This is a genomic window from Marinobacterium sp. NO-S09 (assembly GCF_059179545.1).
In genome coordinates, this window is the sequence record NZ_CP168954.1 from 2,705,452 (window position 1) to 2,763,122 (window position 57,671).

A 57,671-nucleotide genomic window follows, 5' to 3' on the forward strand; every position below is an offset into this window, starting at 1 on the left:
TGGCGTCGCAGAATTTCCTGCTTGCTGTAATCCCCCTGCGCCAACAACCGGTCCTTGATCGATTGGTTCAGGCCATCAAGAACGGCACGCATCTGACGCCAGGAGCTGAACAGCACCAACGCCGCTTTCGCCTTCTCCAGCTCGGCATTCAACAGGCGCAACACCTCTTCGGTATGCGCCTCGGGATCACCGGGGTCAGCCGTCATTTGAGGCACTTCGAGCACCCCATTGGCAGCATAATCAAATGGGCTTTCCAGCCTTACGGCAGTAGTCTCGCGCGGAATACCCAAAGACGCGAACATGGCATCAAAGCGCCCTAACGCCGTCAAGGTAGCAGAGGTTAATACGGCGGCATGACAGTGGCGCCACAGATGCTCCTGCAGGGTGTCTGCTGCGGACACGGGTGCACTGCGCATTTCAAGATCGTGCCCGGTCGGCGTTTCAACGCGATTAATCCAGCGGGCCGTTGGCGATTTACCTTCAGGATCAGGTCGGCTGTAACTTTGCGCCAGCCAGCCTACCTGCTGAACACGTCCCCAGAGCACACCCAGCTGCGGGAACCAGCGCTCTGCAGCCGCACGCGGAATTTCACCAATCCCGCCTTCCAGAGCTTCCTTGAGCACATCGACAATTCGTTCAATGTGCTGCTGCGCCTGCTCGGCAGCACTGGACAGCAAGACAGAGGGCTCAAGCAGCGGCTCTGGCTGCTTGCCCTCCGGGAAACGATATCGATCACCGTCGTGCGACTCCATCATCGGACGCAACAACAGATCAAGCTGCTCCAGAGCCATATCCATATTCTGGAATGGGCGATGCAGTCGCTCCGCAGGGTCTGCCAACTGGATGGCAGAGCCGGTATCCAGCAGCATCTGGGCCAGCTGCTTTTCAGCAGAAGCGATCATCTTCTGGGACGAGCCCAGACGTGCCGAAAAGGCAAAATGACTGCTGGCCTTATCGGCAAGGTGATGACCCTCGTCGAAAATATAAATGGTATTGTCAGGCTCCGGCAGGATAGCACCACCGCCCAGCGCCAGATCCGCCAGCACCAGATCGTGGTTGGCAACGACCACATCAACCTCTTCCAGACGATCTCGGGCACGATAGAAAGGACAGGCACTGAAGTTAAGGCACCGCCGATTGCTGCACTGAAGATGGTCACTGGTCAAGGGCTGCCAGATCTGGTCATCCATTTCGGACTCCAGCGCATCGCGGTCGCCATCCCAGTTACCCGCAGCATAGGCATCCATCATGGCCTGGTACTGCTGCACCACTTCATCGGGAAGTTTGTCCGCCTGTTCATCTTCATAGAGGGCAATTTGCCCCAGCACACCCTGCTGCTCCAGATGCTGCTCGACCTTATTCAGACACAGGTAACGACCGCGCCCCTTGGCCAACTGATAATTCATGGCAAGGCCCGCATGGGCTTCAACTTCGGGCAAATCCTTGTTGATCAACTGCTCCTGAAGCGCAACTGTGGCCGTTGAGAGCACCAGTTTACGTCCGGTAGCACGGGCAAGTGGCACGGCCGCCAACAGGTAGGAAATCGTTTTACCGGTACCAGTCCCTGCTTCAACCACCGCAATCTTGTCCTTCCAGGCAGCGCCTTGCTCGCCGCCTTGATCAGCCTGAGCCAGCACCTTGGCGACGGTTGCGATCATCTGCTTTTGAGCCGGACGCGCCCTGAGCCCACGACTCTTCAGAAAGCGGCTGTAAGCGCCCTGAATCTCTTTTTTCTGCGCTTCACTCAGCACGTCCAATCCTCATATTCAATCCGCGCGCATTCTAACAACATACTGGATATTTAAACAGATAGGACTTGACCCAGTACTTTTACTGTATAAAATCACAGTAAATCGATTGAGTAACGGCCGCCATGAAACTGACAAAACGACAAACAGAAGTACTGGACTGTATACGCCACTACATCGACACCACCGGATACCCGCCTACACGTGCTGATATTGCCCGTGAGCTGGGCTTCCGCTCTGCCAACGCCGCAGAAGAACACCTGAAGGCACTGGCACGCAAGGGTGCCATCGAGCTCACCAAAGGGACCTCGCGCGGCATTCGCCTGCCGGAACCGGAGAACAAGGATGAAGGCTTGCCGGTGATCGGCCAGGTCGCCGCCGGTGAACCCATTCTGGCTCAGCAGCATGTCGAGGACCATTGCACCATCTCGGCGGACTTCTTCCGCCCTCGCGCAGATTACCTGCTGCGAGTAAAGGGTATGAGCATGAAGAACATCGGCATACTTGATGGTGACCTGCTGGCCGTTCATCAAACACGTGATGCCCGGGATGGGCAGATTGTAGTCGCAAGGATTGGCGACGAGGTGACAGTCAAGCGCTTCAAGCGCGATGACGACAAAGTATATCTCATTGCCGAGAACGAAGAATTCGCCCCGATTGAAGTCGATTTGACGGCTGAAGAGCTGGTCATCGAAGGCTTGGGTGTCGGCGTTATTCGGCAGGGCCAATAATCAGAGGGCACAACCATGCCAGCCATCGACTACCGCTACGCTGAACAATCACAAACCGCTGCGACAAAGACCTGCAACATCACCGAGATACTGCTCCACAACAGCACCATCTCGTTGCAACCCGTACTGCTGCCCATGATTGCCCAGTTAAGCCGTCAGGATCGATGGCTGACGCTGATCAATCCGCCATCCAACCTGAACCGGGATCTACTGCAACAGGGCGGTGCCTGTATCGAGCAGATTCTGGTATTACATACCCGTGATGATGAAACATCACGGCTTTTGACAAGCCGCGCCCTGGCAGCGGGCACATCGCACACGGTCATTTGCTGGGCCAATGCCGACCAGACCACCGATATCAACCAACTCAACCAGGACGCCCAGCTGGGCAACAGCCTGGGTATCCTGGTGAAAGGCTGACCAACGCCCTACCACTCCTGCATATTGGCCCGGAGACGCTCGATCAGACCGCGGAATTCATCCAGCCAGGCATTGAATTCCGTCAGCATATCCTGATCTTCGGCGTGATCCGGGTTGATTTGCAGCACATGAATTTCAGAAAGGCTTGCACCCGCAGCAGCCTGCTGTGGCTTTCCGTTGGTAGCAGACCAGCAGGCATCATAAGCCGACAGCATTTTGTGCAGCCAGCTTTGCGAATTCCCTTCCAGCTGTTCAAGTTCTGTCGCCTCAGGAGACTCCTGACCAGTTTTTTCCAGCTCTACCTGAAGATCGGCAAAGCGGGAGACAGAATCCACTCTCAGAGCGTAGTTTTCGGCAATTTCGCGCAGTAGCGAGGCATAACCACTGGCGAGGAAAAACAGGATCGATTCGTGATATGACTCGATGCGGGCATGCTTGCTCCACTGTGAAGCCTCCTGAGCCTGAACCAGCGCCTTGATATGCAGGCGTGCAAAATTCAGTTTCTGGTTGGTTCTGACCGCATAAACATCACTCATTAGTTTGCCTCTCGATTCCCTGTTGAACCGGGCTCAACGCTTGCGCCCGGTCTCTTCATGCCAACTGCCTTCCCGGTAGAAAGCCTTCCATCCGGTAGCCTTGCCTTCCACTTCAGACATTACATACTGCTCTTTGGTCTTGCGGCTGTAGCGAATAACGGCCGGATTACCATCAGGATCCTTCTGCGGCGCACGCATCAAGTACTCGTACTTGGGATCGATTTCATCACGATGCGGCACAATTTCGGACACCAGCGGAGCCCGTGTCTCGCGGTTTTTCGGGAACTGGCTGGCCGCCAGGAACAAACCGCTGGCCCCATCACGCAGAACATAGGTGTCTTCCACTTTCTGACACTGCAATTCCGGCATGGGTACCGGATCCATTTTGGGTGGTGCCGGCTCGCCGTTCTTCAGCAACTTGCGGGTGTTTTTACACTCACTGTTGGTACAGCCAAAGAATTTACCAAATCGCCCTGTCTTCAACTGCATCTCGGCGCCACACTTGTCGCACTCGATGCTCGGGCCATCATACCCTTTGATCTTGTAGCTGCCATGCTCTACCTCAAAGCCAGAGCAATCCGGGTTGTTACCGCACACATGGAGCTTGCGTTTTTCATCGATCAGGTAGGAATCCATCGCTGCATCACAGATTTTGCAGCGGTGCTTGTTGCGCAGAATACGGGATTCTTCCTCGTCATCGCCGTCAACACTTACCACCTCATCACCCGGCACCAGGTTGATGGTGCACTTGCAACGCTCTTTAGGTGGCAGGTTGTAACCCGAGCAGCCCAGGAACACGCCAGTACTGGCAGTACGGATCATCATGGGACGCCCACACTCCGGGCACTCGATATCTGTCTCGGTCGGCGTATTGGGCCGCATGCCATGTTCGGCACCCTGAGCATCGCCCAGTTTGTCTGTAAAACCGCTGTAGAACTGGTTTAACAGCTGTTTCCAGTCGACACTGCCTTCGGCCACTTCATCCAGCTTTTGCTCCATGCGCGCTGTAAAGCTGTAGTCCATCAGGTCGGTGAAGTTTTCATTCAGACGCTCGGTGACAATGTCACCCATCTTGCAGGCATAGAAACGACGCCCCTGAACCTCGACATAACCACGATCCTGAATCGTGGAAATGATGGAGGCATAGGTGGAAGGACGGCCGATACCTCGTTTTTCCAGCTCCTTGACCAGGCTGGCTTCAGAATAGCGCGGTGCAGGCTTGGTGAAATGCTGTTTCGGTTCCAGCTCCTTGAGCGTGAGAACCTCACCCTGACTGACGTCCGGCAGGATCACATCTTCATCACTGCGGCTCTTGGGCGGCAGCACACGGGTATAACCGTCAAAGCGCAGAATACGCCCTTTGGTGGTCAACTCGTAATCACCACGCTGAACGTGGATACGGGTACTCGTATAGCGCGCCGGTGTCATCTGGCACGCCAGGAATTGACGGCGAATCAGGTCATATAAACGCTGGGCGTCCGGCTCCATGCCCTTGAGTTTTTCAACTTCAAGGTTCACATCTGAAGGACGTATCGCTTCGTGCGCTTCCTGAGCGCCCTCTTTACTGCTGTAGTTGACCGGATCAGCCGGCAGGTAATCATCACCAAAATTTTCGCGGATATATTCGCGACAACCTTCAACCGCCTCAGCACTCAAATTGGTGGAGTCGGTACGCATATAGGTAATGTAACCCGCTTCGTACAAACGCTGAGCCAGCATCATGGTTTTCTTGACGCCAAAGCTCATGCGTGTGGAAGCGGCCTGCTGCAAGGTAGACGTGATAAACGGTGCCGAGGGCTTGCTGCTGGTCGGTCGGTCTTCGCGTTTTTTCACTTCGAAACTGCCGGCACGCAGCTGTGCCAGGTGTTGCTCGGTCTCTTCCGCACTTACCGGACGGAATGTCTTGCCCCCGACTTTAGAAACCTGCAAACGCAACGCCTGCTCGGCTGCTGTCAGGGTATCGGCATGAACCTCCCAGTATTCTTCCGGGATAAAAGCACGAATCTCGCGCTCACGTTCAACGATCAGCTTAACCGCGACCGATTGTACCCGCCCGGCCGACAAGCCACGTGCGATCTTTTCCCACAGCAGCGGGGACAGCATGTAGCCCACGACACGGTCCAGAAAACGTCGCGCCTGCTGTGCATTAACCCGGTTCAGGTCAAGCTCACTGGGCTCGGAAAACGCGTCCTGGATGGCTTTTTTGGTAATCTCGTTAAAGACCACCCGACGGTAACGGCTATCGTCGCCGCCTATGGCTTCGCGCAAGTGCCATGCAATGGCCTCCCCTTCGCGGTCCAAATCCGTTGCGAGGTAGATAGCATCAGCATCCTTGGCCAGCTTGCGCAGCTCATCGACGACTTTTTCCTTGCCCGGAAGCACCTCGTAATGCGCCTCCCAGTTTTGTGTCGGATCTACCCCCATCCGCGCAATCAGTTGCTGCTGTGACTTGCGCTTTTTGTACTCGGCCTTCTCCTCAGGGGACATCTTGCGTGTCAACGCCGCCTGGCGGGCACGCTCCTTGGGATCACTTTTACTGGCGCTGCCGCTGGTCGGCAGGTCACGAATATGACCCACACTGGATTTGACCACATATTGGCTGCCCAAATACTTATTGATCGTTTTGGCCTTAGCCGGCGACTCGACTATGACAAGGCTTTTTCCCATGAGATACGGATCCTTTTTAACAACGGGCAACTCAAAACTGCCGGCATATATAAGACGGTGGGCTGCCAGCGTCAAGCTATCAATGAAAACTACTGCATATCCGTCAGCGGCAGTTTTTCTTACAATATGGCACCATACTGACGTATATTGATACTTTTTTCAGGGTGCCAAACACAATGCTTGGAGACAACCTGTATCTTGTGATCATGTTGGCAGGGGTCGGCATACTTGCGCTGGCGGTGAATTATGTCATCACCTCACGCGAGCAGATGTCCGAAGCCAAACGGGATCGCCTTACCTGGCTTAGCACCCAGGCCGAGCACACCCTGCACGCCCTGGCCATCCTAAAGGAAGCCGGCTGCCGGCAGGACATCGTCGACAAGCTCAACCAGCATGCAATGGCACTGATCGAGGAGATCAGCCTGTTGGCGCCGGAATCCGAGCTGATGACTGAAGTAAGCCAGCTCAAGGAAAGCAGCGACCGCAGCCGACCTGACAAAACCCGTTTCAACAGCGATCGTGCCGTCAAGCGCGCCCAAATCTATATCAATTTTGCCGAAAAGCTGATTATTCAAATGGCCAAAGGCGGCAAGATGACAGGGCAATTGGCGCGCACCTATCAGCAGGAACTCTACTGGCTGAACGTTTCGCTGGTAGCCGACGCCCACCAGAACCAGGCCAATAATTTGCTCGAAGCTGGTGACAAGCAAACAGCTCTAACCCACTTGCGCCACGCCAAGGCGGTACTGGTTCGTGCGACTGCTCCGCAGCGGCAAAAACAGCCGCGACTGGATGAGCTCCAGGCCCAGATAGACAAGCTCCAGCCCAAACGCACCTGGGGAGCCGGTGCTCTGGCAGAATCCCTGGATGATTACCTGAACGAGCAGAACTGAATCAGATTTTCTGCTCAATCAGAGGTTGAACCAGCTCGTACAACTGTTCCAGCCTTTCTGGCTCGCCCCGCTCATGCCAGTACAGTGTCAGGTGCAACGGCGTGGACTCAATGCCAACAACATCATCCGGCAGTTGCTTCAGCAGCTCGACAAGCGTAGCCAAAGCATTCTCTTCCAGGCCCATGGATTCAGATCGCCAGCTCCAGCCTTCCGGCAAAGCTTCCTGATTCAGAGTTTCGATACGCAACACCTGCCATGCATTCCAGCTATCCTTTTCCTTGCGGTCGAGATTCTGTCGCAAAATACGATAGGCAGGCACATTGAGAATATCGCCTTCAGTTTCACCCTTGGCACGGGGTAATTCCAAACGCGCCAGCTGCACTTGAATGCCCATTTTACGTGCCCGCATTCTCAGGTCAGCCTGATAACGCTGACGGGGGCTGGGCATTACCCAGAGCATGGAGCCAATAAGCGAAGCGATAATAAACACGATGATGAGCCACTGCATGTAAGGCACGCCCTTGCTGATGTCCGATTGAAAGCCACGCATCATACAGTGAAGGCTGCAGATGCAGTAGTGGCCAGCTTTCCAGCACCGCTCATTACCGCTAAGATGCCCTGCCTGATTTACACGCCACGAAAGGCATGAGTAAGAGGAACCGTCTTGGATAAAGAGACCGCCTGGCGCGCACTGGAACAACTGGCTGACACCGAGCGCACGCACCATCTCAAGGACCTGCTAAAGGACCCGGACCGATTTGAGCAATTCAGCTTCCGTCAGGATGAGCTGCTGCTCGACCTCTCTCGCCAACGCCTGACCGCCGACACTCTCAAGGCCTTGCTTCAGCTGGCCGATGGCTGTCAACTCGATAACTGGATTGAAGCCCTGTTCAGCGGCGAAAGCATCAACAACACCGAGCAACGCCCCGCCCTTCACACAGCGCTGCGACAGCCCGCCCACAACAGTTTTTTGCTGGATGGGCAGGACATCAATCAGGATGTTCATCGTGAACTGGAGCGTATGGAGCACCTGGTGTCGCAGCTACATCAGCAACAATGGCGCGGTTTCAGTGGCGAGCCGATCGATACTCTGGTCAATATCGGCGTAGGTGGCTCGGACCTGGGGCCCATGATGGTGTGCCATGGGCTGGAGGCGTTTCAGCCGACTGCTGCCCGCGCCATCAAAATTCATTTCATTTCGTCCATGGACGGCAGCCAGTTGTCCAGTCTGCTACAACATTTGGACCCGGCCAGAACCCTGTTTCTGGTGGCTTCCAAATCCTTTACCACGGCAGACACCCTGGCCAACGCCGCGACCGCGCGCGACTGGCTGCGACAGGCCAGCAACATCCCCGATCCACTGCTGCTGAAACGTCATTTTATCGGTATAACGGCGCGGCCAAAGAAGGCTCAGGAATGGGGCTTATCCGCTGAAAATCTACTCCACTTCTGGGACTGGGTCGGTGGCCGTTATTCACTCTGGTCTACCATCGGCTTCGCCATTGCTGTGCGTATTGGCATGGATGGCTTCAAGGCGCTGCTTGATGGCGCCTCCCGCATGGACAACCACTTCAGACATGCGCCAGGCTCGTCCAACCTGCCGGTTCTGCTGGCGCTTGCAGAGATCTGGAACATCAACTTTCTCGATATCCATGCTCATGCCATCCTGCCCTACGATGGACGCCTGGCCCACCTGCCGGCGTATCTGGAACAGCTTGAGATGGAAAGTAACGGCAAGTCTGTGGATCGGGATGGCCAGCGCGTTCAGCACAGGACGTGCCCTGTGCTTTGGGGCGAAATCGGTCCTAATGCGCAGCATGCCTTTTATCAGCTACTGCACCAGGGTAGCGAGGCCGTTATGTGTGATTTTATCGTAGCTGCCAACCGCTACGGTGACGCCGGTGAATCTCTGCAATCCCAGCACAGACTGACTCTGGCCAACTGCCTGGCTCAGGCGCGTGTACTCGCCCTCGGCGATAGCGCGCTGGACCAGGCAACAGGCTCGGCCTGGCAACGCTATCACGGCAATCAGCCGAGCACTCTGATATTGCTCGACAAACTGACCCCCGGATCTCTCGGTGCGCTCATCGCCCTCTATGAGCACAAGGTATTCGTTCAGTCCGTTATCTGGAACATCAACCCCTTCGACCAGTGGGGTGTCGAGCTTGGCAAGCAGATGGCCAACACCTTACTGCCGCACATTGGCGCCCGCCCGCAACAGGGGTTTGATACCGCCACCGAAGGCCTGCTGAAGGAGCTGAACCAATTGACCACAGGATCCAAGCCCGCATGAAGATTGCAATCTGGGGAGACGAGCTGGCAGCCTGGGTAGCGGCAGCCGAACTGGCCCGCACCGGCAACGAAGTTTTACTGCAGCAGCTGCAGCCTGAAGACAGCAGCCTGCGTGCCGAACCAGGGCTGATGGAGTCGATCAGTCAGGGATTGGCAACCGGTGCCATTCGCCAGGTTAGCCGACAGCTCGCCTGCAGCGCCGAAATTCACTGGCTGGCAATGCACCCTTCACACCTGTCCGATGCCCGCGCCCTGTGCACCGAAATTGGCCACCAGGGTCCGGACGAGCTGATTATCATCAACCAAAGCAATTTTGGCATTGGCGCCTCTGACCAGCTGCAAGGCTGCCTCCAGGGACGTGGCCAGCAAACGGTTGTGTGCCTGCCGGATACTTTGCAGCAAGGCCAGGCGCTGCAACAGTTTTCCCAACCAACCGCATTTTTGATTGGCTGTGAACACCCGGAAATGCAGCCACGCCTGCAGGCCCTGCTACGCCCGTTCTCCAACGGCCTGCAACAATTGCAGTGGATGACACGCAGGGAAGCCGAGTTCAGCAAGTTCGCCATATCCGGCATGCTCGCGCTTCGCCTGAACTATATCAATGAGTTGGCCAACCTGGCCGATCGTCTTGGCGTCGATATCGAGGTAGTGCGCCACGGCATGGCAACGGACAAGCGCATTGGCGAGCATTACCTGGCTCCGGGATGCGGCTTCGGCGGCACCCATTTCACCCAGTACATCGAGGGCCTGGCCGACATCCTGTCGGAAACACGCCACTCAACCCTGCTCAAAACCGTACTGGAAGAGAACGAACGTCAGAAGGAGCTGCCTTTCCGCAAACTCTGGCAGCACTATCAGTGCGACCTTCAGGGTAAAACCGTGACTATCTGGGGCTGTGCATTCAAGCCTGGCGTCGCAAGCGTGGACAACGCTCCAGCCTTGCCGGTGATCCGAGCACTGCAGGCACAGGGCGTCAACATACAGTTGCACGACCCTGAGGCCATCGAAGCGCTCAAACAGGCAATACCGGACTGCAAAAACCTCAGTTTCTATTCTGACCGCTATGCAGCATTGGAAAACAGTGATGCACTTTTAATCATGACCGAGTGGCCTGAATACGCATCACCGGACTGCAGCCGCATGAAAGCGCTGATGCAGGCCCCTTTGATCGTGGATGGGCGCAACCTGTTGGAGCCGGAGTTTGTCCAGCATCAGGGATTCGTCTATTACGGGGTAGGCCGACCGGCCAGCCAGTGCTAATCTTGAACTGAAGCCATCTCCTCATCAGTAAAAGGAAAGCACACATGAGCATCTACACACGTATTCTGCTGGCACTGGATCTGTCAGACGAGTCTGATCAGCTGGCCACCAAAACCGCCAAAATGGCAGAAGCTTTTGGTGCTGAACTGAACCTCATTCACGTGGTTGAGCCGCTCAGCTTTGCCTATGGCGGTGATGTCCCGATGGACCTGACCACCATCCAGGAACAGCTGGATGACCATGCCAAAACCAAACTGGATCAGTATGCAGAGAAAGTCGGTTATCCGGTAAGCCGTAAAATCATTGTCACCGGCCACACCGAAACCGAAATTCACCGTGCTGCTGAAGAGCTGAACACCGACCTGGTCATCGTGGGTAGCCATGGCCGTCACGGCCTTGCCCTGCTACTGGGCTCCACCGCCAACGGCGTGCTGCACGGCGCCAAGTGCGATGTATTGGCGATTCGAGTAAAAGAGGAGGATTAACCCTCCTCCTGCATCGCCTCCAGCTCCACCCATCGCTCCATCAGCGTTTCGAGCCTTTGCTCCTGCTGATGGAGCACCTCCAATACCTTGGCAACATCTTCATGACCACGGCTGTAAAAGTCCGGTGCCGAGGTCTCTGCCTGAAGTTTCTCCAGTTCGGCTTCGGCTTCTTCCAGCTGTTCCGGAAGACTATCCAGCTCTCGCTGTAGCTTGTAACTGAGCTTGTTGCTGCTCTTGCGGCGCGGTTTCTCGGCAGCTTTCTGCTTTTCCTCTGCCGGCTTGGCATCTGCCTGAGCCTGATGCACAGGCTGAGGACGCTGGCGTAGCCAGTCCTTATACCCGCCCACGTATTCCCTGACCCGAGCATCACCTTCAAACACCACCGAGCTGGTTACTACGTTATCCAGGAAGCGACGATCATGGCTTACCAGCAGGATGGTCCCTTCAAAGGCAAGCAAGATCTCCTCCAGCAACTCCAGAGTCTCGATATCCAGATCGTTGGTCGGCTCATCCAGCACCAGAACGTTGGCAGGCTGACTGAACAGACGCGCCAGCAGGAGCCGGTTGCACTCGCCACCCGACAGGGCTTTCACCGGTGTACGTGCACGCTCCGGACTGAACAGGAAATCCTGCAGGTAGCTGATGATATGGCGCTGACGGCCGTTAATATCGACGCTTTCTCGACCACCGGAAACGTTATCGATAACACTCTTTTCCGGATCCAACTGGCCACGCAACTGGTCAAAATAGGCCACATCCATCTTGGTGCCCAGCTTAACCTCGCCGGCATCCGGCTCAAGCTGACCCAGGATGATGCGCAGCAGTGTACTCTTGCCGCTGCCGTTGGCGCCGATCAGACCGATACGGTCACCACGCTGAACCGTCATGGAAAAATCCTGCAGCAGCGGCTTGCCCGCATACTGCATATTCACATGCTTCAACTCGGCAACCAGTTTGCCGGAACGCTGCGCCTCATCGAGACTGATATTCGCCGTACCCTGACGTTCGCGGCGCTGGGAACGCTCCTGGCGCATCTGTTTGAGCGCACGCACACGCCCCTCATTACGGGTTCTGCGTGCTTTAATGCCCTGACGAATCCAGCGCTCTTCCTGCGCCAGCTTCTTGTCAAACTCGGCGTTCTGGCGTTCTTCGTCTTCCAGCAGCTTCTGCTTCAATTCGAGATACTGGGTATAACTGCCCGGGAAACTGGTCAGGTTGCCCCGGTCCAGCTCAACGATGCGTGTTGCCAGGTGCTCAACCAGATCACGGTCATGGGAAACGAACAAAATCGCGCCGCGGTAGTCGAGCATGACCTGCTCAAGCCACTCAATGGTTTCGATATCCAGATGGTTAGTAGGCTCATCCAGCAACAACAGATCCGGCCGTTGCACCAACGCAGCGCCCAGAGCTGCACGACGACGCCAGCCACCGGAGAGCTCAGACATGCGAGTGTCGGCATCGAGCCCCAGGCGGTCCAGCACCGTTTGTACACGCTGCTCAAGGTGCCAGCCATCCAGGGCCTCCAGACGGAGCTGAAGGCGCTCCATCTTCTGCAGCGAGGCTGTGTCCGTCTTGTGCGAAAGTGCTTCAAAGGCTTCTCGCAATTCGCGCACTTCAGCCAGGCCTTCAGCGACAACATCATAGACCAGGCGCTCATCAGCGGCCGGCAGCATCTGTGGCAACTGCGCCACGCGAATGGCAGGGTCCTGCCAAACACTGCCATGATCGGCATGTACCTGACCGTTGACGACTTTCATCAGCGTCGACTTGCCGGCACCGTTCAAGCCTACCAGGGCAATGCGCTCGCCGGGATCGATCTGAAAATCAACGCCATCCAACAGGGGCGCTGCACTGAAACTGACTGAAACACCTTCTAACTTAACCAGTGGCATATGTACCGCATCCTTAGCTCTAGCAATGCTGGCTAGTGTACCTGATTGAGACGCACAGATAAGCCTTGACGCTGGCCACTTCCTGCCGGTTCGGGCTACACTGCCAGCGTTGTCGAGCTCCCAGTAAAAGGTATGCCAGATGTCCCCAAATCGCCCCACCCTGTTTAGCCTCTGCCTGCTTGCGACTGCCTTGCCGCTCACTGCGTCAGCACAATTGCCTCAGGAATTTGCCCAGCAGCGGGAATCCTACCTGCAAATAGATCGCCAGCTGGCGACTCAGAGGCCGACTGCGACAGAGATGGAGGCGCTCCAGGCGTATCCGCTTTACCCTTATCTCGAATACCGCGTACTGCGCAGCAACCTTAAGGATGCTGAAGCCGAAGAGGTAACGGACTTTTTTGAGCGCAATCGTAAAACTCCGCTCTATGGCCGCCTGATTTTCGCCTGGGCAAAACAGCAAGGCGAAGCAGGAGAATGGGAGGATTTTCTACCCGCCTGGAACGCCATTCAACGGCCTGATACGGAGCTCAAATGCCTGCATGCCCGCTATCTGCTTGAATCAGGCAAGATACAACAGGCCTGGCAGGCAGCTCGACCACTATGGCGTGTCGGCTATTCACAGCCGGATACCTGCGACCCGGTGTTCAAGCCCTGGCTGACATCAGACAACTTCACCTCCGCCGATGCGCTTGAGCGCTATCTCCTGGCACTGGAAAATGGCCGCCCCGCCCTCTCCAGTTATGTTGAAGACTTCCTGAAAGAGGACAGCCACAAACAGACAGCCAAACTGGCCAGAACCCTGTATAGCTCGCCCGCTGAATTCCATCAGAATGCACGCCTGATGCCCGACGCTCAGCAACAGGGGCCTCGCCTGCTGGAGCTGGCTGTGCGCCGGCTGGCACGCAAGGACTTGAATGCTGCTATTGAGCTCTGGATACGCGAGCGTGATCGCTTTCCACTTGCTGCCGCTGAAGCAGCCAAGCTGACTGAGTACATGGGGGTATGGCTGGCCAAACGCTTCCCTGAGGGGGATGAACGCCAGCTGTTGTCAAAGCTGGATCCTGACCACCAGTACTCACGCCTTCAGGAATGGCGCATTCGCCTCCTGCTGGTTGATGGCGACTGGGAGCAAGTTGATAAAAGCATTGCCCTGCTCCCCGAGAGTGATCGCAACTCGGATCGCTGGCAATATTGGCGTGCCATCGCCCGCAATCACCTGAAGTCTGAAGGCAGCACCAGCACACTGGGCCAGCTGTCCGGTGAGCGCAGCTTCTATGGCTTTATGGCAGCGCAAATTCTCAACCAGCCCTATGAACTGAATGACACCCCGCATGCGCCTGCAGAAGCAGACCTTGATGCGCTTGCCCAACAACCGGCATTTCAGCGCATTGCCGAGCTGCTCACGCTGGAGCGCTACGGCGACGCCCGCTCGGAGTGGAACCTGGCCATCCGCGACATGACAGACGACCAGATCATGAATGCCTCCCATCTGATGCAGCGCTGGGGCTGGCACCACCAGGGAATTCGTGGCGCCATCAGCAGCAAGCGCTGGAATGACATGGCACTGCGCTTTCCCAACCCTTATCCTGACCTCTACCTGCGTCACGCCAGCGAGCAGGATATCGACCCCTACTGGGCATTGGCAGTTACACGCCAGGAAAGTGCGTTCTGGATGGGAGCACGCTCACGTGTGGGGGCACGTGGCCTGATGCAGCTGATGCCGGCAACCGCCAAGGCAGTTGCTCGCCGCCACGGTATTGCCATGGGCAGCCTTGCCAGCCTGTCGAAGCCGGATCTTAATATCCGCCTGGGCAGCGCCTATTTGAGCGAGATGATTCAGCGGTTTAACGGCAACCAGGCCTTTGCCTCAGCCGCATACAATGCCGGCCCCCACCGTGTCAGCCAGTGGCTGAAGAGTCGGGGTGATCTGCCGCTGGATATCTGGATAGAGACAATTCCCTACGATGAAACCCGACAGTACGTGCAAAACGTGCTGGCATTCCGGGTGATCTACCGCCAACAGGACAAACAGAATGTGGCCCTGTTCAGCCAACAGGAGTTCAGCCAGCTGGCCCTCAACCAGTAGGGGCTGACGCCAGAAACTGTCTCAGTGCCTGGCCGTCAAACGGCCAGGCCAGCTCCTCACCGGTATCACGGTTAACCAGTACGGGAATCTGCTCGGCATAACGCGCCAGCAGGTCTTCGTCGTAGACAATATCCACCAGATCCACTTCAACCTCACCCGGTTGCAGATTACCCTGCAATATTACGATGGCGTCATCACAAAGGTGACAGCCTTCGGTGGTCATAAGATCCAATTTCCACATTTTTTGTGTGTCTCCCCGTCATCCTTTAGCACTTATTGCTTTCAAATATCAGCCATTCGCCTAAAATATTGTGCCCTTATTCAGACATCAGCAGTAGGTGAAGATGAAAAATCGTATCACGCCGCGCAATGAAGAACATGAACTCAGGGATGATGAGTTCATTGTCAGCAAAACGGATACCCGCGGCGTGATCACCTACTGTAACCGCACGCTGATGCGCATCTCCGGATTCTCGGAAAGCGAACTGTTCGGCAAACAGCACAATATTATTCGCCATCCAGACATGCCACGTGGTGCCTACCGGTTGATGTGGCAACTGCTGCGCAATGGCGATGAGTTTTTCGGCTATGTCAAAAACCTTTGCCGAGATGGCAGTTACTATTGGGTGCTGGCCAATGTAACCCCCGATATCAACGCAGACGGAAAACTGGTGGGCTATTACTCTGTGCGTCGCAAACCGACCCGCAAGGCCATTGCAACCATTGAGCCGATCTATAAACGCATGCTGGATGTCGAGCGTCAGGCTGGCGCCAAGAACGCGCCCGATGCATCTATAGCCCTGTTACAACAGCTCTGCGCTGAGCAAGGGGTTAGCTACGATCAGTTCATCATCCAACTGGACCAGCAGTGAGAGCTTCAATGAACCCATCCATGCAAAACAGCAAAAGTAGCCGCACACCTTTCCTGACTGCGCAGTTGAACATGGCGTGTATTGCTTTCGTTGTGCTCACCCTGCTACCGGTTCTCATAGCTGCGCTCACAGTCGGTTTCAGTGCCTGGCTTTTCCTGCCACTGCCTTTCGCAGCAGTCCTGGCCTGGATAACACGGCGTAAAGGGATGCGTGCACTGAAGACCCTCATCCGCATTGAGCAAACACTGGAAGAAGCCAACAAGGGCGGCTTTGACTCTCGAATTACCCATACTGCCCACCTGGGTGAGGTCGGCATGGTCGCCTGGGAGCTTAACGACTTCCTGGACAAGATTGAAACCTACTTCAAGGAAGTCGATTCCTGCTTCCAGCACGTATCCCAGGGCAAGTACGACCGCTATGCCTTGTACAAGGGGCTGCCGGGCCAGCTGCGTGAATCCCTGATCCGCATTAACACCTCCCTGGAGCTAATGCGTAAAGGGGCTGAATTTGTCTCCAGCAATGAGCTCAATTCAGACCTGCACACGCTCAACACGTCGCACCTGATCAATAACCTGCGCCAGAACCAGTCCGACCTGCTCAGCATCAGCCAGGAAATGGAGCGTGTTGAAACCATCGCCGCCAACAATGGTGAAGCCGCACAGCAAAGCCAGCAGAGCGTCAGCACCATGGTAAAATCACTGCACGCCATCAATACCACCATTGATGCAGTGGTTGTTTTGATCAAGCAGCTGGGCGAAGAAAGCCAGCAGATGTCCGAATCGCTGTCATTTATTACTGAAATTGCCGATCAAACCAACCTGCTGGCCCTGAACGCCGCAATTGAAGCCGCTCGAGCCGGTGAGCATGGTCGTGGCTTTGCCGTGGTGGCAGATGAAGTCAAAGCCCTTTCCAACCGCACCAAGGAAGCCGCCATCGAGATAAGCGCTACCGTCAGCGGCTTCAGCCAGCGCGTGGATGAAATGGTGATCCAGGCCACTGAATCAGAACGTGCGTCTAACGAACTGAGTGAAATGGCCGAGGGCTTGCGCCAGCAATTTGATACATTCTCCTCTGCCGCTGATGAAACCCGACGTTATATCAGCTATGCCAAGGACCTGACGTTCGGCTCTCTGGCCAAGGCTGACCACGTGATCTTCAAACAGAACGGCTACCTGATGTTTGACCATAACGAGGAACGTCCTGAAGTCATGGACGCGATCAGCGTTAACCATCATCAGTGTCGACTGGGCCAATGGTATTACGAAGGCCCGGGACTCGAATCGTTCAGCACCACCAACAGCTACCGCCTGCTCGAACAACCCCACCGTGCCGTCCATGAAGCCGTACAGCGCGCCGTCGCTCTGCGCAACGAAAACTGGCGCGAAGAACCGGAAACACGCCGCAAGATTGTGGCGGAAATGGCACTGGCAGAAGATGAAAGTTACAAAATTCTGCAATACATCGATGACATGATCGGAGAACGCCACCGACATCAAGCCTGAACACGGGGCTTGCATCGCTTGCTGCCGCCGGATTATGCTCAAAGTGTTCTCCCGCTACTGGCTTATAAACAGTGATCTTGCGGGTGCCAGGCAGTAGCGACCGGCAGTTATGCTTTCGTCGGACTGGCACCCTGAATCAGCAGAGATGGAAAACAGGCAGTTATGACGGATAAAGACGGCAACACCGCGACAACCGATCCGCAGGAGTTCATCAACTACGTCAATCGTGAAACCAGCAAAGTGCTGGAGATGTTCTCCGCGACCGGTGGCGATGACATTCTGCGCCAGTTCACCCAGTCATGGACCGAGCTGGCCACACGCTCGCTGGAAGACCCTGGTGTCTGGATTCGAGCCATCGCTGATTACCAGCAGGCACAATTCAACCTCTGGCGTAACCTGATGAGTGGCAACACGAGCGAAACACCCGTTGCCGAACCACCTCCGGGGGACAGGCGCTTTAAAGCCGAGGAGTGGTCGAAGAATCCGGTATTCGACTACATCAAGCAATCCTACCTGCTCACCTCCGGCATGCTCACCGAAATGGCGCAAAACGCCAAACTCTCTCCGCAACAGCAAGAAAAACTCGAGTTTTACACCCGTCAGTACGTTGACGCCATGTCGCCGTCCAACTTCGCGATTACCAACCCCGAAGTATTGCAACAGGCCATGGAAACCAAAGGTGCCAGCCTGGTTGATGGTCTCAAAAACCTGCTGGGTGATATCGAAAAAGGTCATATTTCCATGACCGATGAGTCTGCCTTCGAACTGGGTAAAAACCTCGCCACCACTGAAGGCGCCGTGGTTTTCCAGAACGACATCTTCCAGCTGATTCATTACAAGCCGCTCACCGAGCAGACCTATGAACGCCCCACGCTGATCGTACCTCCGAGCATCAACAAGTTTTATATTCTTGACCTGCAGCCGGATAACTCTTTCGTACGTTTCTGCCTGGAGCAGGGACAGGATGTCTATCTGGTCTCCTGGGTTAACCCCTCCATCGACCAGCGCGATATCAGCTGGGATGACTATGTCGGCGACGGCGTACTGACTGCCATTGATTGCGTCAAGCAGGTGAGCGGTCAAGACAAGATCAATATGGTGGCCTGGTGCGTCGGTGGTACCCTGACCGCTTCTGCGTTGGGTGTACTGGCCAATCGCAAGGACAACAGCGTTGGCAGCTGTACCTTCCTGACCACGCTGATCGACTTTGAAGATCCGGGTGACCTGCGCGTCTACATTGATGAACAGCAGATCAACCAGCTGGCCGAAAAGGTCAACAAGGAAGGTGTGCTGCACGGACGCGAGCTGGCAACCTCCTTCAACATGCTGCGCTCCAACGACCTGATCTGGTCCTATGTAGTGAATAACTACCTCAAGGGGCAGACACCACCGCCGTTCGATATCCTGTACTGGAACAGCGACCCCACCAACCTGCCTGCTGCCATGTACACTTACTACCTCAAGGGCATGTACCTGGATAACAACCTGGTGAAACCGGGTGGACTGACGGTGTGTGGCGAGAAAATCGACCTGAGCAAGGTGAAAACCCCCTGCTACTTCCTGTCCACCGTGGAAGATCACATTGCCCCCTGGAAATCCACGTTCAAGGCACTGGATCTGCTCAGCGGCAACAATGAATTCGTATTGGGTGCCAGCGGCCATGTGGCCGGTGTCATCAACCCGGCGAAGAAGAACCGTCGCAACTACTGGGTCAAGGGTGAAATGGGCAAAGGCTGTGATCACTGGCTCGAGACTGCAGAACGTCAGGAAGGCTCCTGGTGGAATCACTGGAACGACTGGATTCGTCGTCGCGCAGGTAAAAAGCAGGATGCACCTGCCGAGTACGGCAATGCTGACTTCAAGGTGATTGAACCCGCACCGGGCAGCTATGTACGTCAGCGTCTGGACTGATAAACACCTCACTTACATGCACTAGACAACGGGAGCCTTCTGGCTCCCGTTTCGTTTGTGCCTGATTACAAACACTTATTCATCCTATAAGACAGCTATCATTGCACTCAGGCCTGCAGCAGCTTATCCTTGCCGCACTCACATGAATGGTGAGAGCCAACCCCTGGCTTGGGAAAAAGGCTCCTGCACCCAAGATCGCCAAGGGTATGATTTAATCAAGTGTCAGTGATAAGCCCGCAACGCAGCGCAGAAATCATCCAGCTTCTCCGTCTGGGCTGGCCCATTATGGTGGCTCAGCTGGCGCAGAATTCCATGACCTTCGTCGACACTCTGATGTCAGCGCAAGCAGGGCCTGAAGACCTCGCCGCCATCGCATTGGGCAGCAGCCTTTGGCTCCCACTGTTTCTCGCTGTTGCCGGCATCCTCATGGCCACAACGCCCACTGTTGCCCACCTGGTGGGTGCAAACCGAAGCCATGCAACACGACACACCTTTCAGCAGGCCTGCTGGCTGGCATTACTAATGGGAGGCATTGGCGTTTTCCTGCTGCGCAATGCATCCCCCATACTCGATCTTCTACAGCTGGAACCGGGGCTTTATACCAAAACCCAGGATTATCTCGATGCCGTAAGCTGGGGCTTCCCGGCCTTCCTCCTTTATCAGGTGGTGCGCAGCTTCTCAGAGGGATATGGCAAAACCCACCCTGCCATGCGCATTGCCGTTCTTGGCGTCTTACTCAATATCCCGCTGAACTATGTCCTGATTTTCGGCAAGCTGGGCCTTCCCGCCATGGGCGGTGTCGGCTGCGGTTATGCCACGGCGATTGTGATGTGGGTCATGTTATTGACTGGCCTGGGCTATCTTCGCCACAGCCCCCTTTTCAGCCCCCTGGAGGTTTTCAGCCACTGGCAACGACCTTCGCTGGCCTCAATCAAGGAATTGCTGAAGCTGGGCGTACCCATCGGCGTATCCCTGCTGATTGAAGTAAGCATGTTCTGCGTACTGGCCTTGATCCTGGCCCCTCAGGGCGAGAGCGTCATTGCCGCCAACCAGATCACCATCAGCTACACCGGCATGGTATTCATGATTCCGCTCAGTATGGCCATGGCGCTGACCATTCGCGTAGGCCACCTGGTCGGCGCAAAGGACCCTGCCGCAGCCCGCTTTGCCGCCTCCACTGGCACCCTGATTACGCTCTGCATTGCAGCTTTCAGCTGCACCCTGTCGTTCCTGCTGGCCCCCCAGATTGTATCCCTCTACACTGACCACACGGCCATCAGCACCCTGGCCATCACTCTGATCAGCATTGCAGCCGTGTTCCAGTTTTCCGATGCTCTTCAGGTCAGCGCCGCCGGTGCACTGCGTGGTTACAAGGATACCGCCATCCCCCTGGTCATGGTTTTCATTGCCTACTGGGTTATCGGCCTGCCAGTCGGGTATACACTCGGTTTCACCGACTGGTTGACCCCTGCCCTGGGGGCAGCCGGTCTCTGGTATGGACTGTTGATCGGGCTTAGCGTTGGCGCCGTACTCCTGGGTACACGACTGCTGAGGATTTCCCGCCATGCGCTACATCGTTCTGCTGTGCCTGCTGACCACTCTTAGCGGATGTAGCCAGGATCCAGTCACTGAACGCCTGCATGACTACGCCTCTCGTGTAGGAAACGCCATTGAATTTGACGTAGAACTCAGCCTCGTCGACAACCTCCCCCAATACCCCGCCAAGCGCGACCGCATTCAGCCAGTTGATGATATCCGCGAAGGCTTGCTGGACGTGCTGGACTTGCGACGCTGCGGACTGCTGACTCTGATCGGCGAGCGCAACAGCTCGCTGGGCAAGCTTGCCGGGCATAGCCAACGTTTGATTTATGAAATGCGCTTTCTGCCGCCCCTGCGCCAATGCATACAAACGTTAAGCAACCAGCAGCCCCCTCTTGACGAAAGCGACCAGCAACTGCTGCAACGTCTTACCCAAATCGAGACGACCAAACGGAAAAATCTGCCTGGCATCGTAGCCAACGCGGTTTTTGCTACCGAAGAGATCGAGCAGCAGTTCTCGCTCAACGCCGCAGCAGCCGATATAACCACCCTCGAGACCTACACCCATGTAGAACCGGCATTGCAGCGCCTCGCACACCTGGCTGATTTGACTCAGCGCTCGGACTGGCCTGTACCGGACAATATCGACCAGCTGGAACAGAGCTACGCACAACTCTACCGCACCCCTTTTGGTGCCAGCTGGCTAAAAAGCCTGAGCTATTTGACCCAGACACTGGATCAGACCGCTGATGCCCTGGAACAGCGACTTGAACAACGCCCGCTATGCTTCAATCGCAAGCCCACCCCTCAGGCGCAGATCATGCGCAACGTCTTTGAGCGGTATTACGCTGGACAGCTGCAGCCATGGATGTCAGCCGTACACCGTAATGGCCAGCGCTGGCGCACGCATTGGCAAACACTGGCCGAAACCCTGCCGTTGACACCTCAGCTACAAGACTATTTCTCCGCCACCCTGCTGGGCGATACCAGCCTGTGGCAAAGCTACATTGAAGCGCGTGATCGCCACACCAAAAGCTGGCAGCGCATGCTGGGGCATTGCGGCATGATGCCCTCGGCATGACTTGTACCTGCCCCCTTTATCTTTCATCATAGGGCCAATAGCGTAATGGAGAGCGCTTTTGTCTGCTTCCCCCCCTTCACATCGACTTTCATGGCCTGGCATTGCGTTACTGCTGGGCATGGCAGCGGCTTTGGTCGTTGCCATTGCCACCGCCGTAGAAACCTCGGCCTTACGCCTGAGCGAAAGCCAGATTGAAGAGTATCGCAAGGTCTATGGAGAGGATGCCGCCAAGCGCCTGCGTGCCTGGCAAGCCCTGATCCGCGACAGCGCCCACCTGCCCGAAGACGAAAAGCTGCAAGTGGTAAACCGTTTTTTCAACCAGGTGCGCTTCATCGACGATATCGTGCATTGGAAACAGAAAGATTACTGGGCAACCCCGGTTGAATTTCTCATCAGTAACGGCGGCGATTGCGAAGACTTTTCAATCGCCAAGTTCTTTACACTGCGCGCTCTGGGCGTGTCCGAGGAGAAGATGAGCATTGCCTACGTAAAGGCACTGGAGCTTAACCAGGCGCACATGGTGCTGACCTATTATTCTGACCCCAGTGCCATGCCGGTCGTACTGGACAACCTTATTGGCGAAATTCGTCCCGCCAACCAGCGCCCGGACCTGCTTCACGTGTACACTTTTAATGGTGACAGTCTCTGGGTGAGCAAAAAAGGACGCAGAGCAGAGCTGGTAGGCACCTCAAACAAGCTTAAACCCTGGGTCAAACTGCAATCCCGCATTGAACAGAACGCTGTCAACCTGAACTAGCCCGAGGAGCATTCAGATGTCTTTGACCAACCAGATCATTACGACCGTAATTGCCGTTATTCTCGGGTTGGCGATCAGCACCCTGTATATCCTGTCGGACAGCTCACGCAACACTTTGGTTACCCAGCTGGAATCCCACGCTGAGGACGGAGCCACCCATTTGGGCCTCTACCTGGCTCCATTCATGCAGAAAGGCGATATTGCTACGGTAGAAACTGCGGTCAACGCTATCTTCGACAGCGGTTTTTATCAGCGGATTGATGTATTGGACAGATCTGGCGAGGCACTCTATAGCAAGCAATTCGACAGCTCTGCCAACATTGATGCGCCTGAGTGGTTCATTCAGCTGATTCCCATTACACCACCGACCAAAACCCGCGATATCGCCTACAACTGGCAGCAGGTCGGCAGCATTCATATCCGCAGCCGTGCCGGCTATGCCTACGAACAGCTTTGGCTCGGCGTACGCAACGCGCTGGTACTTTCAGCCGCACTATCGCTGCTCGCGGCACTGGTGCTCTCGGGACTCCTGCGCATTCTGCTCAGCCCCTTGCGTGGTGTTGAGCATCAGGCAATGGCTCTGGCCCGACGGGAGTATATAGAGCAACCCAACCTGCCCAAAACCCGCGAACTGCGCCGGGTGGTTACCGCCATGAACCTGATGGTCCGCCAGGTTGAGAATATGTTCAACGAGCAGAACCGTAACATTGAGACACTGCGTACTGCCGCTTACCGCGACACCCTGACCGGGCTCAACAACCGCAAAGCCGCCCTGACCCAGCTGAACGAACACCTGGAATACCGCCAGGATTTTGGACCGGCCTCGCTGATCTGCCTTCGCCTGAACAACCTGCAACAGCTCAACAAGGAACTGGGCGAAGACAACACCAACCATCTGATTCAAACCAGTGCCCGCTTGCTGGACGAGCTAGCCAAACAGCTTGGCTTCAACGTGACCGGTCGCATGGGTGGCGCCGAACTGGTACTGCTGGCACGACGCAGCAATCGTGATATCTGGCAGCAAAAACTGGAGCCACTGGCCAACCAGATCAATACGCTGCATGCCCAGCTCAACAACACTGAGGGCAAACCCAATATAGTCAGCATTGGCATTAGCAGCTGCGAGGGTCACGACAAGACCGAGACGCTGCTTTCGCAGGCCCGATTCGCGGCAGATCAGGCAGAGGAAAGCAATGAAGCCATCGCTTTCTATAGCCAACATCAGGCGCAGCGCGGCTGGTCCGAGCAATGGCAGGAGCATGTTGCCAACGTGATTGGTAACGGCCAGATTTTCCTGCAACAACAGACGCTTGTTAGCCATGAAAACCAGCCAGTGCACGCAGAGGTGTTCGCCCGCATCCTGAACCAGGAAAACGAGCCTTGCAGCGCCGGTGAATTCCTCGGGGTAGCACGCGACCTGGACTTGCTGCCGGTCATTGACCGACTGGTAGTCGAGCGGGCACTGAGCTACTTGCTGACACACGACGCCCCATCACGACTGGCTGTAAACCTGGCCAACCAGACCCTAAGCCAGCCTGAATTTGTCGACTGGCTGCTGCAGAAGCTGGAGCAGAACACGGCCAGCGCACGGCTGTCCATTGAAGTTAACGAAACAGCCATTCTCACCCGCCTCGACGCTATCCAGTCATTGCGTAACTCACTTCAGGGGCTGGGTGTGGAGTTTGGTGTCGATAACTTTGGCACCCACCCCAACGGCTTCAGCTATCTGTACGCCCTGCGCCCGGATTATCTGAAAATTGATGGCTCACTCGTACGCCATCTGAGCCACAGCGAAGAAGACCGCTTCTTTGTCAGCAGCCTGATCAGCGTGGCTCACAGTCTGGAAATCCAGGCACACGCCGAGCATGTCGAGAACGAGACGCAGCGCAGTACTCTACTGAGCATGAAGATTGACGGCACCCAGGGCTATTTGCATGGCCAGCCGAGTGCCTTGGGATCAGTGTCAGAGGTGTGATCTGACCCAACGCTCCAGACTGGACAGATCCATGGCACCCGCCTGCCGGGCGATCTCCTGCCCCTGATGCACCATCAACAGGGTCGGAATACTGCGAATCGCATAGCGGGCGGCCAGTGACTGGGATTCTTCCGTATTGACCTTGAGCAACAGGCACTCGGGTTCAAGCCTGGCTGCGGCCTGCTCGAATACGGGCGCCATCATTTTGCAAGGACCGCACCATGAGGCCCAGAAATCGATCACCAGAGGCAGATCGGTATTGGCGGCAATGCGGGCGAAAGCGGCCTCGTCAACCTCATGTGGCTGCCCTGTCATCAGGGGCTGCTTACAGCGGCCACAAGCTGGATCTTCGGCAAGACGGGATTCGGGTAAACGGTTTGTTGCCAGACATTGGCAACAGCTGAGATGAACCTGACGAGACATGGCGGAACCTCCTGAGACACGTCTCATTTAACTGGAGGCGACCCGCCCTGATTTCAAGCGTTTAGCGACCGCCTTTGTTCAACAAGGCTTCCAGCTTGCGGTTCATGCGGTCTTCTTTCTGCTTCTGGCGGGATTCACGTTCCTGGCGGCGTTCTTCCTGCTGACGCTCACGACGCTGATCACGGATTTCCTTCAAGCGTCCTGCAGCATGCTCCGCTTCTCCGGCCGTAACCTTGCCACAGGCTTCACCCTTGAGATCAACGCGCTCAACATCCTCAACAACAGACTTGAGGTAGGCGATGGAACGTACATAGGTGGCCAGCGCTCGCTTGATCCGGTTACGGGCCAGTTTTTCATCAGCAATCAGGTCTTCCTGAATACCAATCTTGAGCGGCCGAACGTTGTCGCGGCTGAAGGTTTGCGGATAGGCTTCGATCAGCTGCTCAAGGGCTGCCTGGTTGGCGGCACGGTTCTTGGAACGATTCTTGCCGGTGGCGTTTTGGTTCACTGTTTGACTCTCTGTTGTCCGGTGTTTTGCCTGACTTTTCTGCTCGACAGTCACCAGGCGTTGTTCACATTCCTGCAGCAGTGTCTCAACACTGGTCTGCAGATTTTCAAGTTCCGACACTCAGTCAGCCCCTTTTTCAATCACATACACATAAACATCCTCGACCACTTGCTGCTCCTGCAGCGCATGACCCAGGAAGGTACAGAATTTGGGAATATCACGCTGGGTAGACGGATCGGTCGCCGTCACCTTAAGCCGCTCACCGGCCGACATCTCGCGCACCTTGTTATGGAGCATCATGACCGGCTCTGGGCATAACAGCCCGGTAGCATCAAGCTCGTGATCGACGTTTTGTTTCATCAGAACTGCACAACTATAAATATATATAAGCGGGCCTGGGCACCGCACCTGGGCCGGAACTGGCTTGCACCGGCACAACAAGCGATTATCCTGATATAAACACCATCACTCAAGGAGTAAGCTGATGATTCGTGTTCTAATCGAGCGTCATATAGCCTCAGAACTGAGCGAACACTATGATCGCGTTGCCCGGGAAACCCTGCAGGCTGCCATGCACTTCCCCGGTTTTATCTCAGGTGAAGCCCTGCATAACAGCGCTGATCCGAACCATCGCGTCATTCTTGCCACCTACCGGAGCGAAAACGATTGGCTCAGATGGGCAAGCTCAGATGAGCGCCGTGACATGATGGATCAGATCAACCCGATGCTGGAGACCGATGAAAAAGTCACCGTGTTCAGTCATTAAACTCAGCTGGTCAATGATAACCAGCAGGTGATTTCCTCGCGGTCGTGATAGAGCTGCTTGGCCTGCAGACGATAACCAACACCCGCCAGGTGCAACTGTTCCTCAAGGTGTGCCAGGCAGCTCTCAACCTCATCAAAACGTTTTTTCATCGGCAGCTTGAGGTTGAACATCGCCTCACGACACCAACCGTTAAGCGCCCATTGCAACATCAGCTCGGTAACACGTGCAGGCTTATCCACGACATCACACACCAGCCAGTCAACAGGCTTGGGAGGCGCGAAGGTAAACGCATCCTCGCGGCGATGCTCAACCTGCCCGGTTTCCATCAAATCATCATTCATGGGGCCGTTATCGACAGCAATCACATGCATATCCTTGCGTACCAGCTGCCAGGTCCAGCCACCCGGCGCCGCCCCCAGGTCGACCGCCGTCATGCCGGGCACCAGCTTTTCCTGTTGCTGCTTTCCGCGTAAAAAGTGCAGCCAGGCTTCTTCCAGCTTCAGGGTTGAGCGGCTCGGCGCATCCTTGGGGAATTTAAGACGACGAATTCCCATCGCCAGAGGGGAGCTGTTCCGCACGCGGGTCGCGCCAAACCAGAATGTTTTTCCATCCAGTACAAACAGGTGCCAGCGCCAGTCCGAACGCTGCTTGCGCGGCAGTAACAGCCCCTCTCGACGCAAACCTTGCGACAAGGCTGAACCAAATTTACGCGCAAAGCCCTGGAGCTCACGCCCTTCAGTCGTATCAGCGACCTCAACCATCAATTCCGCAGCCTGGGGCAGTTGCTTAGCCCACTCAAGCATGGGGGTAACACGATCGCCCGTAGGCAGATCGCTGATCTGCGGCAGGCATGCGAACCATTGACGGGTAAAAATCAACCGCTCAAAGGGCAGTGACTGCATTAACTTTTCGGCATCGCCAGGCTGATAGCAATTGAAAATGACAAAGCCCTGGCTCGGCTCGAACTGCGGATAGCCATAGACACCCACGCTGGCGCAGCGCTCCGTTATCTCGGCGGCACACTCCTTCTCAAAACCGCCTCGGCAGTGCAGCAAAACAGCGTTCAATTGTCCCATATGACCTCCAATTAGTAGGCGGGCAACTATAGTAATGCCTTAGTCTAATAACAACTATTCCAATGGATAAGACAACGCTTAAAACCGCCTCAAACCCGCGTTTGATCCATATCAAGCAAAACATTAAATGAAAATAAACGAACCCGGCTTAGGCCCCGTATAAGCCATTAACAAAGGCTTTTTCCATACCTGAACCCTGCATTGGAAAAAGCAAAAATCATTGAAATTCAATAGATTATGAAAAGCGACACCATATGACCTCAAAACCACTGCACCAAATCAAGCCTGCGACAATCAACCGCAGCAAAAAGTTTCATTTCATTGAAATAGCTTGGGTATTCCAAGATAATTGCCGGTGGAACTCTTCTTACTACTATTAGCTTGTTGATGAGAGCCTGACATGAGCACTGCAACTGAACACCCGACTTACAATTACAAAGTCGTGCGCCAGTTCGCCATCATGACGGTGGTCTGGGGCATCGTCGGTATGGGCGTCGGCGTATTGATCGCCGCCCAGCTGGTGTGGCCTGCACTGAACTTTGATATTCCTTGGTTGACCTACGGACGTATCCGTCCGTTACACACCAACGCGGTAATCTTCGCGTTTGGTGGCTGTGCGCTTTTTGCCACTTCCTACTACGTGGTACAGCGTACCTGTCAAACCCGACTGTTCTCAGATGCTCTGGCGTCTTTCACATTCTGGGGTTGGCAGGTTGTAATCCTGGCAGCTGCTGTCACCCTGCCGCTCGGCCTGACTTCCGCCAAGGAATACGCCGAGCTGGAATGGCCGATCGATATCCTGATCGCCGTGGTTTGGGTCAGCTACGCCATCGTCTTCCTGGGCACCGTCAAGAACCGCAAGACGTCTCACATCTACGTGGGTAACTGGTTCTACATGGCGTTCATTATTACGGTTGCAGTCCTGCACATCGTCAACAGCATGGCTATGCCTGTCACTCTGACCAAGTCCTACTCCGTTTACCCGGGTACTGTGGATGCGATGGTTCAGTGGTGGTACGGCCATAACGCGGTAGGCTTCTTCCTGACTGCCGGCTTCTTGGGCATGATGTACTACTTCGTACCCAAGCAGGCCGAGCGTCCGATCTACTCTTACCGTCTGTCCATCGTTCACTTCTGGGCGCTGATCGCGACCTACATGTGGGCCGGTGGTCACCACCTGCACTACTCTGCCCTGCCGGACTGGACTCAGTCTGTCGGCATGGTCATGTCCCTGATCCTGCTGGCTCCGTCCTGGGGTGGCATGATCAACGGTATGATGACCCTGTCCGGTGCCTGGCATAAGCTGCGTACCGACCCGGTACTGCGTTTCCTGGTGGTATCCCTGTCCTTCTACGGTATGTCTACCTTCGAAGGCCCGATGATGTCCATCAAGACCGTAAACGCCCTGTCTCACAACACTGACTGGACTGTTGGCCACGTACACGCCGGCGCTCTGGGCTGGGTTGCGATGATCTCCATCGGTGCCGTATACCACATGATCCCGAAACTGTTCGGTAAGGCTCAGATGTACTCTGTTGGCCTGATCAATACGCACTTCTGGCTCGCAACCATCGGTACTGTTCTGTACATCTGCTCCATGTGGGTTAACGGTATCCTGCAGGGTCTGATGTGGCGTGCGGTTAACGAAGACGGCACTCTGACCTACAGCTTCGTCGAAGCGCTTGAAGCCAGCCACCCGGGTTACCTGGTGCGTTGGATCGGTGGCATGTTCTTCCTGACCGGTATGCTGCTGATGGCCTTCAACGTTTGGCAGACCGTTCGCAGCGGCAGCTCCGTCAAGGCAGCTGAACCCTCTGCGCAAGCGGCCTGATTGAGACGAGGAGCAGATAGCAATGATCAAACACGAAACGATTGAAAAGAATATCGGCCTCATGATCCTGCTGATCATCATCGTGATCAGCGGTGGTGGTCTGGCAGAAATCGTACCTCTGTTTTTCCAGAGTTCTACGACCAAGCCGATTGAAGGCCTGCGCACCTACTCTGCGCTGGAACTGGAAGGCCGCGACGTATACATCCGGGAAGGCTGCCACGTCTGCCACACCCAGATGATTCGTCCGTTCCGTGCTGAAACCGAGCGCTACGGCCACTACTCCACCGCGAACGAGCACGTATGGGAACATCCGTTCCTGTGGGGCTCCAAGCGTACGGGTCCGGATCTGGCGCGTGTCGGCGGTCGTTATTCCGACGCCTGGCAGAAGGCTCACCTGTACAACCCGCGTGACGTAGTACCTGAATCCAAGATGCCGTCTTACCCCTGGCTGTTCGAGAACAAGCTGAGCGGTAAAGACACTGCAGCGAAGATGCAGACACTGCGCAAGCTGGGCGTACCGTACACTGATGAACAGATCAGCACTGCCCGTGAAGATGTGCAGGGTAAAACCGAGATCGATGCTCTGGTTGCCTACCTGCAGTCACTGGGTAAAACGCACTCTGTTTACACCAACAAACGGTAATTTTCAGTGAGTTACGAGGTTTATGGTCCCTTCATACCGGTCATAATGCTGATCACTTTCATCGGCCTCTTCATCTGGGTGCTTTTGCCCGGTAACAAGAAGCGGTTTGATGAAGCCTCCAACCTGCCCTTCGAGGATGACGAGCAGGACAAGCGGAGTCGTGAAGAGCTGGACCGACGGGACCCATAACAGGAGAGACGACAAATGAGTGCTTTCTGGAGCGCGTGGGTAACCGTGATTACCCTGGCAGTCATCTTCGGCTGCACCTGGCTCTTGCTGGCTACCCGCAAGAGCGAAAAGTTCAAGGAAACGACCGAAGAAACTGTCGGTCATGCCTTTGACGGTATCGAGGAGTTTGACAACCCGCTGCCGCAGTGGTGGTTCTACATGTTCGTAGCAACCGTCATCTTCGGCCTGGGTTACCTGATGCTGTACCCCGGTCTGGGTAACTTCAAAGGCCTGCTGGGCTGGACCTCTCACAACCAGTGGGAGCGCGAGATGCAGCACGCCGAAGAGGTTTACCGTCCTGTTTTCGCGGAATATGCAACTCTGTCTATTGAAGAGCTGCAGAAGCCGGAAAACGAGGCAGGTTTGAAAATGGGTCAGCGCATGTTCGCCAACAACTGCTCCGTTTGTCACGGTTCTGCAGGTACTGGCGCCATCGGCTTCCCGAACCTGACCGACAATGACTGGCTGTACGGTGGCGAGCCTGCCACTATCAAGCAGACCATCGTCAACGGTCGTAACGGTGGCATGCCGGCATGGGCTGATGTTCTGGGCGAAGACGGCGTTCGCGACGTTGCCAGCTACGTCATGACCCTGAGCGGTAAAGAAGCCGTTGCTGGTACTGATGTAACCAACGGTCAGAAACAGTTCCAGGCACTGTGTACCGCTTGTCACGCACCGGATGGTACTGGCATGCACGCACTGGGTGCGCCGAACCTGACTGATGACATCTGGTTGTATGGTGGTGACTTCAAGCAGATTGCACACACTATTCGCGCAGGCCGCGCTGGTGTGATGCCTGCTCAGAAGGACCTGCTGTCTGATGACAAGATCCACCTGATCACAGCCTACGTCTACAGCCTGTCCAATAAGTAAGGCATAGACGCGTCTGAACCAAGGCGGCATGATGCAAATCATGTCGCCTTTTTTTTTAGCGGCCTAGTATAATATTCACTGCCTCTAATACATTTAGAGCAGACCTGTCGATCTTCAATAGCAGTAGGTACTGGCATGAATCAGATACCGGTAAAGGACGTTACTCCGCCCAAGAAGGGCAAGGGTGGCGAAGTCGAAACCTATAACCTCTACGCCAAGCGCGAGCACATCTACGTCAAGTTTTACAAGGGATTCTTCAAGAACTTCCGCATCATTTCCGGCTTTCTGATGCTGGCGATGTTTTATGGATTTTCATGGATTCAGTACGATGGCCGCCAGGCGGTACTATTTGACCTGCCCAACCGTCAATTCCATATCTTTGGAATGACGTTCTGGCCGCAGGATTTCATGCTTTTATCCTGGCTTCTGATCATTCTCGCCTTCACGCTGTTTTTCGTTACCGTGTTCGCCGGTCGCCTCTGGTGTGGCTATGCCTGCCCCCAGTTTGTCTGGACCTGGCTGTTCATCTGGGCCGAGCGCATCACTGAAGGTGATCGCAACAAGCGCATGCGCATGGACAAGCAGCCCATGAGCAAGGACAAGTTTCTCCGCAAAAGCGCCAAGCACCTGCTCTGGATTTTAATTGCCGTAGCTTCAGCCATCGCGTTTGTCGGCTACTTCTCCCCTATTCGTGAACTGGTGCCCAGCATTGCCAGCTGGGACCTGGGCCCCTGGGAAACCTGGTGGCTGGCTTTCTTTGCCGTTGCAACCTATGGCAATGCCGGCTGGCTTCGTGAACAGGTCTGCATCTACATGTGCCCCTATGCCCGTTTCCAGAGCGTCATGTTTGACCAGGACACCCTGATCATCTCGTATGATGAAAAACGCGGTGAACCGCGCGGGAAACGCAAGAAAAATGCCGACAAGGACAGCAGCGGCCTGGGCGACTGTATCGACTGCATGGCGTGTGTGCACGTCTGCCCGGTGGGTATCGATATTCGCGACGGCCTGCAGTATGAATGTGTAGCCTGCGGCGCCTGTGTCGATGCCTGTGATGACATGATGGATCGCATGGGTTACGAGCCCGGCCTGGTGCGTTACACCACCGAGCACGCCCTGAAAGGCAACAAGACCCATCTCATGCGCCCGCGCCTGATTGGTTATTTTGTTGCCCTGCTGGTGATGTTTGCCGCCTTTGCCTGGGCAATTGCCGACCGTGTACCGCTGGAAGTCGATGTTATTCGTGACCGCGGCGAGCTGTACACCAATACACCATCCGGCATGATCCAGAACGTATACACCCTCAAGATCGCCAACAAGGATCAGGTAGACCAGCAGTACCGCATCAGCATCTCCGGCCCTGACGGCCTGGAAATGGTGACTGAACCTGTCGTAACCGTCGCTGCTGGCGAGTTGCTGAACTACCCGGTTCGCCTGCAAATAGATCCTGATCAGCTTAATGTTCGCAATGCTGATATAAACTTTAGCGTAATTTCGCTGGACCAAAGTACTGCCATTGAAACTGAAAGCCGTTTCCTTGGTCCCATACCTCAACGCTAGTCCCCTTAAAGACCTGATTTAGGTTAGAATGGCGGCCGGTTAATCCGGCCGCCTGCATTTCAAGGAGTGTCATGAATACACACGAACAAGCTACCGCCCCCTGGTTCAAACAGCCCTGGCTTTGGTTTGTCCTTGCACCACTGTTCGCCGTATTTATTTACGCCACGATCTTTATGTATATTGCCGTCACTACCAGTGATGGCGTGGTGAAAGAGGACTATTACAAAGTCGCTCGCGGCATGAATATCGACACCTCCCGTCAGGATCAGGCACGCAACCTGGAAATACAGGGTGACCTGAAAATCGACCGCATGACAGGCGACGTCAACCTGCGCCTCAATGGTTTGCTGGACAGCTTTCCCGAACAGCTGCGTCTGAACATCATTCACCCGACGCATCAGAAATATGACCAGACACTGACGTTGCGCAGCGTCGATGGCAAAGGCCTCTATGCCAGCAGCCTGCAGGGTAAAATCAGCAGCAAGCGCTATCTGTCCCTGAGCCCCATGGATGATAACTGGCAGGTACGCCTGGAAATTGAGCCTCCTTATGACGAACAGCTCAACTACACCCTTAAACCACAGTGAACGCAGAGTCCAAAGTCCAGAGCAGTGATGCTCGTCAGGACTGTTTTCATTGCGGCCTTCCGGTCCCGCCCGGTACCGACTACACCACGGTTATTGATGGTTCGGCGCGCAGCATGTGCTGCCCGGGCTGTCAGGCTGTGGCCCAAACCATTGTTGACGGCGGGCTGGACAACTTCTACCGCCACCGTGACAATCTTGCTCCTGCACCGGACAACCTGACAGGCGGAGCCCCGCTTGATGATGAGCTGGCCCTGTATGACAACCCGTCTATTCAGGCCGGTTTTGTTCGCAGCCTGGAAGAAAACCGCAGCGAAGCCACCCTGGTTATGGAAGGCATTACCTGCGCGGCTTGCGTGTGGCTGCTTGAGCACCACCTGTCACGCCAGCCAGGGGTTGAGTCATTCAGTGTCAACCTGACCAATCACCGCGGTCGACTGGTCTGGGACCCCGAACAAACCTCCTTGAGCCGGCTGTTCGCTGAAATCATGCACATCGGCTATCGGGCACACCCCTTCCACCCCAACCGCGAAGAGCAGTTGCTGGAAGCCGAGAAAAAGCGCGCCATTCGTCGCCTGGGGATTGCCGGGGTCGGCATGATGCAGGTCATGATGATGGCCGTCGCCCTTTATGCCGGCGCACTCCAGGATATGGAGTCCCGCTTCGTCGAGTTCATACGCTGGAGCAGCCTGGTGATTACCACTCCGGTGGTGCTGTATTCTGCACGCCCGTTTTTTATCGCCGCCTGGCGCGACTTGCGCACACGTCAGCTCAGCATGGACGTGCCGGTTTCCATCGCTATTGGCGGGGCTTTCCTGGCCAGTATCTGGGCCACCGTTACCAATACGGGTGAAGTCTATTTCGACTCGGTCACCATGTTTACCTTCTTCCTGTTGATCGGCCGCTTTGTTGAAATGCAGGCTCGCCACCGTACCGGTCGCGCCGGCAATGCGTTGATGGACCTTCTGCCGGGAAGTGCCACCCTGCTGATTGATGGCCATGAAAAGCTGATCCCTGCATCCGAACTCCAGGTTGATCAGATCGTACTGGTCAAGCCTGGGCATACCATTCCGGCAGATGGTGTCATTATTGAAGGCAACAGCACCATCGATGAATCCGCCCTTACCGGTGAGTATCTGCCCATCAGCAAACAGTGTGAAGATACCGTGGTTGGTGGCACCATCAACGTTGAGCACCCGATCAAGGTCCGCATCACGGAGACCGGCCAGAATACCCGTATCTCAGCCATTATAAGTCTGATAGAGCGTGCCCAGTCTGAAAAACCGGCTACGGCGAAAGTTGCTGACAAGGTGGCTCGCTATTTCGTAATGGCCGTACTGCTCACATCGGTCACCGTTGCTACCGCCTGGTATCTGGTATCTCCGGCCGATGCCTTCTGGATTACACTGTCAGTATTGGTCGTCACCTGCCCCTGTGCGCTGTCCCTGGCAACACCTACCGCACTGACTGCGGCGACCGGCACTCTGCGCCAGCAAGGCTTGCTCATCACACGCGGGCACGTACTCGAAGGCCTTGCCAGCGCCACCCATGTTGTTTTCGACAAAACAGGTACCCTTACTGAAGGCAACTTGAGCGTGCGCGACATGCACCTGTTGCGCCCTGACTTTGCAGCCAACCCCTATACCGTTGCAGCGGCACTGGAACAGCCATCAGAGCACCCCATCGCCCAGGCCTTCCGCCCCTTCTTCAGGCAGGAAGCCCAGGACGTCAGGGTACAGGTGAACGCAGGGGTAGAAGGTCTGTTCCAACAGCAGCGCTTCCGCCTGGGCAAGGCATCCTATGCCGCAGAACTCTATGGAGGCGAAACCCCGGCAACACCTGAAATGGCTGTGCAATGGTTGTTACTGGCCGACAAACAAGGCCCGGTTGCCTGGTTCTCGGTGGATGACCAGGTACGACAGGATGCTCCGGAGTTAATCGCCATGCTGCATCAGCGCGGCATTCATGTTGCCATGCTCACCGGTGATGAATCCGAGGCTGCCCCCAGGGTTGCTGAACAGCTAGGCATCAGCGTAGTCCAGCGTGGCATGTCGCCCGACCAGAAGCTGGCCTACATCAAGCAGCTCCAGAGTGATGGAGCCAGTGTTGTCATGGTCGGCGATGGCATCAATGACATCCCGGTTCTGGCAGGTGCACGCACCTCCATCGCCATGGGCAGCGCCACCGATCTGGCCAAGACAAGCGCCGATGCCGTCTTGATCTCGGGTGAGCTGAAGCGGCTTGCTCTGGGTATCCTGCTGGCACGCAAGACCCGCCTGGTCATTCGTGAAAACCTGAGCTGGGCACTACTCTATAACTTGGTAGCCCTGCCATTGGCCGCGTTGGGCTTTATTGCACCCTACATGGCAGCGGTAGGCATGTCAGCCAGCTCGCTGATTGTGGTCGGCAATGCCATGCGCCTGGCCCGGACACCTCGAATCAAGCCCCCGCGTCGGAGTTGAATCATGGACATTATCTATCTGCTCATTCCCATTGCCATTATTCTGGCCAGCGTTGCGATCTGGGCTTTCTCATGGAGCGTCAAACAGGGTCAGTTTGATGACCTGGAGTCTCCGGCGCATCGCATTCTCTATGATGATGACGAAGACATGATTCCTGAAGATGCACGTCAGGACAAAGACAAGAACCGGTCACAGGATTCCAAGTGACCGAGTTTCCTGCAGTCCTGGCTGCCGTTCTGTTTGGCCTCGCCGGAAGTACACACTGTATCGGCATGTGTGGCGGCATTGCCGGCAGCGTTGCACTCAGCGCCAGCGGCAAGGCCTCAACACCCTTGTACCTGCTTGGCTTTAATGTTGGGCGCCTGCTCAGCTATGCCATCGCAGGCCTGCTGGTCGGTCAATTCGGAGCCATACTGGCTCAGGGCCAGACACTGACGATCGGCCTGCGCACAGTCGCCGCACTGATCATGATTGTCATGGGCCTCTATATCGCCCAGTGGTGGCAGGGCGCGGCATACCTGGAACGCGTCGGACAGATTATCTGGCGTCGCATTCAACCCCTCACTAAAACGTTTTTGCCCGCCGACCGTTTATGGAAGTGCCTCTTCCTTGGTGGCCTATGGGGCTGGCTGCCCTGTGGGCTCGTCTATACAACACTGATCTGGGCGGGCACCACAGGCCAAAGCGCGCCAGAAAGCGCTTTGCTGATGCTGCTGTTTGGCCTGGGCACCCTCCCCGCCATGATGACAACATCCGTATTGGCAGGTCAGTTACGCCAGATACTGCAACGCAAGGGCGTAAGGCAAGGTGCCGGGGCACTGGTCATCATATTCGGCTTGCTCACCCTGCCCTGGCAGGGATTGCTCGGCCACGCTTGATATTCATCAACCACCCACCAACCCTCACGCGCTATACTGCTCGCCTGACCACCTATGCATGAGGTTTTGTGGTGAAACGAGACACCGATATCCGCTGGGATCTGGACCTGATCCGTCGTTATGATCTATCCGGTCCCCGCTATACGTCTTACCCGACGGCCATTCAGTTCGATAGCCCGCTGACACCCGAGGCCTTGCTGTCGACAGCACGGGAAACAACCGACACGGCAGCACCACTGTCCCTCTACGTGCACATCCCCTTCTGTGCTCATGTCTGTTACTACTGTGCCTGTAACAAGGTGATCACGCGTAATCGCAACAAGGCCCAGCCCTACCTGGATACCCTGTACCGCGAGATGTCTCAGCTCTCGCAGTGGTACAGCCAGGACCGCATCGTCAACCAGCTGCACTGGGGAGGTGGCACACCCACCTTTATCAGTGATGAGCAGATGGCAGAGCTGATGCAGATGCTTGGCAAGCACTTCCACCTGCGTGACGATGACAAGGGCGATTACTCAATCGAAATTGACCCACGAGAAGCCAGCCATGACACCCTGGGAGTCTTGCGTGACATCGGCTTCAACCGCATCAGCCTGGGTGTTCAGGATGTAAACCCTAAGGTTCAGGAAGCCGTGAACCGGGTACAGCCAACGGAACAGACGCAGGCAATCCTCACGCGCTCCCGTGAGCTGGGCTTCAAATCGATCAACATGGATCTGATTTACGGCCTGCCACACCAGACCGCCGACAGTTTTGCTGAAACATTGAATACCGTGATCGACATGAGTCCGGACCGACTCTCGGTGTTCAACTATGCACACTTGCCTGACCGCTTCCGTTCACAGAAGCACATTCGCGCAGAAGACCTGCCCTCGTCCGCCACCAAGCTCGATATTCTGCAACAGACAATCCAGCGGCTGCTGGACGCCGGCTACGTGTATATCGGCATGGACCATTTTGCCAAGCCGGGCGACGAACTGGCCATCGCCCAGGCACAGGGCAAGCTGCACCGAAACTTCCAGGGCTACACGACGCACTCTGATTGTGACCTGGTTGCAATGGGCGTATCGGCCATCAGCCAGATTGGCGATGTGTATTACCAGAACGAACATGATCTTTCCGCCTACACGCAGGGTGTCAGCCAGCAGGAGCATGCGGTCAAGCGTGGTGTCATCCTGACGCCGGATGACCATATCCGTCGGGCAGTGATCACCCAGTTGATCTGTCAGTTTGAGCTGGACAAGGCAGAGGTTCTGGCCCCCTTTGACGTGACCTTTGACGACTACTTTGACGCTGAGCAGGTCGAGTTGGCCCAGTTTGAAAATGATGGCCTCATTGAGCAGAGCCCGACCCACATTCGCGTAACGCCAGCCGGCCGCCTGTTGATTCGCCGTATTTGTATGGCGTTTGACGCCTACATCCCCAAACAGCAACCGAGCAACAACTTTTCGCGTATTATCTGATACACCGGCCAGGGAGGGCTGAAAACCTTCACCCATGGGGGGAAATGTTACATAATGCGGCTAATTGCCATCGCGTTGTAACTCCAGATCAGAAAGGAACCCCCTCATGGCCGATTGGAAATCTCAGGGAAAGCTCCATAGTCTGCCGCAAGTTCATTGTAAAACCTGCAGCCTCAGCTCTCTGTGCCTGCCTGTTTCACTTGAACTGACAGAAATTGACCGCCTTGACGACATTATCGACAAGAGCCGTCCCCTGAAAAAAGGCGAGCATCTGTTTCACCAGGGCGAGCCCTTCAGCTCCGTCTACGCCATCCGTGCCGGCTCTATCAAGAGCTACACCCTGACCAACGAGGGTGAAGAGCAGATCACCGGTTTTTACTTCCCTGGAGAACTGGTGGGTTTGAGCGGCTATGATGCCGAAAACTACCCCATGTCTGCCAAGGTGCTGGAAACCACCACCGTGTGCGAAATTCCATTCGAGCGCCTGGATGAGCTGTCCGGCCAACTGCCTGAACTGCGTCGCCAGATGCTGCGCAGCATGTCCAAGGAGTTGCGTGACGACCAGCAAATGATGCTGCTGCTGTCCAAGAAAAATGCGGAACAGCGCGTTGCCACCTTCCTGCTGAAATTGTCCCAGCGCTTCAAGGCACGTGGTTACTCGGCGTCCAACTTCCGCCTGTCCATGTCTCGTAATGAAATCGGCAACTACCTGGGTCTGGCCGTTGAAACCGTTAGCCGTATCTTTACGCGTTTTCAGAAAATGGAGTTGATGCGCGTGGATGGCAAGGAAGTTGAGCTGACCAACCTTGAAGAGATGTACCGTCTGTCCGGTGAAGCCCAGGATGACGAGTGCCCCCACTCCAAGGAAAAGACATCTTGAGCCGATAATGGCTTTTGCAGAAAGCGGGCAGCGGACGCCCAAATAAAAAAGGCACAGTCCAGAGGACTGTGCCCAAGTTGCACAATGAAGTAGCCATCTCAATGTGTAACCCAACGCCCTCATTACACCTGTATTTTGCGACCGCAGCATTGAGTTATATCAACAGCCTGTCCGTCTCGGAGAATTTCTATGTCCTACGATGAGTTTTACGTAAAGTCCGTTATCCGTTCACTGCAGGACTGGCCAGAACCCGGCGTAGTATTCCGAGATATCACCCCGATTTTCAAAGACCCCAAAGCCATGCGCATGGTGTCTGACGCCTTTATCCAGCGCTATGTCGACAGCGATATCACCCACATCGCCTGTATTGATGCGCGCGGCTTCCTGTTCGGCTCCATCATGGCCTACCAGCTCAACCTGCCACTGGTACTGGTGCGTAAAAAAGGCAAACTTCCGGGTGAAACCATTCATCAGGAGTATGAGCTTGAATACGGCACATCTGCTGTTGAAATGCAGAGCGATGCCCTGCAGGCCGGCGATCGTGTGCTGCTGTTTGATGATCTGATTGCTACCGGTGGCACTCTGCTGGCCGCCTGCACCCTGATCAATAAACTCGGCGCTGAAGTTATTGAAGCAGCCGCCCTGATTGATCTGCCCGACCTGCAGGGGTCCACCCGCATTCAGGAGCTGGGTATTCCGGTCTATTCCCTGCTGGCTTACGAAGGCCTCTAATTCAAGGAGAAGCCGCCATGCGTCTGGTCACGACTCTCGCCACCACACTGCTGTGTGCCACCGCTGCACAGGCAGAGAATATCCAGCTGACCCACAAGGACCTGGTATTGAATGCCAACCTGGAATCCGCCGGAGAAGACGATCTGACCGGCCGCAGCCTGGTATTGATCACCCACGGCACCCTGGCCCATGGGCGCATGGAGCTGGTCAGTGCTCTGCAGAGCACTCTGGCCGAGTATGATATTGCCAGCCTTGCTCCCACGCTTAGCCTGGGAGTCAGCGATCGTAAGGGCATGTATGACTGCTCCACGCCGCATACACACCACCACGAAGACGCCGTTGCAGAACTGGCACTATGGCTGGAGTGGCTTGAAACTCAGGGCGCTGAGCGTATCCTGCTGTTGGGCCACTCCCGTGGGGGCAATCAGGCTGCCCTGCTGTCACAGGAAACCGACAGCACTGCCTTGATGGGACAGGTTTTGCTCGCGCCCATGACCTGGAATGCAGAAGCCGAAGCAAAGTCCTATGCACAACGGTACGGCCAGCCACTGGCGCCCCTGCTGCAACAGGCTAAAAACCAGGCGACGGACCCTTTGCCCGACCCTGTCGATTTCCTCTACTGCGAAGATGCCAAGGTCAATGCAGACACCTTTGTCAGCTACTACTCGGACCAGCCTTCACATCACACACCCAGCCTCTTGCAGAACACCCAACTACCAACCCTGGTGATCGCAGGGACCGCTGATCAGGTTGTTCCCGACCTGAGTAAAGCCATGGAAACGGTCACCAACCCCACTGTTGAAACGGCCAGCATTGATGGTGCGAGCCATTTCTTCCGTGATCTGTATACCTATGATGTTGTGGATCTCGTTGAAGCATTTATGGAAGCGCACCCTTGAGACTACTGGCAACACTGGCCCTGTGCCTGATTTCCAGCCTGGCCAACGCACAAACGCTGCCACCGCTGACCCAACTCAGTCACGACAACCAGAAAGCGCACGTGTGGCTGGTGCTTTTCTCCCAGCCCGATTGCAGCTACTGCGACCTGGTGCGTAATGACTTCCTCCTGCCCCTGCAGGAACAACCCCCGCAAGGCCTGGCGATTCGAGAACTCAAGGTCGCCACCGCCGGCCCGATCAAAACCGCACAGGGCGAGCAAATCAGTGCGCGCGATTTTGCCAAGGGCCTGAATGTACGTTTTTATCCCAGCGTGCTGCTGCTTGATGAGGAAGGACAGTCACTCACGGAGCCTCTGGTAGGCATCAGCTCACGTGATTTCTACGGCTTCTATCTCGACCAGGCTATCGATCAGGCTCTGCATAAAGAACACTGAGTCCTTCTGCGCATTGCGTTATACTCCCTCTCCCATCGATCCAACCCCCAGGAGAGGCTATGCTCTGGTTCCGCAACCTGATTTTCTATCGCTTTACCCCGGAACCCGGTTTCACCCCGGAACATCTTGAAGAAGCCCTGTCACAGCACCCCTTCCGCCCTTGCGGCAGTCAGGAGCTGAGTAGCCTGGGCTGGAGCCGCCCGGTCAAGGAAATGGATGACATGCTGGTATTCGCCAGCCAGGGATTCATGTTGATCAACCTGCTGCAGGAAGAACGCATTCTGCCCGCCAGCGTCGTAAAGGACGCACTGGCTGACAAGGTGGACAGCATCGAGGCGGAAGAGTCTCGCAAGGTCTATCGCAAGGAAAAGCTGCAACTCAAGGATGAAATCGTACTCGACCTCCTCCCGCGCAGCTTTACCCGCCGCAAGGGCCTGCATGCTCTGGTCATGCCGCAACAGGGCTGGATCGCGGTCGATGCCACCAGTCACAAGCGTGCAGAAGAGCTGCTGAATGCCTTGCGGGAAGCCCTGGGCAGCCTCAAGGTTGAACTGCCATTGACACACCTGTCAGCAGACAAGGTGATGACCGGCTGGTTGACCGGAGAAGCCTTGCCTCAGGGATGGGCGCTGTCCGATGAGTGCGAGCTGCGTGACCCCATGGCAGAAGGCGCCAAAATCAGCATCAAGGGCCAGGAGCTGTTGAGCGAAGAAATTCAGGCACACCTGGAAGCCGGCATGCTGGCCAAGCGCCTGGCGGTGGACTGGCAGCAGCAGGTCGAGCTGGTGCTACATGAAGACCTGAGCCTGCACCGGCTGCGCCTGACAGAAGAGTTCCGCGACCAGATCGATGCCGACACCCCGGATGATGTTATGGCCGCCTATGACGCTGACATCGCCCGCATGGGCCTGGAATTTACCCGCCTGCTACCGGAAATCCTAACCGCCATGGGTGGCGAAGCGCCCAGAGATAACTGAGCGCATCAGCAAAGGGCGGCGCCTAGCGGGCGTCGTCCCCCACTACCGTAAAACCAAGGCTGGTCCAGGCCTGCATGCCCCCTCGGTAGTACTTCAGCTTTTCCGCCGGGTAACCCACTTCCAGCAGTTTACGGATCATGGCCGGCGTCTGGCCACACCAGTAGCCGTTACAGAACATGGCCAGGATTTTCGCCTTGCTGAAGTCATATTCTTCTTCACCGGTTTTCACCACGCCAAAATCATCAAGTGCCCAGTCACGATCGCTGGCATCATCCATCATGGTATAGGGGTAGCTCTTGGCACCTGGGATGGTCAGGCGTACATGCCAGCCGATTGTGCGTGTATCCACAACCATGATGTTGTCATCCTGCTGCGCCTGCATCATATAGTCGACGAACTCGCGCTCGCCCAGCGTTTCAACCGGATGCGGCGCAAAGGGGTGCATGGGCTGAGGCATACCTCTGGCCGTCAGGGCATAGAGCGGATGAATTTGGTGTTCCTGATCCTGCGCCCGCTTGATTTCCACTTCTTCACCTTCGTGCATCACCGTGAAGCTGGACAAGCCCGGAGCAATTTTGACCTCGGCATGTACGGCCGAGGACAGACTCAGTGCGGCACCGAGGCAGGTTGCCGCCAACCAGGGTTTAAACATGTTGATATCCTTTTCTGTTGTAATCGCGACAGTATAATCGATCTTAGCGGCAACATCCTTTTGCTTGATCTCGATCCTGATGCAGATACACTTGTCGCCTGATGTTCAGGAGCCTTCATGTACAGCGTCAAAGAGATTTTCTACACCCTGCAGGGCGAAGGTGCCCAGGCAGGACGCCCATCCGTTTTTTGTCGATTCACCGGCTGTAATCTTTGGTCAGGCCGTGAGCAGGACCGCAGCAAAGCCGTGTGCGATTTTTGCGATACCGATTTTATCGGTACCGATGGCCAGAACGGGGGCAAATTTGCCACAGCGGCCGAGTTGGCTGCCCGTATTGCCAGCTTCTGGCCCAAGCAGGACAGCCAGCGTCGCTATGTTGTGTGTACCGGAGGTGAGCCCGCATTGCAGCTGGACGAAGCACTTATAGATGCTCTACATGAAGAAGGGTTTGAAATTGCCATCGAAACCAACGGCACCAAACCCCTGCCGGCAGGAATTGACTGGATCTGTGTCAGCCCCAAAGCCGATGCCGAGGTCATTATCACTCGGGGTCATGAGCTGAAGCTGGTCTATCCTCAGAGCCTGGCACCACCCGAGCGTTTTGCTGATCTGGAATTTGACAACTTCTACCTGCAACCCATGGATGGGCCTTTGCAAGGCCAGTATACGCGACGCTGTATTGACTACTGTCTGCAGCACCCGCAATGGCAGCTGAGCCTACAGACCCACAAGATGCTGGGGATTGATTAAATAACCTTCAGGACGATTGCACCAGCCTGGCCCCGACCAGATCCCGATTGCGCCAGGCGACCAGCAGCAGTGCAGGCGCCTGCATCAGCACGCCGTACATGAGTACCACACCGGACATTTCCGCATTCTGCAGCAACCCGCTCGTGACCATTAACGCAGTGCCTGCATTCTGGATGCCGGTCTCAAGCGCCAGAGTGATCCCCTGCGCCTGCTGCAGGCCAGCCAGACGTGCCACCAAATAACCACACAGCAGCGCACCACAGGCCAATATCATCACCAATGGGCCAGCCGTTCGGATGATGTCACCAAGACGATCCATATTCGCCGCGACGATGGCACCCACCACCATCAACATGAACACCAGGGACATCAGCTTGACCGGTCGGCGCATGCGTTGCGCAAGGCCGGGCCAGCGGTGACTGGCAAACATGCCCAGCATCACAGGCACCAGAGTGACCGCCACCATTTTGGCAATCGACGGCAATACAGGAAACGCCAACGCCTGACTGGACAGTCCCCACAGAGACAGCATCCACAAGGTCAGAACAGGCAATGTAAACGGCGTGATCATACTGGTAATGGCCGTGAGGGTAACGGAAAGCGCCGTATCACCCCGCGCCAGAAGTGAGAGCATATTGGAGGTTGCGCCACCCGGGGCAAACGCCAACACCATCAAAGCCACAGCCGCAACCGGTGCCAACACAAACAACTTTACAAGCACAAAGGCCAACAGTGGCAACAGCAGCAACTGACAGATCAGCCCCAACGCTACCGGCTTGGGCGCCCGCAGCAGCCTGGTAAAGTCACTCCAGCGCAACGTCATGCCGACACCGAACATGATAATGAAAAGTGCCAGTGGCAAAATCCATAGCGTTATCACAGAGGGTTGCATAGTGCGCCTTTACGTCCTTGAGAAAGGCCTATCTTAGGCAATGATTTTGACCGATACAATGTGGATAGCCCCTCAAGGGACGCTATAGCTGGCTTTCACACGCCTACTCACATCTACTGTGGATAACACTGTGAAGATTTGATTACCAAACGGCGTCAGCAGGCATGGTTACTTGCCCAACCTTAGATTGTTCAATTTTTAGCCATTAGTTTTTGAGCTTTTATACTCAACCAGTTGCAGACCTGACACACCCGATTTTACATGCTCGCTGGTGACCTGAAGCATCAGCCGCTATTATACGCGGTCCAACCAGGCAGAGATGGCCACTCATGCAGGAACAACTTGATCAACGCCGTAAAGCGGCGGAAAAAGTAACGCTAATTGGCGCCGTACTGGATGCTGTCCTCGGTGCCTTGAAAATCGTGATCGGTATTCTGGCCAACTCCAGCGCCCTTATTGCAGATGGTATCCACTCGCTATCCGATCTGGTCACCGACTTTATGGTGGTCATTGTCCTGCGCCTGTCTCATCGCGGCCCGGATGACAACCATCCCTGGGGCCATGCCCGCTTTGAAACCGTGGGCACGGTGATACTGGGCGCCCTGCTTGTCGCCGTCGGTATCACCCTCGCTTACGATAGCCTTCAGGCCCTGTTTAACGAGCAGCCTGCTGCGCCACCCACTTGGCCCGCGTTAGTTGCTGCAGCCCTGTCCATCGCCGGCAAGGAGTGGATCTTTCGCTATACGCTGAATGTGGGTAAAGAGCTGGATTCAGACCTGATCATCGCCAACGCCTGGCACAGCCGCAGCGATGCCCTCTCATCCATTGTTGTTTTCGCCGCTGTCGCCGGCGCGATGGCCGGCTGGTGGTGGCTGGATGCCCTGGCCGCTGTACTGGTAGCACTTCTGGTCGGCAAGATCGGCTGGGATTTGATCGCCCGCAGCATCACCGAGCTGGTGGATACGGCGTTGCCGGATACCAAGGTTGCCAAGCTCCAGGAACAGGCGTTGTCCGTAGACGGCGTACTGAGCGTCCACAGTTTCAAAAGTCGCCGTATGGGTAACCAGAGCCTGCTCGAGATGCACATTCAGGTTGAGCCCCACCTGAGTGCAGCCGAAGGCCATTACATTGGGGATGTGGTTGTTTCCAGGCTGAAGCAACGCTTTGATGACCTCAGCCATATCATCTTCCACATCGATACCTATGATGACGAAGAAGCAGAGGTAGACCCTTCCAGCCCCGAACTGCCCGCACGCCGTTATATCAGCCAGCAACTGGACGTGCTTTTGGCCAATACACTGGGCCTTGAGCCCGACTATGAACTGACGCTGTATTACCATCCGGCCAGTATCGATGTTGAGATCAAGCTTGGAGCTGCATTGGTGGCATCCCTGCGCCAGCACAGCCTGACACCTGCCGAGCTGGAACAGCACATCACTGAGCAGCTGTCTTCCCAGGGCTGGTTCCGCTCCCTGACGCTTTGGAAACCTGCCGCTTAACAGGTTTTTGAAAAGCGTTATCGAGGCAGTCGAAGCTAGCGGAACGCCGCCCGGGCACAAACAGGCGTAAAAGCGCAGTTTAGTGAACTAAATGAGCATTTTGAGACTGTTTTTAACGCCGCATTCGGCAACGCAGATAGATTTTCGACAGTCTGTTAAGCATAAAAAAGGCCGCTTAAGCGGCCTTGTATATTCAGGGTGAGGTTAGTAATGCAAGTCGCTCAGCGAACCGGCTGACGCATGGTGACCAGCTCTTCGGCAGCGGTAGGATGGATTCCTATAGTGCTGTCGAAGGTCGCCTTGGTTGCACCCGCTTTCAGCGCGATACCGATGCCCTGGATAATCTCGCCAGCTTCAGGCCCCACCATATGTACACCCAGTACACGGTCGGTCTCGGCATCCACAATCATCTTCATCAGTGTACGCTCATCACTGCCACTAAGGGTATGCTTCAGCGGACGGAATTCGGAGCTGAACACCTTGATGTTGCCATGGCGTTTGCGGGCATCTTCTTCGCTTAAACCCACTGTGCCGATGTTGGGCTGACAGAATACGGCGGTCGGGATCAATTCGTAATCCACCTCCGGTGAACCCTGGGCATACAGGTGACGCACCAGCGCCATGCCCTCTGCCAGCGCCACAGGCGTCAGTTGGACCCGATCAATCACGTCACCAATGGCGTAAATGGAAGGTACAGTGGTCTGGAACTGCTCATTCACAATCACGGCGCCATTATCACGTGTGGCCACGCCCAGCTGTTCGAGCCCCAGTCCCTCTATATTGGGCACCCGACCCGTTGCATAGAGCACCTGATCAGCCTCCAGCACTCTGCCATCGGTCAACGTCGCTTCCAGACGGCCATTATCCAGTTTGCGAATAGCGGTAATGTTGCAGTTGAACTCCAGCTGTACGCCTTTCTTGGCCACTTCCTGAGCGGTATATTCACGGATTTCCTGATCGAAGCCTCGCAAGAAGAGGTCACCACGGTAAATCAGGTGCGTGTTGGCACCCAGGCCTGCAAAGATGCCCGCAAATTCAACAGCGATATAGCCGCCACCGACCACCAGCACATCTTCAGGGAAACGCTCAAGGTCGAACACTTCATTCGAACTGATCACATGCTCATTCCCCGGGAAGTCAGGGATAAAGGGCCAGCCACCGGTGGCCACCAGAATACGCTCGGAGGAATAGGTCTTGCCATTCACCTCAACTTCATGAGGGCCAACAACCCGGGCACGCCCTTCAATCAGGTCACAGCCGGCATTTTTCAGCAAATTGGTATAGATGCCATTGAGACGGGCAATTTCACTGGACTTGTTGTCACGCAGACGCGGCCAGTCAAAGCTCACCCCTTCCGCCGTCAGACCAAAACCCTCGGCCTCATGGAAGGACTCGGCGTAATGAGAGGCATGCACATATAGCTTTTTCGGCACACAGCCGACGTTGACACAGGTACCGCCCAGGTAGCGATCTTCCGCCACCGCGACCCGTACACCCTCGGCAGCAGCCATGCGCCCGGCTCGCACCCCACCGGAGCCGGCACCGATCACAAATAGATCATAATCAAACTCAGCCACTGGACCTCCTGTTTCTATGCATGGTTTTGCCCCATTGTAACCAGCGCTTGCACATGGGGACCAATTAAATTCCTGTCATTTGGCGATAGGCAAGCACAATCAACCGGACAGCCGTCACCGCGATATTTTTTGCTATGATGCCGTTTTTACGCGCCAACCGCAGGATGAATATGAAACTGATTTCCTTCAACACCAACGGCATTAGGGCTCGCATGCACCAGCTGGAAGCGGTTATTCGCCAGCACCAGCCAGATGTAATCGGCATTCAGGAAACAAAAGTGGCCGATGAGCAGTTCCCGATCGAGCAGATAGAAGCTATGGGGTACCACGCGGTTTTCCACGGCCAGAAAACCCATTACGGCGTCTGCCTGCTGTCGAAACAGCCCGCACAGAATGTTCAGTATGGTTTTGAAGGTGATGAGGACGATGCACAACGCCGCATGATTATGGCGGACTTTGAAGCAGCCGACGGCAGTACCGTTCGGGTACTTAACGGCTATTTTCCACAGGGTGAAAATGTCGAACACCCGCTCAAATTTCCTGCCAAGCGCCGCTTTTACGCCGACCTGCTGAGCCACCTCGAACAGCAGGATCCCGATCAGTTACTGGCGGTGATGGGAGACCTGAACATCTCCCCGACCGACAAGGACATCGGCATTGGCGAGCCCAATCGCAAGCGCTGGCTGCGTACCGGCAAAACCAGCTTCCAGCCGGAAGAACGGGAGTGGCTGCAGCGCCTGTATGATTGGGGGCTTGTCGATACCTTCCGCCACCTGAATCCGGACGAAGAACGCCGTTTCAGCTGGTTTGATTACCGCAGCAAGGGGTTTGATGACGACCCCAAGCGTGGCCTGCGTATCGATGCCATCATGACCACCCGCCCACTGCTGGCGCGTTGTGAGGATGCTGGTATCGACTACGATATCCGCGCCATGGAAAAGCCGTCCGATCATGCTCCCGTCTGGGCCAGCTTCAAGTTTTAGCAGGCTGTAAATCCTGTCAGAACTCATCCACCGGGCAGTGAAAGCTGTCCGGCTTGAGTACCATCAAGTCACAACTGACCCGTTCCAGCAAGCGTTCAGCGGAGCTGCCCAGTAACAGCCGATCAACAAACCCGCGCGCAAGGCTCCCCATCACCAGTACATCTACGCCAATGCGCTCACTCCATTCCGGCACACACTGGCTCAGCTCACCTTCCAGTAAATGTACACAGGGGTCATCAATGGACAGGTTCAGCGGACTGATCAAGGCCTGGATACGAGCCCTGTGATCGGCACGTACTTTTTTCTGCAACTGCTCATAGTCCATGACCAGGTGCTCATTGAAAATCGCCGAATGTGGCAGGGTCTGATACACGTGCAGCACGTGTAACTCGCCGTCGACCTGTTCCGCCAATCGCTGTGCGTGGGTCAGGATCAACTGATCCAACTCTGCCGTTTCGTCATCCAGGTGAAAAGGGTCGATGGCCGCGGCGATAATGGGCCGCTCGTTCCAGTGCTGTTTTTTACTCAACAACAGGGGCGCAGGGCACAGCCGTAACAAGCGCCACTCAGGCGCACCCAAAATACGCTGTAACAGATCCGGGTGTGTATCCGGTGCGTGCATGACCAGGTCCGGCTTATAGCGCATAACCTTGCGCACCAGCGTCTCGGCCTCATCCCGCCCCCAACTCACATCAGCTCCGGCCTTTACACCCAGCTGCTCGAGCTTGTCGGTATGTGACTGCAGTCCTTTTTCGATCTGACGCAGCAATGACTGAATGGCATGCTGATGCTTTTCGGGATCAAACAAGGTGCTGCCTTCAACGGCTGCCGAGTAATGGTGGCTGAACAGCTCCACCTGGGAATCGGCTTGCAGCAATTTTCGCAGCTTCACCAGCAATTCACCACGATGCTCATCCTGTTTCAGGTGCACCAGAAAACGCGCGTAGGATTCCATATAACCCCCTCCTGTATTCACTCAGCATAGCGAGCAATAGCACAAGTTCCCAGCCGTTCAACTGATGTATATCAAACGCGAGTCCTGCTCCCAAGCATGCTATTATTCACCTTTCGTTCATATTCTGGAGCCGGAAACCGAGTGCTGCTCAGGATCATATTGACAGCCATACCCCTCATTTTGCTGCCCTTGCCCTTGATATTCGAGAGCAGGCTGCTGCAGCTGAGTGATGACCAGCAGCTCATGATCCGCACCCTGCCCCTGCTGTTAACGCTGGTTGTCGTGTTGCTGGGACTGGGCCTGAAACATTACCGTGCGGTCTGGCTCAGCCTTCACCTGGTACTGGCCGGGGCCATGTTGCAACTATTGGCCGCACAATCCGCCAGCAATCCGGCGCAGTATATGACACTGTTGCTGGCCAGCCTGATCTGGCCGTTACTGCAGTGGGTCATTCTGCTGCTGCCAGACCGTCACCTGCTGTCACGCAACGGCATGCGACGCCTCTTACTGCTGGCAGGCCCCTACGCTTCGCTGCTGTTGCTTTGGCACTACGCACCACTGACATTGACCGAATGGCTGCTGGCATTGCCTCCAGTGCTGATTGAGTACACCTTCTCCGGACTGACACTGAGCCACGGCGCACTGGTGTGGAACCTTGTCTGGCTGACACTGTGCCTGGGCTTTATGCGCAGCCGCCCGCTGGACACACTGGTGACACTGACTCTTTCCATTGCCATGTTATTGAGCCTGGCCAAACCGGATTTACCCCTCATTGGCAGCCTGTATCAGGTACTGTCACAACTGGTCTTGATCGGAGCCCTGGTTCACCATGGCTACAGCATGGCTTTCCTCGATACGTTGACAGGCGTACCAGGCCGCCGTGCTCTGGAGCATTATTTGCAGACCCCTGGCCGCCAGTATGTGATTGCCATGCTCGATATCGACCACTTCAAGCAGTTCAATGATCGCTACGGCCATGATACCGGCGACCAGGTATTGCGGATGGTTGCCTCCCAGCTCAACACAGTACAGGCCGGCGGTCGTCTTTTCCGCTACGGCGGCGAGGAGTTCACGGTGGTATTTCGCCGGCGCAGCGAAGCCGAGGCCCTGCCGGCCCTGGAAACCATCAGGGAAAAGGTCGCCAGTTACCCGCTGGCTATTCGCGATGCCAAGCGGCCGAAAAACAATGAGAAGGGTCGCCAGAAAAGAGGCAAGGACGCGCAGAATAAAGTGGTGAATGTCACCATCAGCATTGGCGCCTGTGAAAACCAGCCGGACGAAACACCGACTCAAGTTATTAAACGGGCCGACCAGGCGCTATATATGGCCAAGGAACAGGGTCGAAACTGTGTTCGCACCGGACGCGAACGGCCCCGGCAGAAACGCCGGAGCCGAACTGATTTCGCACGGGAAACCGCCTAGCCTAGCGGTTACCGTACTCTTCTGCCCTTTCCTCGATATGAATAGGCTCTTCCGGGGCTTCATCTGCATGTTCCTGCAGCGCCTTCTTCGAGCGCTTCTCGAACAGCAGATACAACAGCACACCCACGGCCAGGCCATAGGCAGCACCGTATACTGACAATACAACACCCATGGTGCCGGCCACACCCATGGAGGTGGCGTTATCAATCTGCTCAACACCCACACTGATACACAGGTAACCGGTGATCAACAGGGTCAGTGACAGCGCAATCGGCAGCACCGGCTTGAACACGGTCACCAGCGGCAGCATGAACAGTGCGATAAAGCCCACAATCCAGAAGATGCTGGCACCACTGTAGATGGTATCCATGGCTTTACGACCATAACGATAACGCTCGGCAATGGTCGCCATTGCACCGGTAAACAGCGGACCCGCCAGACCCGGATAGGGTGCAAGCAGTGAGTGCAACAGGTTACGTAGCGCAGTAATCAGGTGCACGCGATCCACGTTCACTTCAATCTTTTCATCAGGACGCAGGTGGTCGACGCGATCCAGCAGGCTTTTGCCCACAATGATGTCACCGAAGGCGATGATATAGGCAATAATCGCTGTCGGTACCGCCATCCAGATCACTTCAATTGAAGGCAAACCAACCCCGAACACCGTGTAATCCAGCATCTTGTCAAACGCTGGAGAGGTCAGACCGAACTGCACATCCGGAATCGGGTATTCACCTGCTACCCAGCCAATTACCATGGCCACAATGGCACCCGGTACCATGCCGTAACCGGCGATAATGCGCGCCCAGCGGTGCTTTTCCGTCCAGTCACGGAATGACAGGGAGAACAGGATGTAACCGGTGACGGCACCACCAATGATCAGCGAAATCGGCGTCTGTGCCAGACGACCACCTTCGACAATTTCACCGGAAATGGCCGCAATACCCGCCCCCATCAAGATACCACCCTTGATGGATGCCGGAAAAAGTTCCACCAGCTTACTGCCCAGGCGCGTTACACCAAGTACAAAGAAGATCAGCGTCACCACCAGCTGCAGACCAATCAGTGCCCGGATTGCATCGGGGCCCGGTTCAAAATTGCCCAGGTACAAACCGACCACCGGAATGGCCGGCGTAATCCAGCCCGGCACCATGGGTACACCCAGGATTGTCGGCAACATGAACCCAAGGCCGCAGACAACAACGAAAGCCAGGGCAACGTCGTAGGGCAAGCCGAGATATTTTTCCAGCAGGGGAATCATTGCCATACCGACCACAAACATGATCAGCGCCTGAATAGTCTCAGGCCACTCCCAACGGTGATGAATAAAGGGTAAGCGGACCTTGAAGGGTCCCATTTTCCAGTACGGGTGTTCGGCACCGTGCTCACGCCGGTAAATGCCCATAGTCGCTTCCTTGTTGTGCTCTCGAAGATAAATGGCAGCCAGGAATAGGTAAATTCCCCTACAACCACAGCTGGGCACGAAAGGTAAAGCGGACGCCGAAATAAGTCGAGTTGTCGACAATCAACTTTAGTCGCTAATACAACTAAAGTTGACGTGGGTATTGTAAAAGCCCTTACTATATACGGGTTATATTTATATGACGCCTTCGTATATTAGTAAAATAGGATCAAAGCCGGGATTGGGATAAAATCTCCCCATATAATAAGAGCTTGGAGTACAGCAATTGACTGACATCGCGACCCGCCCCACCAGTGCACAGGCACTGCCGCAGGACAGCCTGGAGCTGATGAAAGAAAACGCAGCCGCTGCTGCCAAGTTGATGCGGGTATTGGGCAATGACAGCCGACTGTTGATTCTGTGCTATCTCGATGGCAAGGAACTGTCCGTATCCGAGCTGAACCGCTGCCTTGACCTGAGCCAATCAGCCCTTTCACAGCACCTGGCGGTATTGCGTCGCGATGGTCTGGTACGGACACGCCGCGAATCCCAAACCATTTACTACTCTCTCAACGGTGATACCGCCATCACCATCATCCGCACGCTGCACGAGCTATTTTGCCCGGATGGTCACTGAGCACGCCCGCATGCCCCCACGGCTTGCTTCAGATTACCTTGCACTGACGTCAGAGCAACAAGCCGGTTTGCGTCAGAAACATGTACAGCCCCGTTCCCGATAGAATACTCACAAGGGGATTGCGCCACATCAGGTGCAGTACAGCCACCACGGCCAGCGCAACCAGTGATGGCAGCAAACGCTCGCCTGTCACCAGTGCATCCTTCAACGCATACATCAATAGCAGCACCATTAGAACCGGGGGGAGGTACCGCCCCAGATGCTTAAGCAGAGGATGCTCGGCCCAACGGTAGAGCAGCACAAAGGGCAGCAACCGAGTCAGGAATGTGGCGAGGGCCGCCACAACGATGAACGTCAGAAGATACGCAGACGATTCCACTCGACACCTCCCCTTGCCATGATCAATAACGATACTGCCAGCGCAATGGACAGCATCAGCATATTATCGGGACTGATCACCAGCGCCAGCACACCAATCGCCACCGCCAGTGCAAACACCTGAGGACGGCGCACGGCACGGTACTGCTCCAGCGTTAGCACCAGAAACAGCGCAGGCAAGGTAAATTCGATTCCCGCCGTTGAATATTCGATATGACCACCCAGCCAGGCACCGAGAGTACAGCCGATAACCCAATAGGCATGGTTCATGGCAGCGACCTGGAATTGCAGCCGTGAGCGCAGCTCCTCACACTTGACCTGCAACATGGTCAGCAGTGAGTAGGTCTCATCCGTCAGAGCAAAAATCAGGTACCAGCGCCGCGGTCCCTGCAATTTGAGTGTGCTCAGGAGAGACAGGCCGTACACCATGTGCCGGGCATTCAGCAGCAGGGTTGCGACAAATACCTCGAGCAAGCCGGCATGGTTGGCCAGCAGGCCCACGGCCAGGAATTGACCGGCGCCGGCATAGATAACCAGCCCCATAAGGGTGGCGTAGATCCAGTGATATCCCAGATCGGAGAACATCACACCAAAGGCCGCTCCCAGGGGGATATAACCAAACAGCACCGGCAGCGAGAGCTTCAGTGCAGACGTAGAAGTATCAGTTGTCATCATGCATGGCGCCACCTGAACGGCGACGCCCCTTACGGCAAGAAATTACTTAGTGTTGCAGGCGATAGATTTGCCAGTCTTCCGTGGGCTCGTTCAGCTTCATTTTCATATCCACAACATCTTCTTCCATGTTGTAGCTGACTTTGAAGCCGAGCTTGCGAGCCAAGCCCTGCATTCCCTTATTGGTTGGCATGGTAGAACCATCCAGCTGCAGGGTACCACGGGCACGACAGTAGTCGATTGTTTTCTGCATCAGCACGACACCCAGGCCTTCTCCCTGCATATCATCCCGAACCACGATAGAAAACTCGCTACGTACATTATCAGCATCGGTGACGGCACGCACTACCCCGAGCGTTTCAAATCCTGCACCACTGAGTTTCGGTGCTGACACAATGAAGGCCATTTCGCGGTCGTAATCGATCTGTGTCCAGTTGGCCAGCTCGGCATGGGTAGGCACACCACGGCTGTAGAAGTAGCGCAGACGAATGGACTCGGGGCTCAGCGAATTGAAAAACTCCAGATGTGCCGGTTCATCTTCACCGCGAATGGCTCGCAGCACTGCCTGACGCCCGGAACGTTTGAGCACCACCCGCTCGGACAGGTATTCCGGATAGGGCGAGATGGATAGACGTGCATCTTCCGCCAGCGACACGGCACAATCCACCGCCAGCAACCCTCGCTTGTTAAGCAGCAAGGGGTTGATCTCAAGACATTTCAACTCAGGCAGGTCGACCACCATTTCCGACAGCCGAATCAGCAACTCACAGATATGGTCGATATCCCGTTCCAGCTGATAGCTGTTCTCGGCGATGATGTTGTAGATACGTGAGCGCTTGACCAGTTGGCGTGCCAGAGCAAAGTTCAGGGGCGGCAGCATGATATTACGATCAGCCAGAACGTCGATGGTGTACCCCCCTACGCCAAACAGAATCAGCGGGCCGAACACCGGGTCACGGGTGATGCCCACATTCATCTGCATGGACTGGAAACCACGTTTCATCTGCTGCACGACAAAACCGAAACACTCGTCCGGCTGATAACGCTCGCCGATACGGTATCCCAGCTTGGTGGTGGCGTGACGGACCTCATTGATGGAGAACAGGTCCAGCGCCAGATCGCGCCAACGCTGATGCGAAGTACTGTCGTAACAGAATGGATACACGTTGTCCTTGTGCAGCGCCTTCACCGCGACAGAACCGCCCATGCGACGGGCAAGATCAACTACACCGTTAATATCATCGGCATAGCCGGTGTTGGGGGTCGGAATCTCGTACAGGTCCAGCAGGTCACAGGCTTCGGAGTGCAGCAGGTAATCCCGTTCAGCACGGGCGTCCTGTAACATTTGACGCGCCCGTTTGCGATTGGGCAGATTATGCAAATGGAAGGGAGCCGGTGTCTGGCGCATGGCCGCCTGGTTGCGGTGGTACTCAACCATCTGCATGAAAGCGTCTACCGACTCTTCCGGCGTCATGAACGTGGGAATACCCGCCGAGTTGCAGTGGTTGCGGGCTTCGATGGCCGAAAAGCGTCCCATCCAGCAGGTCAGCACGTTTCGCGGTGTTTTACGGGCGACCTTGATCACCTCGTCGGCCGTGTCGACACTGGCTGCCATACGCGTAGGCGCATGGATGCTCAAAATGGCATCCACGTTCGGGTCCTTGCTGAGCAGGCGGATCACTTCGGCAAAACGTTCCGGTGTTGCCTCAACGCCCAGGTCAACCGGGTTGCGGCCGTTCCAGGTTTTCGGCAACAGCGGCGCCAGCGCTTCACGGGTGGGGTCTGTCAGATCAGACACCTTGCCCTGCTTGCGCAACAGGCGGTCATGCGCCAGTGCATTCGGCCCCATGCCGTTACAGACAATCGCCAGACGTTCGCCACGCATGGGCTTCATGCGTGACAGGGTTTCCAGTGCATTAAACAGCTGATCCGAAGTTTCTACCCGCACAGCACCAGCACGGCGCAGGGCTGCGTCATAGACTTGATCCTCATCACTGACGCCCGGCGCCAATTCAACAGAAAGGCGGTCATCACTGATGATGTTGGATTTAAGTACCAGCACCAGCTTATTACGAGAGGCCGACCGAATGGCAGAGACAAAATTGCGCGCAGAGCCTATGACACGGTCCATCTGCAGCAAAATCGCATGTGTGCCCGGGTCCGTGGCGAGGTAATCGATAATGGCCGGCAAGTCCACGTCCACACCATCACCCAGCGTCAGGAAATGGGAAAAGCCGATTTCCTGACCGCTTGCCCAGTCGATCATCGCCGTCCCCAGCAAGCCCGACTGGCCCACATAGGCCACTTTGCCTTTGCTGATATTGACGTGGGAATAGCTGGCGTTCATTTTCGAACCCGGCACCAGAAGCCCCATACACTCCGGCCCCAGAATACGGATACCGTAGGGACGTGCCGCTTCCTTCACCGCTTCGCGCAGCGAACCAGTGCGGCTGTCAGGGCTCAAGCCACCGGTCAGAATCATGGCCGCCTTGACCATATTGGCGCCCAACTTGCGAATAATGCCGGCAACGCTTTCCGGCGGCGAGCAGATAATGGCCAGGTCAGGCATTTCCGGCAGTTCACCCACCGAGCGAACACAAGCCACGCCTTCAACTTCATCCATTCCCTGAGAATTGACCGCCATCAGCTTACCGGCATAACCACTTTCCAGCAGGTTACGCAGTACTATGCCGCCCATGCTATCCTCACGCTCTGAGGCGCAGAACACCGCAATCGATTTGGGTTTGAAGAAGCGTTTCAGGTATTTCGTTGACACTCGGTGAGCCCCTTGCCTGCTCGGCACTTTTCATCAGGGTGTAATGGTATAACGCCTATTCTATCGATTTCGCACCTGCAGCAAAAGCGAAATCCGGGCCCTCTGGCAATTGGACTTTGGGCTTAGCCAACTGCGCACGGAAGTGCCGTTGCACTTGTGGACGCCACACTAAACTTCGCGAAGGAGTGAACCATGACCCGAATGCCGCTTCCCGATATCAAAAACAGTATCGACCGTGTCATGCACGCCGTCGAAGGACGCTATACCCAGGGCATGTCCCCTGCTTCACTGACCCTGGCGTTTATGGATTGGCTGATTCATACCGCCCACTCCCCCGGCAAACTCAGTGAGATGCGCGAAAACTTCCTGCGCAAGTATAGCGCTTTCGGTCTCTGGTCAATGCGCGCCGCGTTTGACCCCGAACTCAAGCCGTTCATCACCTCCCTGCCCGGCGACCGCCGCTTCAGCGACCCTGCCTGGCAGCGCTTCCCCTACAATGTGATGTCACAGAGTTTCCTGCTGCAGGAACAATGGTGGCACTATGCCACTACCGGCATCCCAGGTGTGGCAGACCATCATGAAAATGTGGTCTCTTTTGCGGCACGTCAATGGCTGGATGTGTTCTCGCCCACCAACTACCCGTCCACCAACCCACTGGTGGTCGAGAAGGCCATCAATACCGGCGGACAGAGCCTGATGAGAGGCATGCAGAACCTGCTGGAGGATGTTCAGCACAACCTGCTTGGCGATGCGGATACACAAACCAGTGAGTTCACCCCTGGCGAGAACCTGGCCTGCACACCCGGCAAGGTGGTATACCGCAACCGCCTGATTGAGCTGATTCAATATTCACCAAGCACCGACAAGGTCGCCGCCGAGCCGATCCTTATCACGCCCGCCTGGATCATGAAGTACTACATTCTCGACCTGTCCGAGCATAACTCCATGGTGCGTTACCTGGTCGATAAGGGACACACCGTGTTCATGATCTCCTGGCACAACCCCGGGCCTCAGGATCGTGACATGGGCATGAGTGATTACCTGCGCCGCGGTGTCATGGATGCCCTGCAGGCAATCAACCACATCGTACCCAAGCGCAAGGTCCACCTGGTGGGTTACTGCCTCGGCGGCACCCTGGCCAGCATTGCAGCCGCCGCCATGGCACGTGATAACGACGACCGCCTGCAGTCACTGACGCTGTTTACAGCACAA

Annotated in this window: 54 protein-coding genes (2 of these 54 only partly in view); 36 read left to right on the top strand and 18 right to left on the bottom strand. The window is 55.7% G+C overall.

Annotated elements, in window-relative coordinates; translation table 11 throughout:
- Positions 1–1,751, bottom strand: partial view of an ATP-dependent DNA helicase DinG gene (gene dinG, locus O3C79_RS12575; RefSeq protein ID WP_494383369.1) — the 5' portion only. The gene continues 364 nt to the left of window position 1, outside the view; 1,751 of the gene's 2,115 nt are visible here — the first part of the coding sequence; its start codon is at positions 1,749–1,751; its stop codon lies beyond the left edge, outside the window.
- Positions 1,752–1,873: 122 nt separating this feature from the next.
- On the opposite strand from dinG, the gene lexA reads away from it, so the two are divergent.
- Together lexA and O3C79_RS12585 are read left to right on the top strand one after the other, a co-directional pair.
- Positions 1,874–2,479 carry a transcriptional repressor LexA gene (lexA, locus tag O3C79_RS12580; RefSeq protein ID WP_494383370.1) on the top strand — a complete coding sequence of 202 codons (606 nt, stop codon included), beginning with the start codon at positions 1,874–1,876 and terminating at the stop codon, positions 2,477–2,479.
- A 15-nt stretch (positions 2,480–2,494) separates the two neighbouring features.
- Positions 2,495–2,899, top strand: a complete 405-nt coding sequence (locus O3C79_RS12585) for a cell division inhibitor SulA (protein WP_494383371.1) — start codon at positions 2,495–2,497, stop codon at positions 2,897–2,899.
- 8 nt (positions 2,900–2,907) lie between these two features.
- On the opposite strand, the gene O3C79_RS12590 is transcribed toward O3C79_RS12585, so the two are convergent.
- Positions 2,908–3,435: a DUF6586 family protein gene (locus O3C79_RS12590; RefSeq protein ID WP_494383372.1), complete on the bottom strand. Its 528-nt coding sequence runs from the start codon at positions 3,433–3,435 to the stop codon at positions 2,908–2,910.
- Between the two features lie 33 nt (positions 3,436–3,468).
- The gene (topA, locus tag O3C79_RS12595; RefSeq protein ID WP_494383373.1) at positions 3,469–6,102 is read right to left on the bottom strand and encodes a type I DNA topoisomerase; all 2,634 of its coding nucleotides are present in this window, start codon (positions 6,100–6,102) and stop codon (positions 3,469–3,471) included.
- A gap of 176 nt (positions 6,103–6,278) precedes the next feature.
- Here topA and O3C79_RS12600 point away from each other — a divergent pair, with 176 nt between their 5' ends.
- Positions 6,279–6,995, top strand: coding sequence for a DNA topoisomerase I (locus tag O3C79_RS12600; protein ID WP_494383374.1), 717 nt, complete (start codon positions 6,279–6,281; stop codon positions 6,993–6,995).
- Position 6,996: 1 nt separating this feature from the next.
- Here O3C79_RS12600 and O3C79_RS12605 read toward each other — a convergent pair whose 3' ends face one another.
- The gene (locus O3C79_RS12605) at positions 6,997–7,548 is read right to left on the bottom strand and encodes a hypothetical protein (protein ID WP_494383375.1); all 552 of its coding nucleotides are present in this window, start codon (positions 7,546–7,548) and stop codon (positions 6,997–6,999) included.
- Positions 7,549–7,659: 111 nt separating this feature from the next.
- Here O3C79_RS12605 and pgi point away from each other — a divergent pair, with 111 nt between their 5' ends.
- Genes pgi through O3C79_RS12620 form a run of 3 tightly spaced genes read left to right on the top strand, consistent with a single transcriptional unit; the run spans position 7,660 to position 11,032 of the window.
- A complete protein-coding gene (gene pgi, locus O3C79_RS12610; RefSeq protein WP_494383376.1) occupies positions 7,660–9,288 on the top strand; it encodes a glucose-6-phosphate isomerase in 1,629 nt (542 codons plus the stop codon).
- Positions 9,285–10,547 (top strand): UDP binding domain-containing protein, encoded by a 1,263-nt coding sequence (locus tag O3C79_RS12615; protein WP_494383377.1) that lies wholly within the window; start codon positions 9,285–9,287, stop codon positions 10,545–10,547. The genes pgi and O3C79_RS12615 overlap by 4 nt, the downstream gene beginning before the upstream one ends.
- 44 nt (positions 10,548–10,591) lie before the next feature.
- Positions 10,592–11,032, top strand: coding sequence for a universal stress protein (locus tag O3C79_RS12620; RefSeq protein ID WP_494383378.1), 441 nt, complete (start codon positions 10,592–10,594; stop codon positions 11,030–11,032).
- Here the strand turns inward: O3C79_RS12620 and uup are convergent.
- Positions 11,029–12,924 carry an ATP-binding cassette ATPase Uup gene (gene uup, locus O3C79_RS12625; RefSeq protein ID WP_494383379.1) on the bottom strand — a complete coding sequence of 632 codons (1,896 nt, stop codon included), beginning with the start codon at positions 12,922–12,924 and terminating at the stop codon, positions 11,029–11,031. The genes O3C79_RS12620 and uup overlap by 4 nt on opposite strands.
- Before the next feature lie 139 nt (positions 12,925–13,063).
- On the opposite strand from uup, the gene O3C79_RS12630 reads away from it, so the two are divergent.
- Positions 13,064–15,010: a transglycosylase SLT domain-containing protein gene (locus O3C79_RS12630; RefSeq protein ID WP_494383380.1), complete on the top strand. Its 1,947-nt coding sequence runs from the start codon at positions 13,064–13,066 to the stop codon at positions 15,008–15,010.
- Here O3C79_RS12630 and O3C79_RS12635 read toward each other — a convergent pair.
- On the bottom strand, positions 15,000–15,251 hold the full coding sequence (locus O3C79_RS12635; protein ID WP_494383381.1) for a glutaredoxin family protein: 252 nt from the start codon (positions 15,249–15,251) through the stop codon (positions 15,000–15,002). The genes O3C79_RS12630 and O3C79_RS12635 overlap by 11 nt on opposite strands.
- Before the next feature lie 103 nt (positions 15,252–15,354).
- On the opposite strand from O3C79_RS12635, the gene O3C79_RS12640 reads away from it, so the two are divergent.
- The 7 genes from O3C79_RS12640 (at position 15,355) to O3C79_RS12670 (ending at position 24,647) form a co-directional block, all read left to right on the top strand.
- Complete coding sequence (locus tag O3C79_RS12640) at positions 15,355–15,882, top strand: PAS domain-containing protein (protein ID WP_494383382.1); 528 nt, start codon at positions 15,355–15,357, stop codon at positions 15,880–15,882.
- A 20-nt stretch (positions 15,883–15,902) separates the two neighbouring features.
- Positions 15,903–17,384, top strand: coding sequence for a methyl-accepting chemotaxis protein (locus O3C79_RS12645; RefSeq protein WP_494383383.1), 1,482 nt, complete (start codon positions 15,903–15,905; stop codon positions 17,382–17,384).
- 162 nt (positions 17,385–17,546) lie between these two features.
- On the top strand, positions 17,547–19,295 hold the full coding sequence (locus O3C79_RS12650; RefSeq protein ID WP_494383384.1) for a PHA/PHB synthase family protein: 1,749 nt from the start codon (positions 17,547–17,549) through the stop codon (positions 19,293–19,295).
- 219 nt (positions 19,296–19,514) lie between these two features.
- Positions 19,515–20,900 carry an MATE family efflux transporter gene (locus O3C79_RS12655; RefSeq protein ID WP_494383385.1) on the top strand — a complete coding sequence of 462 codons (1,386 nt, stop codon included), beginning with the start codon at positions 19,515–19,517 and terminating at the stop codon, positions 20,898–20,900.
- Positions 20,860–21,915, top strand: a complete 1,056-nt coding sequence (locus tag O3C79_RS12660; protein WP_494383386.1) for a DUF3080 family protein — start codon at positions 20,860–20,862, stop codon at positions 21,913–21,915. The genes O3C79_RS12655 and O3C79_RS12660 overlap by 41 nt, the downstream gene beginning before the upstream one ends.
- 58 nt (positions 21,916–21,973) lie before the next feature.
- Positions 21,974–22,672, top strand: coding sequence for a transglutaminase-like cysteine peptidase (locus O3C79_RS12665; RefSeq protein WP_237708663.1), 699 nt, complete (start codon positions 21,974–21,976; stop codon positions 22,670–22,672).
- A 16-nt stretch (positions 22,673–22,688) separates the two neighbouring features.
- Entirely contained in the window at positions 22,689–24,647 is a 1,959-nt protein-coding gene (locus O3C79_RS12670; protein WP_494383387.1) for an EAL domain-containing protein, read from the top strand.
- Here the strand turns inward: O3C79_RS12670 and trxC are convergent.
- The 3 genes from trxC to tusA all read right to left on the bottom strand — a co-directional run bounded on the left by trxC (position 24,636) and on the right by tusA (position 25,938).
- Positions 24,636–25,070 carry a thioredoxin TrxC gene (gene trxC, locus O3C79_RS12675; RefSeq protein WP_494383388.1) on the bottom strand — a complete coding sequence of 145 codons (435 nt, stop codon included), beginning with the start codon at positions 25,068–25,070 and terminating at the stop codon, positions 24,636–24,638. The genes O3C79_RS12670 and trxC overlap by 12 nt on opposite strands.
- Before the next feature lie 61 nt (positions 25,071–25,131).
- The gene (locus O3C79_RS12680) at positions 25,132–25,698 is read right to left on the bottom strand and encodes a ProQ/FINO family protein (protein ID WP_076461437.1); all 567 of its coding nucleotides are present in this window, start codon (positions 25,696–25,698) and stop codon (positions 25,132–25,134) included.
- A complete protein-coding gene (tusA, locus tag O3C79_RS12685) occupies positions 25,699–25,938 on the bottom strand; it encodes a sulfurtransferase TusA (RefSeq protein WP_494383389.1) in 240 nt (79 codons plus the stop codon).
- 124 nt (positions 25,939–26,062) lie between these two features.
- On the opposite strand from tusA, the gene O3C79_RS12690 reads away from it, so the two are divergent.
- Positions 26,063–26,344, top strand: coding sequence for an antibiotic biosynthesis monooxygenase family protein (locus O3C79_RS12690; protein ID WP_010324318.1), 282 nt, complete (start codon positions 26,063–26,065; stop codon positions 26,342–26,344).
- 2 nt (positions 26,345–26,346) lie between these two features.
- Here O3C79_RS12690 and rlmM read toward each other — a convergent pair whose 3' ends face one another.
- The gene (rlmM, locus tag O3C79_RS12695; RefSeq protein WP_494383390.1) at positions 26,347–27,420 is read right to left on the bottom strand and encodes a 23S rRNA (cytidine(2498)-2'-O)-methyltransferase RlmM; all 1,074 of its coding nucleotides are present in this window, start codon (positions 27,418–27,420) and stop codon (positions 26,347–26,349) included.
- 400 nt (positions 27,421–27,820) lie between these two features.
- Between rlmM and ccoN the strand changes: the two genes are divergently transcribed.
- The 15 genes from ccoN (at position 27,821) to O3C79_RS12770 (ending at position 41,864) form a co-directional block, all read left to right on the top strand.
- Positions 27,821–29,251, top strand: a complete 1,431-nt coding sequence (gene ccoN / locus O3C79_RS12700; protein WP_010324316.1) for a cytochrome-c oxidase, cbb3-type subunit I — start codon at positions 27,821–27,823, stop codon at positions 29,249–29,251.
- 22 nt (positions 29,252–29,273) lie between these two features.
- A complete protein-coding gene (ccoO, locus tag O3C79_RS12705; protein ID WP_010324315.1) occupies positions 29,274–29,894 on the top strand; it encodes a cytochrome-c oxidase, cbb3-type subunit II in 621 nt (206 codons plus the stop codon).
- Between the two features lie 6 nt (positions 29,895–29,900).
- A complete protein-coding gene (locus O3C79_RS12710; protein ID WP_029511232.1) occupies positions 29,901–30,083 on the top strand; it encodes a cbb3-type cytochrome oxidase subunit 3 in 183 nt (60 codons plus the stop codon).
- Positions 30,084–30,098: 15 nt separating this feature from the next.
- Positions 30,099–30,995, top strand: coding sequence for a cytochrome-c oxidase, cbb3-type subunit III (gene ccoP, locus O3C79_RS12715; RefSeq protein WP_010324313.1), 897 nt, complete (start codon positions 30,099–30,101; stop codon positions 30,993–30,995).
- A 135-nt stretch (positions 30,996–31,130) separates the two neighbouring features.
- The gene (ccoG, locus tag O3C79_RS12720; protein WP_494383391.1) at positions 31,131–32,555 is read left to right on the top strand and encodes a cytochrome c oxidase accessory protein CcoG; all 1,425 of its coding nucleotides are present in this window, start codon (positions 31,131–31,133) and stop codon (positions 32,553–32,555) included.
- 71 nt (positions 32,556–32,626) lie between these two features.
- A complete protein-coding gene (locus tag O3C79_RS12725) occupies positions 32,627–33,142 on the top strand; it encodes a FixH family protein (protein ID WP_494383392.1) in 516 nt (171 codons plus the stop codon).
- Positions 33,139–35,601, top strand: a complete 2,463-nt coding sequence (locus O3C79_RS12730) for a heavy metal translocating P-type ATPase (RefSeq protein WP_494383393.1) — start codon at positions 33,139–33,141, stop codon at positions 35,599–35,601. The genes O3C79_RS12725 and O3C79_RS12730 overlap by 4 nt, the downstream gene beginning before the upstream one ends.
- A 3-nt stretch (positions 35,602–35,604) precedes the next feature.
- Positions 35,605–35,808 (top strand): cbb3-type cytochrome oxidase assembly protein CcoS, encoded by a 204-nt coding sequence (ccoS, locus tag O3C79_RS12735; protein ID WP_010324309.1) that lies wholly within the window; start codon positions 35,605–35,607, stop codon positions 35,806–35,808.
- Positions 35,805–36,479, top strand: coding sequence for a sulfite exporter TauE/SafE family protein (locus O3C79_RS12740; RefSeq protein ID WP_494383394.1), 675 nt, complete (start codon positions 35,805–35,807; stop codon positions 36,477–36,479). The genes ccoS and O3C79_RS12740 overlap by 4 nt, the downstream gene beginning before the upstream one ends.
- 71 nt (positions 36,480–36,550) lie before the next feature.
- Positions 36,551–37,942, top strand: coding sequence for an oxygen-independent coproporphyrinogen III oxidase (hemN, locus tag O3C79_RS12745; RefSeq protein ID WP_494383395.1), 1,392 nt, complete (start codon positions 36,551–36,553; stop codon positions 37,940–37,942).
- 106 nt (positions 37,943–38,048) lie between these two features.
- Positions 38,049–38,822: a fumarate/nitrate reduction transcriptional regulator Fnr gene (gene fnr, locus O3C79_RS12750; protein WP_076461445.1), complete on the top strand. Its 774-nt coding sequence runs from the start codon at positions 38,049–38,051 to the stop codon at positions 38,820–38,822.
- Between the two features lie 189 nt (positions 38,823–39,011).
- Positions 39,012–39,554, top strand: coding sequence for an adenine phosphoribosyltransferase (locus tag O3C79_RS12755; RefSeq protein ID WP_010324305.1), 543 nt, complete (start codon positions 39,012–39,014; stop codon positions 39,552–39,554).
- Between the two features lie 17 nt (positions 39,555–39,571).
- Positions 39,572–40,453, top strand: a complete 882-nt coding sequence (locus tag O3C79_RS12760; protein ID WP_494383396.1) for an alpha/beta hydrolase — start codon at positions 39,572–39,574, stop codon at positions 40,451–40,453.
- Positions 40,450–40,887 carry a thioredoxin fold domain-containing protein gene (locus O3C79_RS12765; RefSeq protein WP_494383397.1) on the top strand — a complete coding sequence of 146 codons (438 nt, stop codon included), beginning with the start codon at positions 40,450–40,452 and terminating at the stop codon, positions 40,885–40,887. The genes O3C79_RS12760 and O3C79_RS12765 overlap by 4 nt, the downstream gene beginning before the upstream one ends.
- A gap of 59 nt (positions 40,888–40,946) precedes the next feature.
- The gene (locus O3C79_RS12770; protein ID WP_494383398.1) at positions 40,947–41,864 is read left to right on the top strand and encodes a recombination-associated protein RdgC; all 918 of its coding nucleotides are present in this window, start codon (positions 40,947–40,949) and stop codon (positions 41,862–41,864) included.
- Between the two features lie 22 nt (positions 41,865–41,886).
- Here O3C79_RS12770 and O3C79_RS12775 read toward each other — a convergent pair whose 3' ends face one another.
- A complete protein-coding gene (locus tag O3C79_RS12775) occupies positions 41,887–42,516 on the bottom strand; it encodes a rhodanese-like domain-containing protein (protein WP_494383399.1) in 630 nt (209 codons plus the stop codon).
- Between the two features lie 117 nt (positions 42,517–42,633).
- Between O3C79_RS12775 and queE the strand changes: the two genes are divergently transcribed.
- A complete protein-coding gene (gene queE, locus O3C79_RS12780; protein ID WP_494383400.1) occupies positions 42,634–43,266 on the top strand; it encodes a 7-carboxy-7-deazaguanine synthase in 633 nt (210 codons plus the stop codon).
- A gap of 7 nt (positions 43,267–43,273) precedes the next feature.
- Here queE and O3C79_RS12785 read toward each other — a convergent pair whose 3' ends face one another.
- On the bottom strand, positions 43,274–44,158 hold the full coding sequence (locus O3C79_RS12785; RefSeq protein WP_494383401.1) for a bile acid:sodium symporter family protein: 885 nt from the start codon (positions 44,156–44,158) through the stop codon (positions 43,274–43,276).
- Between the two features lie 329 nt (positions 44,159–44,487).
- On the opposite strand from O3C79_RS12785, the gene O3C79_RS12790 reads away from it, so the two are divergent.
- Positions 44,488–45,657, top strand: a complete 1,170-nt coding sequence (locus O3C79_RS12790) for a cation diffusion facilitator family transporter (RefSeq protein WP_494383402.1) — start codon at positions 44,488–44,490, stop codon at positions 45,655–45,657.
- Between the two features lie 221 nt (positions 45,658–45,878).
- On the opposite strand, the gene gor is transcribed toward O3C79_RS12790, so the two are convergent.
- The gene (gene gor, locus O3C79_RS12795) at positions 45,879–47,234 is read right to left on the bottom strand and encodes a glutathione-disulfide reductase (protein ID WP_494383403.1); all 1,356 of its coding nucleotides are present in this window, start codon (positions 47,232–47,234) and stop codon (positions 45,879–45,881) included.
- Between the two features lie 170 nt (positions 47,235–47,404).
- Between gor and xthA the strand changes: the two genes are divergently transcribed.
- A complete protein-coding gene (xthA, locus tag O3C79_RS12800) occupies positions 47,405–48,217 on the top strand; it encodes an exodeoxyribonuclease III (RefSeq protein ID WP_494383404.1) in 813 nt (270 codons plus the stop codon).
- A 16-nt stretch (positions 48,218–48,233) separates the two neighbouring features.
- Here xthA and O3C79_RS12805 read toward each other — a convergent pair whose 3' ends face one another.
- Positions 48,234–49,172, bottom strand: a complete 939-nt coding sequence (locus O3C79_RS12805) for a universal stress protein (RefSeq protein WP_494383405.1) — start codon at positions 49,170–49,172, stop codon at positions 48,234–48,236.
- A gap of 159 nt (positions 49,173–49,331) precedes the next feature.
- Here O3C79_RS12805 and O3C79_RS12810 point away from each other — a divergent pair, with 159 nt between their 5' ends.
- Positions 49,332–50,594, top strand: coding sequence for a GGDEF domain-containing protein (locus tag O3C79_RS12810; RefSeq protein ID WP_494383406.1), 1,263 nt, complete (start codon positions 49,332–49,334; stop codon positions 50,592–50,594).
- Between the two features lies 1 nt (position 50,595).
- Here the strand turns inward: O3C79_RS12810 and O3C79_RS12815 are convergent, their stop codons facing one another.
- The gene (locus O3C79_RS12815; RefSeq protein WP_076461467.1) at positions 50,596–51,999 is read right to left on the bottom strand and encodes a xanthine/uracil/vitamin C permease; all 1,404 of its coding nucleotides are present in this window, start codon (positions 51,997–51,999) and stop codon (positions 50,596–50,598) included.
- A 346-nt stretch (positions 52,000–52,345) separates the two neighbouring features.
- Between O3C79_RS12815 and O3C79_RS12820 the strand changes: the two genes are divergently transcribed.
- The gene (locus O3C79_RS12820; protein ID WP_040886334.1) at positions 52,346–52,633 is read left to right on the top strand and encodes an ArsR/SmtB family transcription factor; all 288 of its coding nucleotides are present in this window, start codon (positions 52,346–52,348) and stop codon (positions 52,631–52,633) included.
- A gap of 49 nt (positions 52,634–52,682) precedes the next feature.
- On the opposite strand, the gene O3C79_RS12825 is transcribed toward O3C79_RS12820, so the two are convergent.
- The 3 genes from O3C79_RS12825 to O3C79_RS12835 are packed head-to-tail and all read right to left on the bottom strand — an operon-like array spanning position 52,683 to position 56,459.
- Positions 52,683–53,012, bottom strand: a complete 330-nt coding sequence (locus O3C79_RS12825; RefSeq protein ID WP_010324291.1) for an AzlD domain-containing protein — start codon at positions 53,010–53,012, stop codon at positions 52,683–52,685.
- Positions 52,988–53,686 (bottom strand): AzlC family ABC transporter permease, encoded by a 699-nt coding sequence (locus O3C79_RS12830; RefSeq protein ID WP_494383407.1) that lies wholly within the window; start codon positions 53,684–53,686, stop codon positions 52,988–52,990. Before O3C79_RS12830 ends, O3C79_RS12825 begins: the two co-directional genes overlap by 25 nt.
- A 46-nt stretch (positions 53,687–53,732) precedes the next feature.
- A complete protein-coding gene (locus O3C79_RS12835; RefSeq protein WP_494383408.1) occupies positions 53,733–56,459 on the bottom strand; it encodes a bifunctional acetate--CoA ligase family protein/GNAT family N-acetyltransferase in 2,727 nt (908 codons plus the stop codon).
- 192 nt (positions 56,460–56,651) lie between these two features.
- Between O3C79_RS12835 and O3C79_RS12840 the strand changes: the two genes are divergently transcribed.
- On the top strand, positions 56,652–57,671 hold the 5' portion of the coding sequence (locus tag O3C79_RS12840) for a PHA/PHB synthase family protein (protein WP_494383409.1). Its footprint extends 717 nt past the window's final position; 1,020 of the gene's 1,737 nt are visible here — the first part of the coding sequence; it begins with the start codon at positions 56,652–56,654; its stop codon lies off the right edge, out of view.

What these genes read in the sequence shown, in the direction of transcription:
- trxC (WP_494383388.1), bottom strand. Translation starts at nt 25,070, where the DNA reads ATGTCTCGTCAGGTTCATCTCAGCTGTTGCCAATGTCTGGCAACAAAC.
- fnr (WP_076461445.1), top strand. Translation starts at nt 38,049, where the DNA reads ATGGCCGATTGGAAATCTCAGGGAAAGCTCCATAGTCTGCCGCAAGTT.
- O3C79_RS12590 (WP_494383372.1), bottom strand. Translation starts at nt 3,435, where the DNA reads ATGAGTGATGTTTATGCGGTCAGAACCAACCAGAAACTGAATTTTGCA.
- O3C79_RS12815 (WP_076461467.1), bottom strand. Translation starts at nt 51,999, where the DNA reads ATGGGCATTTACCGGCGTGAGCACGGTGCCGAACACCCGTACTGGAAA.
- O3C79_RS12760 (WP_494383396.1), top strand. Translation starts at nt 39,572, where the DNA reads ATGCGTCTGGTCACGACTCTCGCCACCACACTGCTGTGTGCCACCGCT.
- O3C79_RS12755 (WP_010324305.1), top strand. Translation starts at nt 39,012, where the DNA reads ATGTCCTACGATGAGTTTTACGTAAAGTCCGTTATCCGTTCACTGCAG.
- ccoO (WP_010324315.1), top strand. Translation starts at nt 29,274, where the DNA reads ATGATCAAACACGAAACGATTGAAAAGAATATCGGCCTCATGATCCTG.
- O3C79_RS12640 (WP_494383382.1), top strand. Translation starts at nt 15,355, where the DNA reads ATGAAAAATCGTATCACGCCGCGCAATGAAGAACATGAACTCAGGGAT.
- uup (WP_494383379.1), bottom strand. Translation starts at nt 12,924, where the DNA reads ATGCCACTGGTTAAGTTAGAAGGTGTTTCAGTCAGTTTCAGTGCAGCG.
- O3C79_RS12620 (WP_494383378.1), top strand. Translation starts at nt 10,592, where the DNA reads ATGAGCATCTACACACGTATTCTGCTGGCACTGGATCTGTCAGACGAG.
- O3C79_RS12790 (WP_494383402.1), top strand. Translation starts at nt 44,488, where the DNA reads ATGCAGGAACAACTTGATCAACGCCGTAAAGCGGCGGAAAAAGTAACG.
- O3C79_RS12615 (WP_494383377.1), top strand. Translation starts at nt 9,285, where the DNA reads ATGAAGATTGCAATCTGGGGAGACGAGCTGGCAGCCTGGGTAGCGGCA.
- ccoG (WP_494383391.1), top strand. Translation starts at nt 31,131, where the DNA reads ATGAATCAGATACCGGTAAAGGACGTTACTCCGCCCAAGAAGGGCAAG.
- ccoS (WP_010324309.1), top strand. Translation starts at nt 35,605, where the DNA reads ATGGACATTATCTATCTGCTCATTCCCATTGCCATTATTCTGGCCAGC.
- topA (WP_494383373.1), bottom strand. Translation starts at nt 6,102, where the DNA reads ATGGGAAAAAGCCTTGTCATAGTCGAGTCGCCGGCTAAGGCCAAAACG.
- O3C79_RS12690 (WP_010324318.1), top strand. Translation starts at nt 26,063, where the DNA reads ATGATTCGTGTTCTAATCGAGCGTCATATAGCCTCAGAACTGAGCGAA.
- O3C79_RS12820 (WP_040886334.1), top strand. Translation starts at nt 52,346, where the DNA reads ATGAAAGAAAACGCAGCCGCTGCTGCCAAGTTGATGCGGGTATTGGGC.
- O3C79_RS12660 (WP_494383386.1), top strand. Translation starts at nt 20,860, where the DNA reads ATGCGCTACATCGTTCTGCTGTGCCTGCTGACCACTCTTAGCGGATGT.
- xthA (WP_494383404.1), top strand. Translation starts at nt 47,405, where the DNA reads ATGAAACTGATTTCCTTCAACACCAACGGCATTAGGGCTCGCATGCAC.
- O3C79_RS12585 (WP_494383371.1), top strand. Translation starts at nt 2,495, where the DNA reads ATGCCAGCCATCGACTACCGCTACGCTGAACAATCACAAACCGCTGCG.
- O3C79_RS12605 (WP_494383375.1), bottom strand. Translation starts at nt 7,548, where the DNA reads ATGATGCGTGGCTTTCAATCGGACATCAGCAAGGGCGTGCCTTACATG.
- O3C79_RS12770 (WP_494383398.1), top strand. Translation starts at nt 40,947, where the DNA reads ATGCTCTGGTTCCGCAACCTGATTTTCTATCGCTTTACCCCGGAACCC.
- lexA (WP_494383370.1), top strand. Translation starts at nt 1,874, where the DNA reads ATGAAACTGACAAAACGACAAACAGAAGTACTGGACTGTATACGCCAC.
- O3C79_RS12805 (WP_494383405.1), bottom strand. Translation starts at nt 49,172, where the DNA reads ATGGAATCCTACGCGCGTTTTCTGGTGCACCTGAAACAGGATGAGCAT.
- ccoP (WP_010324313.1), top strand. Translation starts at nt 30,099, where the DNA reads ATGAGTGCTTTCTGGAGCGCGTGGGTAACCGTGATTACCCTGGCAGTC.
- O3C79_RS12645 (WP_494383383.1), top strand. Translation starts at nt 15,903, where the DNA reads ATGCAAAACAGCAAAAGTAGCCGCACACCTTTCCTGACTGCGCAGTTG.
- O3C79_RS12725 (WP_494383392.1), top strand. Translation starts at nt 32,627, where the DNA reads ATGAATACACACGAACAAGCTACCGCCCCCTGGTTCAAACAGCCCTGG.
- ccoN (WP_010324316.1), top strand. Translation starts at nt 27,821, where the DNA reads ATGAGCACTGCAACTGAACACCCGACTTACAATTACAAAGTCGTGCGC.
- tusA (WP_494383389.1), bottom strand. Translation starts at nt 25,938, where the DNA reads ATGAAACAAAACGTCGATCACGAGCTTGATGCTACCGGGCTGTTATGC.
- O3C79_RS12785 (WP_494383401.1), bottom strand. Translation starts at nt 44,158, where the DNA reads ATGCAACCCTCTGTGATAACGCTATGGATTTTGCCACTGGCACTTTTC.
- rlmM (WP_494383390.1), bottom strand. Translation starts at nt 27,420, where the DNA reads ATGGGACAATTGAACGCTGTTTTGCTGCACTGCCGAGGCGGTTTTGAG.
- O3C79_RS12630 (WP_494383380.1), top strand. Translation starts at nt 13,064, where the DNA reads ATGTCCCCAAATCGCCCCACCCTGTTTAGCCTCTGCCTGCTTGCGACT.
- O3C79_RS12600 (WP_494383374.1), top strand. Translation starts at nt 6,279, where the DNA reads ATGCTTGGAGACAACCTGTATCTTGTGATCATGTTGGCAGGGGTCGGC.
- O3C79_RS12635 (WP_494383381.1), bottom strand. Translation starts at nt 15,251, where the DNA reads ATGTGGAAATTGGATCTTATGACCACCGAAGGCTGTCACCTTTGTGAT.
- O3C79_RS12830 (WP_494383407.1), bottom strand. Translation starts at nt 53,686, where the DNA reads ATGATGACAACTGATACTTCTACGTCTGCACTGAAGCTCTCGCTGCCG.
- O3C79_RS12650 (WP_494383384.1), top strand. Translation starts at nt 17,547, where the DNA reads ATGACGGATAAAGACGGCAACACCGCGACAACCGATCCGCAGGAGTTC.
- O3C79_RS12670 (WP_494383387.1), top strand. Translation starts at nt 22,689, where the DNA reads ATGTCTTTGACCAACCAGATCATTACGACCGTAATTGCCGTTATTCTC.
- O3C79_RS12775 (WP_494383399.1), bottom strand. Translation starts at nt 42,516, where the DNA reads ATGTTTAAACCCTGGTTGGCGGCAACCTGCCTCGGTGCCGCACTGAGT.
- queE (WP_494383400.1), top strand. Translation starts at nt 42,634, where the DNA reads ATGTACAGCGTCAAAGAGATTTTCTACACCCTGCAGGGCGAAGGTGCC.